The 56,171-nt window shown below is 68.4% G+C and carries 50 protein-coding genes and 1 tRNA gene (1 of these 51 running past the window's edge); 21 read left to right on the top strand and 30 right to left on the bottom strand.

Translation table 11 applies throughout. The annotated features are described in order from the left end of the window. The 7 genes from ACFQ4G_RS00575 to ACFQ4G_RS00545 form a co-directional block, all read left to right on the top strand. On the top strand, positions 1-546 hold the 3' portion of the coding sequence (locus tag ACFQ4G_RS00575) for a 2-aminoethylphosphonate--pyruvate transaminase (protein ID WP_238207800.1). Its footprint begins 564 nt before the window's first position; only the last 546 of its 1,110 coding nucleotides appear in the window; its start codon lies off the left edge, out of view; the stop codon is at positions 544-546. A gap of 20 nt (positions 547-566) precedes the next feature. Next, positions 567-1,394, top strand: coding sequence for a phosphonoacetaldehyde hydrolase (phnX, locus tag ACFQ4G_RS00570; RefSeq protein WP_238207802.1), 828 nt, complete (start codon positions 567-569; stop codon positions 1,392-1,394). Between the two features lie 262 nt (positions 1,395-1,656). Continuing rightward, positions 1,657-2,688 (top strand): putative 2-aminoethylphosphonate ABC transporter substrate-binding protein, encoded by a 1,032-nt coding sequence (locus ACFQ4G_RS00565; protein WP_238207804.1) that lies wholly within the window; start codon positions 1,657-1,659, stop codon positions 2,686-2,688. Positions 2,689-2,773: 85 nt separating this feature from the next. Then, entirely contained in the window at positions 2,774-3,871 is a 1,098-nt protein-coding gene (locus ACFQ4G_RS00560) for a putative 2-aminoethylphosphonate ABC transporter ATP-binding protein (RefSeq protein WP_238207806.1), read from the top strand. A gap of 37 nt (positions 3,872-3,908) precedes the next feature. Next, a complete protein-coding gene (locus ACFQ4G_RS00555; protein ID WP_238207808.1) occupies positions 3,909-5,648 on the top strand; it encodes a putative 2-aminoethylphosphonate ABC transporter permease subunit in 1,740 nt (579 codons plus the stop codon). Continuing rightward, complete coding sequence (pbfA, locus tag ACFQ4G_RS00550; protein ID WP_238207810.1) at positions 5,645-7,021, top strand: (R)-1-hydroxy-2-aminoethylphosphonate ammonia-lyase; 1,377 nt, start codon at positions 5,645-5,647, stop codon at positions 7,019-7,021. The genes ACFQ4G_RS00555 and pbfA overlap by 4 nt, the downstream gene beginning before the upstream one ends. Next, positions 7,018-8,679, top strand: coding sequence for a Na/Pi cotransporter family protein (locus ACFQ4G_RS00545; RefSeq protein ID WP_238207812.1), 1,662 nt, complete (start codon positions 7,018-7,020; stop codon positions 8,677-8,679). Before pbfA ends, ACFQ4G_RS00545 begins: the two co-directional genes overlap by 4 nt. Positions 8,680-8,810: 131 nt before the next feature. Here the strand turns inward: ACFQ4G_RS00545 and ACFQ4G_RS00540 are convergent. From ACFQ4G_RS00540 to ACFQ4G_RS00530, 3 genes are all read right to left on the bottom strand, one after another. Beyond that, positions 8,811-8,885 (bottom strand) — tRNA-Thr (locus ACFQ4G_RS00540). Positions 8,886-8,973: 88 nt separating this feature from the next. Further along, complete coding sequence (locus tag ACFQ4G_RS00535; protein ID WP_238207814.1) at positions 8,974-9,432, bottom strand: NUDIX hydrolase; 459 nt, start codon at positions 9,430-9,432, stop codon at positions 8,974-8,976. 403 nt (positions 9,433-9,835) lie between these two features. After that, entirely contained in the window at positions 9,836-10,303 is a 468-nt protein-coding gene (locus tag ACFQ4G_RS00530; protein WP_238207816.1) for a MarR family winged helix-turn-helix transcriptional regulator, read from the bottom strand. A gap of 511 nt (positions 10,304-10,814) precedes the next feature. Between ACFQ4G_RS00530 and ACFQ4G_RS00525 the strand changes: the two genes are divergently transcribed. After that, positions 10,815-11,942 carry a type II asparaginase gene (locus tag ACFQ4G_RS00525; protein WP_238207818.1) on the top strand — a complete coding sequence of 376 codons (1,128 nt, stop codon included), beginning with the start codon at positions 10,815-10,817 and terminating at the stop codon, positions 11,940-11,942. 48 nt (positions 11,943-11,990) lie between these two features. Here the strand turns inward: ACFQ4G_RS00525 and ACFQ4G_RS00520 are convergent, their stop codons facing one another. After that, positions 11,991-12,911, bottom strand: coding sequence for a bestrophin family protein (locus tag ACFQ4G_RS00520; protein ID WP_238207820.1), 921 nt, complete (start codon positions 12,909-12,911; stop codon positions 11,991-11,993). 479 nt (positions 12,912-13,390) lie between these two features. On the opposite strand from ACFQ4G_RS00520, the gene ACFQ4G_RS00515 reads away from it, so the two are divergent. Continuing rightward, positions 13,391-15,367, top strand: a complete 1,977-nt coding sequence (locus ACFQ4G_RS00515; RefSeq protein WP_238207822.1) for an acyl CoA:acetate/3-ketoacid CoA transferase — start codon at positions 13,391-13,393, stop codon at positions 15,365-15,367. A 187-nt stretch (positions 15,368-15,554) separates the two neighbouring features. Here the strand turns inward: ACFQ4G_RS00515 and ACFQ4G_RS00510 are convergent, their stop codons facing one another. Next, positions 15,555-16,310, bottom strand: coding sequence for a hypothetical protein (locus ACFQ4G_RS00510; protein WP_238207823.1), 756 nt, complete (start codon positions 16,308-16,310; stop codon positions 15,555-15,557). 37 nt (positions 16,311-16,347) lie between these two features. Then, a complete protein-coding gene (locus ACFQ4G_RS00505) occupies positions 16,348-17,664 on the bottom strand; it encodes a UDP-glucose dehydrogenase family protein (protein WP_238207825.1) in 1,317 nt (438 codons plus the stop codon). Between the two features lie 361 nt (positions 17,665-18,025). On the opposite strand from ACFQ4G_RS00505, the gene ACFQ4G_RS00500 reads away from it, so the two are divergent. The 4 genes from ACFQ4G_RS00500 to ACFQ4G_RS00485 are packed head-to-tail and all read left to right on the top strand — an operon-like array spanning position 18,026 to position 21,279. Then, on the top strand, positions 18,026-19,123 hold the full coding sequence (locus ACFQ4G_RS00500) for an iron ABC transporter substrate-binding protein (protein WP_238207827.1): 1,098 nt from the start codon (positions 18,026-18,028) through the stop codon (positions 19,121-19,123). Beyond that, positions 19,120-20,160 (top strand): FecCD family ABC transporter permease, encoded by a 1,041-nt coding sequence (locus tag ACFQ4G_RS00495; protein ID WP_238207828.1) that lies wholly within the window; start codon positions 19,120-19,122, stop codon positions 20,158-20,160. Before ACFQ4G_RS00500 ends, ACFQ4G_RS00495 begins: the two co-directional genes overlap by 4 nt. Further along, the gene (locus ACFQ4G_RS00490; RefSeq protein WP_238207829.1) at positions 20,157-20,930 is read left to right on the top strand and encodes an ABC transporter ATP-binding protein; all 774 of its coding nucleotides are present in this window, start codon (positions 20,157-20,159) and stop codon (positions 20,928-20,930) included. Before ACFQ4G_RS00495 ends, ACFQ4G_RS00490 begins: the two co-directional genes overlap by 4 nt. 10 nt (positions 20,931-20,940) lie before the next feature. Further along, positions 20,941-21,279, top strand: coding sequence for a hypothetical protein (locus ACFQ4G_RS00485; protein ID WP_238207831.1), 339 nt, complete (start codon positions 20,941-20,943; stop codon positions 21,277-21,279). 40 nt (positions 21,280-21,319) lie between these two features. Here ACFQ4G_RS00485 and ACFQ4G_RS00480 read toward each other — a convergent pair whose 3' ends face one another. From ACFQ4G_RS00480 to ACFQ4G_RS00440, 9 genes are all read right to left on the bottom strand, one after another. Beyond that, positions 21,320-22,510: an MFS transporter gene (locus tag ACFQ4G_RS00480; RefSeq protein ID WP_238207833.1), complete on the bottom strand. Its 1,191-nt coding sequence runs from the start codon at positions 22,508-22,510 to the stop codon at positions 21,320-21,322. A 296-nt stretch (positions 22,511-22,806) separates the two neighbouring features. Further along, complete coding sequence (locus ACFQ4G_RS00475) at positions 22,807-24,528, bottom strand: alpha/beta hydrolase (protein WP_238207835.1); 1,722 nt, start codon at positions 24,526-24,528, stop codon at positions 22,807-22,809. Beyond that, positions 24,518-27,004 carry a glycoside hydrolase family 2 protein gene (locus ACFQ4G_RS00470; protein WP_238207836.1) on the bottom strand — a complete coding sequence of 829 codons (2,487 nt, stop codon included), beginning with the start codon at positions 27,002-27,004 and terminating at the stop codon, positions 24,518-24,520. The genes ACFQ4G_RS00475 and ACFQ4G_RS00470 overlap by 11 nt, the downstream gene beginning before the upstream one ends. 10 nt (positions 27,005-27,014) lie before the next feature. Then, positions 27,015-27,980, bottom strand: coding sequence for a DUF1839 family protein (locus ACFQ4G_RS00465; protein ID WP_238207838.1), 966 nt, complete (start codon positions 27,978-27,980; stop codon positions 27,015-27,017). A 5-nt stretch (positions 27,981-27,985) separates the two neighbouring features. Beyond that, positions 27,986-28,951, bottom strand: coding sequence for an amino acid--[acyl-carrier-protein] ligase (locus tag ACFQ4G_RS00460; RefSeq protein WP_238207840.1), 966 nt, complete (start codon positions 28,949-28,951; stop codon positions 27,986-27,988). After that, the gene (locus ACFQ4G_RS00455; protein ID WP_238207842.1) at positions 28,951-30,114 is read right to left on the bottom strand and encodes an acyl-CoA dehydrogenase family protein; all 1,164 of its coding nucleotides are present in this window, start codon (positions 30,112-30,114) and stop codon (positions 28,951-28,953) included. The genes ACFQ4G_RS00460 and ACFQ4G_RS00455 overlap by 1 nt, the downstream gene beginning before the upstream one ends. Continuing rightward, the gene (locus tag ACFQ4G_RS00450; protein WP_238207844.1) at positions 30,111-30,365 is read right to left on the bottom strand and encodes an acyl carrier protein; all 255 of its coding nucleotides are present in this window, start codon (positions 30,363-30,365) and stop codon (positions 30,111-30,113) included. The genes ACFQ4G_RS00455 and ACFQ4G_RS00450 overlap by 4 nt, the downstream gene beginning before the upstream one ends. A gap of 425 nt (positions 30,366-30,790) precedes the next feature. Continuing rightward, positions 30,791-32,770, bottom strand: a complete 1,980-nt coding sequence (locus tag ACFQ4G_RS00445; protein ID WP_238207846.1) for an ABCB family ABC transporter ATP-binding protein/permease — start codon at positions 32,768-32,770, stop codon at positions 30,791-30,793. 102 nt (positions 32,771-32,872) lie between these two features. Continuing rightward, complete coding sequence (locus ACFQ4G_RS00440; RefSeq protein WP_238207848.1) at positions 32,873-34,597, bottom strand: LysM peptidoglycan-binding domain-containing protein; 1,725 nt, start codon at positions 34,595-34,597, stop codon at positions 32,873-32,875. A 214-nt stretch (positions 34,598-34,811) separates the two neighbouring features. Between ACFQ4G_RS00440 and ACFQ4G_RS00435 the strand changes: the two genes are divergently transcribed. Beyond that, entirely contained in the window at positions 34,812-35,408 is a 597-nt protein-coding gene (locus tag ACFQ4G_RS00435) for an LOG family protein (RefSeq protein WP_238207849.1), read from the top strand. Between the two features lie 57 nt (positions 35,409-35,465). On the opposite strand, the gene ACFQ4G_RS00430 is transcribed toward ACFQ4G_RS00435, so the two are convergent. The 5 genes from ACFQ4G_RS00430 to dctP form a co-directional block, all read right to left on the bottom strand. Continuing rightward, the gene (locus tag ACFQ4G_RS00430; RefSeq protein ID WP_238207850.1) at positions 35,466-35,783 is read right to left on the bottom strand and encodes a BrnA antitoxin family protein; all 318 of its coding nucleotides are present in this window, start codon (positions 35,781-35,783) and stop codon (positions 35,466-35,468) included. Further along, positions 35,707-36,057, bottom strand: coding sequence for a BrnT family toxin (locus tag ACFQ4G_RS00425; RefSeq protein WP_238207851.1), 351 nt, complete (start codon positions 36,055-36,057; stop codon positions 35,707-35,709). Before ACFQ4G_RS00425 ends, ACFQ4G_RS00430 begins: the two co-directional genes overlap by 77 nt. A 133-nt stretch (positions 36,058-36,190) precedes the next feature. After that, complete coding sequence (locus ACFQ4G_RS00420; protein WP_238207852.1) at positions 36,191-37,543, bottom strand: TRAP transporter large permease; 1,353 nt, start codon at positions 37,541-37,543, stop codon at positions 36,191-36,193. Beyond that, positions 37,540-38,184: a TRAP transporter small permease gene (locus ACFQ4G_RS00415; RefSeq protein ID WP_238207855.1), complete on the bottom strand. Its 645-nt coding sequence runs from the start codon at positions 38,182-38,184 to the stop codon at positions 37,540-37,542. Before ACFQ4G_RS00415 ends, ACFQ4G_RS00420 begins: the two co-directional genes overlap by 4 nt. Then, on the bottom strand, positions 38,181-39,200 hold the full coding sequence (dctP, locus tag ACFQ4G_RS00410; RefSeq protein WP_238207857.1) for a TRAP transporter substrate-binding protein DctP: 1,020 nt from the start codon (positions 39,198-39,200) through the stop codon (positions 38,181-38,183). Before dctP ends, ACFQ4G_RS00415 begins: the two co-directional genes overlap by 4 nt. Positions 39,201-39,366: 166 nt before the next feature. Between dctP and ACFQ4G_RS00405 the strand changes: the two genes are divergently transcribed. Further along, positions 39,367-40,023 carry a GntR family transcriptional regulator gene (locus ACFQ4G_RS00405; protein ID WP_238207859.1) on the top strand — a complete coding sequence of 219 codons (657 nt, stop codon included), beginning with the start codon at positions 39,367-39,369 and terminating at the stop codon, positions 40,021-40,023. Positions 40,024-40,344: 321 nt separating this feature from the next. Here the strand turns inward: ACFQ4G_RS00405 and ACFQ4G_RS00400 are convergent, their stop codons facing one another. The 3 genes from ACFQ4G_RS00400 to ACFQ4G_RS00390 all read right to left on the bottom strand — a co-directional run bounded on the left by ACFQ4G_RS00400 (position 40,345) and on the right by ACFQ4G_RS00390 (position 43,663). After that, positions 40,345-41,025: a GntR family transcriptional regulator gene (locus tag ACFQ4G_RS00400; protein WP_238207861.1), complete on the bottom strand. Its 681-nt coding sequence runs from the start codon at positions 41,023-41,025 to the stop codon at positions 40,345-40,347. 148 nt (positions 41,026-41,173) lie between these two features. Then, complete coding sequence (gene zwf / locus ACFQ4G_RS00395) at positions 41,174-42,652, bottom strand: glucose-6-phosphate dehydrogenase (protein WP_238207863.1); 1,479 nt, start codon at positions 42,650-42,652, stop codon at positions 41,174-41,176. A gap of 180 nt (positions 42,653-42,832) precedes the next feature. Further along, on the bottom strand, positions 42,833-43,663 hold the full coding sequence (locus ACFQ4G_RS00390) for an SDR family NAD(P)-dependent oxidoreductase (protein ID WP_238207866.1): 831 nt from the start codon (positions 43,661-43,663) through the stop codon (positions 42,833-42,835). Positions 43,664-43,808: 145 nt separating this feature from the next. On the opposite strand from ACFQ4G_RS00390, the gene ACFQ4G_RS00385 reads away from it, so the two are divergent. Beyond that, a complete protein-coding gene (locus ACFQ4G_RS00385; RefSeq protein ID WP_238207868.1) occupies positions 43,809-45,353 on the top strand; it encodes a L,D-transpeptidase family protein in 1,545 nt (514 codons plus the stop codon). A gap of 14 nt (positions 45,354-45,367) precedes the next feature. Here the strand turns inward: ACFQ4G_RS00385 and ACFQ4G_RS00380 are convergent, their stop codons facing one another. The 3 genes from ACFQ4G_RS00380 to ACFQ4G_RS00370 all read right to left on the bottom strand — a co-directional run bounded on the left by ACFQ4G_RS00380 (position 45,368) and on the right by ACFQ4G_RS00370 (position 47,405). Next, complete coding sequence (locus ACFQ4G_RS00380) at positions 45,368-45,742, bottom strand: VOC family protein (protein ID WP_238207870.1); 375 nt, start codon at positions 45,740-45,742, stop codon at positions 45,368-45,370. An 81-nt stretch (positions 45,743-45,823) separates the two neighbouring features. Then, entirely contained in the window at positions 45,824-46,180 is a 357-nt protein-coding gene (locus tag ACFQ4G_RS00375; protein ID WP_238207872.1) for a hypothetical protein, read from the bottom strand. Between the two features lie 187 nt (positions 46,181-46,367). Continuing rightward, a complete protein-coding gene (locus ACFQ4G_RS00370; RefSeq protein WP_238207874.1) occupies positions 46,368-47,405 on the bottom strand; it encodes an alpha/beta hydrolase in 1,038 nt (345 codons plus the stop codon). A gap of 222 nt (positions 47,406-47,627) precedes the next feature. On the opposite strand from ACFQ4G_RS00370, the gene meaB reads away from it, so the two are divergent. The 3 genes from meaB to ACFQ4G_RS00355 all read left to right on the top strand — a co-directional run bounded on the left by meaB (position 47,628) and on the right by ACFQ4G_RS00355 (position 49,734). Continuing rightward, positions 47,628-48,632, top strand: coding sequence for a methylmalonyl Co-A mutase-associated GTPase MeaB (meaB, locus tag ACFQ4G_RS00365; RefSeq protein WP_238207876.1), 1,005 nt, complete (start codon positions 47,628-47,630; stop codon positions 48,630-48,632). Further along, the gene (locus ACFQ4G_RS00360; protein ID WP_238207878.1) at positions 48,629-49,261 is read left to right on the top strand and encodes a pyroglutamyl-peptidase I family protein; all 633 of its coding nucleotides are present in this window, start codon (positions 48,629-48,631) and stop codon (positions 49,259-49,261) included. Before meaB ends, ACFQ4G_RS00360 begins: the two co-directional genes overlap by 4 nt. A 128-nt stretch (positions 49,262-49,389) precedes the next feature. After that, the gene (locus tag ACFQ4G_RS00355; protein ID WP_238207880.1) at positions 49,390-49,734 is read left to right on the top strand and encodes a CsbD family protein; all 345 of its coding nucleotides are present in this window, start codon (positions 49,390-49,392) and stop codon (positions 49,732-49,734) included. A gap of 65 nt (positions 49,735-49,799) precedes the next feature. Here ACFQ4G_RS00355 and ACFQ4G_RS00350 read toward each other — a convergent pair whose 3' ends face one another. From ACFQ4G_RS00350 to ACFQ4G_RS00340, 3 genes are read right to left on the bottom strand one after another with little or no spacing between them, the layout of a single operon-like run. Next, positions 49,800-50,585, bottom strand: coding sequence for a 3-hydroxybutyrate dehydrogenase (locus tag ACFQ4G_RS00350; RefSeq protein ID WP_238207882.1), 786 nt, complete (start codon positions 50,583-50,585; stop codon positions 49,800-49,802). A gap of 26 nt (positions 50,586-50,611) precedes the next feature. Beyond that, positions 50,612-51,355 (bottom strand): acetoacetate decarboxylase, encoded by a 744-nt coding sequence (locus ACFQ4G_RS00345; protein WP_238207884.1) that lies wholly within the window; start codon positions 51,353-51,355, stop codon positions 50,612-50,614. Positions 51,356-51,390: 35 nt separating this feature from the next. Next, complete coding sequence (locus ACFQ4G_RS00340) at positions 51,391-52,509, bottom strand: patatin-like phospholipase family protein (RefSeq protein WP_238207886.1); 1,119 nt, start codon at positions 52,507-52,509, stop codon at positions 51,391-51,393. A 281-nt stretch (positions 52,510-52,790) separates the two neighbouring features. Here ACFQ4G_RS00340 and ACFQ4G_RS00335 point away from each other — a divergent pair, with 281 nt between their 5' ends. Continuing rightward, a complete protein-coding gene (locus ACFQ4G_RS00335) occupies positions 52,791-53,753 on the top strand; it encodes an acetyl-CoA carboxylase carboxyltransferase subunit alpha (RefSeq protein ID WP_238207888.1) in 963 nt (320 codons plus the stop codon). A gap of 394 nt (positions 53,754-54,147) precedes the next feature. Continuing rightward, positions 54,148-55,728, top strand: coding sequence for a L,D-transpeptidase family protein (locus ACFQ4G_RS00330; protein WP_379039541.1), 1,581 nt, complete (start codon positions 54,148-54,150; stop codon positions 55,726-55,728). 88 nt (positions 55,729-55,816) lie between these two features. Here the strand turns inward: ACFQ4G_RS00330 and ACFQ4G_RS00325 are convergent, their stop codons facing one another. Then, positions 55,817-56,062, bottom strand: coding sequence for a hypothetical protein (locus ACFQ4G_RS00325; protein ID WP_238207889.1), 246 nt, complete (start codon positions 56,060-56,062; stop codon positions 55,817-55,819). Positions 56,063-56,171: the final 109 nt, after the last annotated feature.

Below are 56,171 nucleotides of genomic sequence, written 5' to 3'. Positions count from 1 at the left end.
GCGGCGTCGGGCAAATGCCTCGAAGGCGTGCCCGGCATGGGCTTCGTCATCGCCAGGGCCGAAGCGCTCGACAGGGCCGAGGGCAATTCGCCCTCCCTGGCGCTGAACCTCCACGACCAGCACGTCTACATGCAGCGCACCGGGCAGTGGCGCTTCACGCCGCCGACCCATGTGGTCGCGGCCCTGCACGAGGCCCTGCTGCAATATGACGAGGAGGGCGGCCTCCCCGCCCGCCACGCCAAATATGCCCGCAACTGCGAGGTGCTGATCCGCGGCATGGAACGGCTCGGCCTGAAGAGCTTCCTCGCCCCCGAGATCCAGGCGCCGATCATCGTCACCTTCCACGCGCCGTCCGACCCCAACTATCGCTTCGCCGATTTCTACGCCGCCGTGCGCGACCGTGGCTTCGTCCTCTATCCGGGCAAGCTCACGCAGTTGGAGACGTTTCGCGTCGGCTGCATCGGCCACGTGGAATCCGCCGACATGGAGCGTGCGGTCGAGGCCGTCGCCGAGGTGTTCGCCGAGCTGAACATCACGATCCTCTGATCGCACAGGTGAGAACAGTCATGTCCTATGCTCAGCCCAAGAAGCTTCAGGCCGCGATCCTCGACTGGGCCGGCACCGTCGTGGATTTCGGCTCCTTCGCGCCGACCCAGATCTTCGTCGAGGCCTTCGCCGAGTTCGGCGTCGCCGTCAGCCTCGCAGAAGCCCGCGGGCCCATGGGGATGGGCAAGTGGGACCATATCCGCACCCTGCTGAACCAGCCCGAGATCGCCGCGCGCTACGAAGCCGCCCGCGGGCGCGAGGCGTCCGACGCGGACGTCACCGCCATCTACGAGCGCTTCATGCCGCTGCAGATCGAGAAGATCGCCGAGCATTCCGCCGTGATCCCGGGGGCTCTGGACGCCATCGCCACCCTGCGGGGGATGGGCCTGAAGATCGGTTCCTGTTCCGGATACCCGGCCCGGGTCATGGAGCGCGTGGTGGCACTCGCCGCCACCAACCGCTACGTCGCCGACCATGTGGTCGCCACCGACGAGGTCCCGAACGGGCGCCCGCATCCGGCTCAGGCGCTGGCCAACGTGATCGCGCTCGGCATCGACGACGTCGCCGCCTGCGTGAAGGTCGACGACACGGTGCCGGGCATCCTCGAAGGCCGCAAGGCCGGCATGTGGACGGTGGCGCTCACCTGTTCCGGCAATGCGCTGGGGCTGAGCTACGACGCGTTCCGCGCGCTGCCGGCCGATCGCCTCGCCGCCGAGCGGACGCGGATCGCCGGGATGTTCGCCGACTCGAAGCCTCATTTCCTCATCGACACGATCGCCGACCTGCCCGGAATCGTGAACGACATCAACGGGCTGCTGGCGGCGGGGCGCATGCCGCAGGCCTGCTGAAGGCCGGCTTGCGGAAGAACCGCCGCGTCATCCTCGGGCGCCGTCTCGCGCGCCCGGAAGAAAGGTTTCGCCATCGCTCCGCGGCTATACGCCGGGGACGAATTTCGGCTGTCCGCAGTCTTCGCGGCTTATCCAACGTAATGGTTCGTAAATAGGCAGTACATGCAAAAATGCTGGACTTGATCGTAGAGAGTTTCGTCTTTCTACTGTCATGTATCGGATCGTAAAGACGTCGGAACGACAAGACCCCGGAGTATCGTCCATGAAAATCCTCGGCCTCCTCGCTCTGACCCTCGCAATGACGTCGTCCCTGACCGCTCCGACGGCCGTCTCGGCGGCCGAGCGCACCAAGCTCACCATCTACACGGCCCTGGAGAACGACCAGCTCGGGCCGTTCAAGGCCGGGATCGAGCGGGCGGTGCCCGAGGTCGAGGTGGTGTGGGTGCGCGATTCCACCGGGATCATCACCGCCCGCTTCCTCGCCGAGAAGGACAACCCGCGCGCCGACATGGTGATGGGGCTCGCCGCCTCCAGCCTGCTGATGTTCGAGAAGCAGGGGCTGCTCGCCACCTACGAGCCGAAGGGCGCGGATGCGCTGAAGCCGGCGTTCCGGGACGCCAAGGCGCCCTATACCTGGACCGGCACCGATGCCTCGATCGGCGTGGTCTGCTTCAACACGGCCGAGGCCGAGAAGGACAAGGCCAGGACGCCCGTGCGCTGGGCCGACCTCCTGGCACCGGAGCTGAAGGGCAAGGTCGTGATGCCCCATCCGGCCTCTTCGGGCACCGGCTACCTGCTGGTGGCGGGCTGGCTCCAGGGCATGGGCGAGGAGGCCGGCTGGGCCTTCATGGACAAGCTCCACGAGAACATCGCCGCCTACCTGCATTCCGGCTCGGCGCCCTGCGTCCAGGCGGCGCGCGGCGAGCGCACCGCCGGCCTCTCCCTCGACATGCGCGGCGCCTCCGAGAAGACCAAGGGCGCGCCCCTCGCGGTGATCGTGCCGGAGGACGGCACCGGCTGGGACGAGGAGGCCTACGCCATCGTCGCCACCACCAAGCAACTCGACCTCGCCCGCAAGGTCGCCGATTGGGGAGCCACCAGGGCGGCGAACGAGCTCTACGCCAAGAGCTACGCGGTGGTCGCCTATCCCGGCGTCGCCACCGTGCCGGCGAACTACCCGGCCAATGCCGAGGCCGCGATGATCAAGAACGACCTCGGCTGGATGGCCGACAACCGCGAGCGGGTCCTCGCCGAATGGTCGCGCCGCTACGAGGCCAAGGCCGCCAAGAAGTAATCGCCGGGAAAGAGGGAAGGCTCCTCCTTCCCTCGCAGCCCGCAAGTCCTCCAGCGCAACCCGCAAGACCCGAGGGTTCCACGCCATGACCGTCCGTGACGCGACACCGTTCCTCGAAGTCTCCGGGCTGACCAAGCGCTACGGCGCCTTCACGGCGCTCGACGGGATCGACCTCGAGATCGGACGGGGCGAGTTCGTCTGTTTCCTCGGGCCCTCGGGCTGCGGCAAGACCACCCTGCTGCGCCTGATCGCAGGGCTCGACCGGCAGGACGAGGGGCGCATCGAGATCGGCTCCGTCGACGTCTCGCACGCGCCCCCGGCGGAGCGCGATTTCGGCATCGTGTTCCAGTCCTACGCCCTGTTCCCGAACCTCACAGTCGGCGCCAACGTCGCCTACGGCCTCGTCAACCGCAGGATGGCCAAGGCCAGGATCGCCGCCCGCGTGGCGGAGCTTCTGACCCTCGTCGGCCTGCCGGACCAGGCGGCGAAATACCCGGTCCAGCTCTCGGGCGGGCAGCAGCAGCGGGTGGCCCTGGCCCGGGCGCTGGCCACCTCGCCCTCGCTGCTGCTCCTCGACGAGCCGCTCTCGGCGCTCGACGCCAAGGTCCGCACCCGCCTGCGCGACGAGATCCGCCAGCTCCAGAAGCGGCTCGGCATCACCACCATCATGGTCACCCACGACCAGGAGGAGGCGCTGGCCATGGCCGACCGGGTCGTGGTGATGAACCAGGGGATGATCGAGCAGGTCGGCACGCCCGAGGAGATCTACCGGCATCCGGCCACGGCCTTCGTGGCCGATTTCATCGGCGCCATGACCTTCCTCGACGCCACCGTGGGCAATGCCCGCGAGATCCGGGTCGGCAGCGTCGATCTCGTCTGCGAGGACGGACGCGGCTTCATCCCCGGCAGCCCGGTCCGGCTCGGCTTCCGCCCGGAGGACATCCGCGTCGGCAGCGTGGTCCCCACTGACGTCAACGCCATCGAGGTGCGGGTGCGCAGTCTGGAATTCCTCGGCTCGTTCTACCGGGCACGGCTGGAGCCGAGCCGCGACCTCGGCGGCGCCCTCGTCGCCGATCTCTCGGCCAATCTCCACGGCGACCTCGCGCTGAGCGAGGGCCAGTATCTCTACGTCTGCCTGCCTCCGGCGGCCCTCCGGGCCTTCCCGGTCGCGCTTCCCCGGTGAGGCGGCCATGACTCGATCCATCATGACCCGATCCGTCATGACCGAATCCGTTCTGGCCGGGCCTGCCCTCGCCGCCTCCCTGCCGGAGGCCTTCCCGGCGCGGAGCCGCATGCCGTCGGAGAGGCTCGTGGCCACGGTGCTCGTCGCCGGGTTCTGCCTGCTCTTGGTCGTCATCATCGCCCTGCCGCTCGGCTCCGTCCTGATCAAGAGCCTCGAGGCACCGGACGGGGGTGCCGCCGGCCTCCGCAACTTCCGCACCTACTTCTCCACCCCGACCCTGGTGGAGGCCCTGCTCAACAGCCTCACCGTGGCCGGGAGCACCGTCGCCATCGTGGTGCCCCTCGCATTCGGCTACGCCTACGCCCTGACCCGCACGACGATGCGGTGGAAGGGCCTGTTCCTGGCGTTCGCCCTGCTTCCGCTGTTCGCGCCCTCGCTGCTGTCGGGCATCGCGCTCACCTACATCCTCGGCAACCAGGGGTTCCTGCGCGGGATCCTGTTCGGTCACAGCGTCTACGGGCCGATCGGCATCACCATCGCCGAATGCCTCTACGCCTTCCCGCATGCGCTGATCATCCTGGTGACGGCCCTGAGCCTGTCGGACGGGCGGCTCTACGAGGCGGCTTCCGCCATGGGCACGGGCCGCCTGCGCACCTTCGCCACCGTGACCCTGCCCGGCGCGCGCTACGGGCTGGTCAGCGCGGCCTTCGTGGTCTTCACCCTCGTGGTGACCGATTTCGGCATCCCGAAGGTCATCGGCGGGCAATATCCGGTGCTCGCCACCGATGCCTACCGCCAGGTGGTGGGCCAGCAGAACTTCCCCATGGGCGCCGTCGTCGGCCTGCTGATGCTGGTCCCGGCCATCCTCGCCTTCGCCGTCGACCGGCTGATCCAGCGCCGGCAATCCTCCCTGCTCTCGGCCCGCTCCGTCCCCTACGAGGCCAAGCCCCGTCCGGTCCGCGACCGGCTCTCGCTGGGCTATGCGGCCCTCGTGGCGGGCGTGATCGTCGGGACCTACGGCGTCGCGATCTGGGCCTCCTTCATCCGCTACTGGCCCTACAACCTGTCGCTGACCCTCGACCATTACGATTTCGCGGCGGCCGATTCCGACGGCTGGGCGCCCTATTGGAACTCGCTCGCCATGGCCCTGTCGGTGGCCGCGATCGGCACCGTGACGGTGTTCTGCGGCGCCTACCTGATCGAGAAGATCAAGGTCTTCCCCGCCGGCCGCGCCGTCGCGCAATTGCTGGCGATGCTGCCGCTGGCGGTGCCCGGCCTCGTGCTCGGCCTCGGCTACGTGTTCTTCTTCAACGCGGCGTGGAACCCGCTCAACGTCCTCTACGGCACGCTGGCCCTGCTCGCGATCAACACGCTGGCCCATTACTATACCGTGGCGCATGTGACCGCGACGACGGCGCTGAAGCAGATCGATCCCGAATTCGAGGCGGTCTCGGCCTCGCTGAAGGTGCCGTTCTGGCAGACCTTCCGGCGCGTCAGCCTGCCGATCTGCATGCCGACGGTGCTCGAACTCTTCGTCTACCTGTTCGTCAACGCGATGACGACGGTCTCGGCGGTGATCTTCCTCTACGGGCCGAGCACCAAGCTCGCCGCCATCGCCATCGTCCATATGGACGAGGCCGGCACCACCGCCTCGGCCGCCGCGATGGCGAGCGTGATCATGGCGACGGCGCTCGCCGCCCGCCTTCTCCTCGCCATCGTCAACCGGTTCGTCCTCGCCAGGACGCAGTCCTGGCGCCGCCGCGAGGCGAGCGCATGACGAAGCCCTCCGCGATCGCCGAATCGGAGGGCGACACCAACCGCACCGACAGACGCGCCGCCTGGCAGGCGGGGAGCCTCGACGCGACGACGCGCAGGCTCCTGGCGCGGGATTCGGACGCCTTCCTGCACCAGTCGGTCTCGACGCCCTGCCTCAACGCCATCGTGCGGGCCGAGGGGATCTGGATCGAGGACGCGGCCGGGCGCCGCTACATGGATTTCCACGGCAACAACGTCCACCATGTCGGCTACGGCCATCCGCGCCTGAAGCGCGCCGTCGCCGAGCAGATGGACGCCCTCCCCTTCGCCCCGCGCCGCTATGCCTGCGAACCGGCCGTGGCGCTGGCCGAGAAGCTCGGGGCGATCACGCCGGGCAACCTCGGAAAGGTGCTGTTCACGACGGGCGGCTCGGACGCGGTCGAGGTGGCGGTGAAGGTCGCCCGCGCGGCCACCGGCCGGCACAAGACCCTGTCGTTCTGGGATGCCTTCCACGGCGCCGGCACCGGCTCGGCGGCGATGTCGGGCGAGATGCTGTTCCGCTCCGGCCCCGCCGGGCCGATGGTGGCCGGCGCCCTCCATGTCGCCCCCTTCGGCGGCTATCGCTGCCCCTACGGCACCGACGGCGCGGAGGCGAGCGGCCGGGCCTGCGCCCGCATGATCGACTACGTCCTCGCCCGCGACCCCGATGTCGCGGCCCTCGTCGCCGAGCCGACGCGGGCGGTGCCCTACATCCCGCCGCCGGGTTTCTGGGCGGAGGTCCGGCGCATCTGCGACCGGCACGGGGTGCTGCTGATCTTCGACGAGATCCCCACCGGCCTCGGCAAGACCGGCCGGATGTTCTCCTGCGAGCATGACGGCGTGGTCCCCGACATCCTGGTGATCGGCAAGGGGCTCGGCGGCGGCATCCTGCCGATCGCGGCCGTGATCGCCGACCCGCGCCTCGATGTCGGCGGCGACTGGGCCTTCGGCCACTACACTCACGAGAAGAACCCGGTGACGACGCGGGCCGCCCTGGAGACGATCCGGATCATCGAGGAGGAGGATCTGGTGGCCAATGCCGCAAGGGTCGGCGTCCTCGCCCTCGACCGGCTGGCCGCCATGAAGGAGCGCTGCCCCGCCATCGGCGACATCCGCGGCCGGGGCTGCCTCATCGGCATCGAACTGGTGCGCGACCGCGACACCCGCGAGCCCGACGGCGACCTCGCCGAGGCGGTGCTCTACCGCGCGCTCGATGCCGGACTGTCGTTCAAGACCACGATGGGCAACGTCCTGACCCTGACGCCGCCGCTCACCGTCACGCCCGCCGAGATGGCCACCGCCCTCGACATCGTCGAGACCGCGATAGGAGGGGCGGAAGGCGCCCGCCGGACATGACCGGAACGGTGCTCCTGCTCGATCTCGCCGGCTGGGTCGCGCTTCTGCTCTGGGGCATCCACATGATCCGCACGGGGATGCAGCGGGCCTTCGGCGGCGAGCTGCGGCGGGTGCTGACCCTCAGCCTCGACCACCCGCTCAAGGCGCTCTTGGCCGGGCTCGGCGTGACCCTGCTCGTCCAGAGCAGCACCGCCACGGGGCTGATGGCCACGAGCTTCGCCGCCGACGGGCTGGTGGCCCTGATCCCGGCGCTCGCCGTCATGCTCGGCGCGAATGTCGGCACGGCGCTGATCGTCAAGGCCCTGTCCTTCGAGGTCGCCGCCATCGCCCCGGTGCTGGTGCTCGTCGGAGCGGTCGTGTTCCGCCGCGCCTCGGGCGCGAAGGCCCGCGCGATCGGCCGTATCGCCATCGGCCTCGGCCTCGTCCTGATGGCGCTGGGCCAGATGGTCGGGACGCTCGGTCCCTACCGCGACAGCCCGGCGCTCCGGGTGCTCCTCGGTATCGTCGCGGCCGATCCCGTCATCACCACGCTTCTGGCGGCCTTGTTCGCCTGGGCCGCCCATTCCAGCGTCGCCATCATCCTCCTCGTCGCCGCACTCGCCGGGCAGGGTCTGGTGCCGCCCGAAACCGCGCTCGCCCTCGTGCTCGGGGCCAATCTCGGCAGCGCGCTCAATCCACTGGTGGCGAGCCACGAGCCCGCCGGAAGGCGCGTGGCGCTCGGCAATCTGCTGGTGCGGCTCACCGGCTGCCTCGTCGCCCTGCCGCTGCTGGGGCAGATCGCGCCGATCGTCGAGAGGCTCGCCGGCGATCCGCGCGACGCGGTCGCCACTTTCCACGTCGCCTTCAACATGGCCCTGGCACTCGCGGCCCTGCCGCTGCTCGGGCCGCTTGCCGGGCTTCTCCGCATTCTGCTGCCGGAACGGGCCGTCGCTCCAGGCGCCCTGCCGGTCCTGCGGCTCGATGCGGAACAGGCCGGGATGCCGTCCGTGGCCGTCGGGCACGCCTCCCGCCACGCCTTGCGCCTCGCCGACGGTCTGGAGGTCATGCTGCGCGACGCGGCCGGGCTGCTCCAGGGCGATGCGACCGCCTTGGAGCGGATCCGCGCCGGCGAGCGCGAGATCGAGATGCGGGGCGCCGAACTGCAGCGCTATCTGGCGGGGCTCGACCCCGAGGCCCTCGACGAGATCGAGGAACGCCGGATCGCCGGGCTCCTGAGCTTCACCATCCAGATCGGCCATGCCGGCGACGTGCTCGCGCGCAACGTCGCCACGCAGATCGGGCGCCGGCGCAAGCTGGGGACGACCCGGAACGATCTCGACCTCGCGGGCCTGCTCGATCGCCTCGCGGCCAATCTCCGCCATGCCGCCTCCCTCCTGGTGACCGCCGACGACCGCGCCGCACGGCGGCTCGCCGCCGAGAAGCGGGCCTTCCGCGACCTGGAAGAACAGCATGTCGCGGCCCATCTCGCATGGCTCCGCGAGGCCCCGAGCCGTGACGATTCCGCCTGGGCCGTCGATCTCGACCTGCTGCGCGACCTCAAGCGGATCAACGACCACGTGGTCGCCGGCGCCGCCTATCCCATCCTGCGCGACAGCGGAGACCTGCTCGACAGCCGCCTCCGCGCCTCGACGCAGCTCGCCAAGGCAAGCCCGGGCTGACCCGGACAGAGGGCTATCTGGCCCGAATACGGACGAAATGTCCCGTCGATGCCGGGTGCTCACATGATCATTGTTGGAAGCACAGCCGGCCCGGTCGAAAGCGGGCAAAAGGCATTCGTGCTCGAATTGAATGGTGCTGCTGGACAGGATTGAACTGTCGACCTCCTCATTACCAATGAGGTGCTCTACCACTGAGCTACAGCAGCCAACGTCGCGACGTGTCGGGACGAGCGGGGAGTTAGCGGATCGAAAGCGGCTTGGCAATCACCTCCGGCCGCCTTTGCGCATGGCGTGTCAAACCAGCAACCCGGTTTCCTTCTTGAACGCCGCGCGGATGATGCCGGCGAGGCCGGATTCCGTCACGGCCTCGGCCGCGTCGGACGGGCTGAACCACCGGTCCTCGCGCTCGTCCCGCTCGGGCCAGTGCTTGAGCTGCTTGCGCACTTCGAGGGGAAACACCTTCACCTGGCACAGCACGAAGTCGCGGCTCTTCAGGCGCTTCTCGTAGAGGTAGAAGCCGAGCGGCCGCTTGCCGATCTCGCCGAGCAGACCTGCCTCCTCGTAGGCTTCGCGGGCGGCGGCCTCGTAGGGCTTGCGGCCCTTCATCGGCCAGCCTTTCGGGATCACCCATCGACGGCTCTCGCGCGACGTGATCATGAGGATCTTGAAGCCTCCGTTCGAGAGGCGTCGGAAGGGCAAGGCGCCGACCTGGCGCCGAGGCTCCGTGTCGCTTTCCGTCAGGTTTGAACTCATGGGATCCGAACGCCCGACCGTCGCTCGGGTTCTTCAGGCAATGGCAAACGGCTGGACGCGCGCGACGGCGGAAGACGATTCCGGTCCGGGGCAGGACGTTCCGATCCCACTGCCGTCGAAGTCTGGGACGTCGTCATCTTGGACATCGAGCGCCCTGTTCTTTCGCGCGCGGACGGGAAGACGTGGGAGCAGCCCGGCTGCGCTGCAGCATACGAGTCGCAAACAGGCCTTAGCGGAAAACGAAAGCCGCCCTCAAGACGAAATTTACCCGGCAAAATAAAAATAGTTCCGCTTTATGCCGATGCGGAGACTAATCCATGTTCTGCAACCGGACCGTGACAGGGTGAGGACAGGCACCGCAGAACAGGGGCCGTCCTCCCGGTGCCGATGGACGATGCGCGCCTCAGCCCGCGGCGCTGAGATTCTCGATCAGCGCGTTGAGGTCGGCCCGCATGGCCTGAACCTCGGGCTCGGACATGTTGAGCTGGCACATCACGGATTCCCGCACGAGGCGGGCTTCGGCGCGAAGGTCGCGCCCATGCTGGGTCAGCTGGATCTCGACCTCGCGCTCGTCGCTCTGCCGCCGGTGGCGGATCAGGAAGCCCGCCGCTTCGAGCCGCTTGAGGACCGGGGTCAGCGTGCCGGAATCGAGGCGCAGGCGGCGCCCGATATCGGAGACCGTCACGCCGTCCGTCTCCCACAGGACGAGGAGCACGAGATATTGCGGATAGGTCAGTCCCATCCGCTCCAGCATCGGACGATACGACCGCGTGATCCGATGAGCGGCGGCATAGAGGGCGTAGCAGAGCTGATTGTCGAGCAGCAGCGGGTCCGTGACGGAGCTCATCTGCTGCTGAGGAGCGTCGACCATATACACCACGCGATCCATCCCCGGATGTGGCCGGCACGACGACCTCTTGGGGACATCGATACCTTGCGCCTGGGTCTTATACGATAGCTGAGTGAGGGTAGCCCGGTATACGAAATTCTCGCGATTTCCATCCGATTGTAAGCATTTAACGGACCAGCGATCTAAACGATGCTTGATCTGCAGGCTCGCAGCGGATTCCTGCGACTGAAAGACCACACCGCCGAAGACCATCCCGGCCGCGATTACCATCGCTCACCCTCCTTGCGCGCACCCTCCTCGCCCGCTGCCGTCTCGCGCCTTCCCCGGCCCGAATTCGGCGGAGTGACGCGGGAACGGCCTGTGGTCGCCGCCTTTTTGGCCTGGGCCTCGGCGGATGGAGGGGCCACAATGCCGAACCCAGGCTTGTGATCAGGATACCTCGATGCCGTTCGCTCCCCCCGCCTCCCGTTCCTGCGGCCTTTCCGAGAGGCTTCACGTGGCGCGTCCCAGGACCTCCTTCGGGACCTCTGCGATGACCTCTGCCAGAACCTTTGCGATGCCCCTCGCCCTGGCTTTCGGCCTCGGCCTGCCCCTCGCGCCTCTCTCCGCGACGGCACTCGAAGGACCGGCACCGACCAAGCCCGGCGAGGCGGCGGCCCCGGCGGCGACGGGCAAGCCCCGCGTCGTCATCGTCGCCACCGGCGGCACCATCGCGGGTGCCGGCGCGGATGCGGCCAACAGCGCCACCTATCAGGCGGCGAAGGTGCCGGTGGACAAGCTCATCGCCGCAGTGCCCGCCATCGCCCAGGTCGCCGACGTGCGCGGCGAGCAGGCCTTCCAGATCGCCTCGGAGAGCTTCACCAACGCCCAGCTGATCCAGCTCGCCAAGCAGGTCTCCGCCCTGGTCAAGCGCGACGACGTCGACGGAATCGTCGTCACCCACGGCACCGATACCGTGGAGGAGACGGCCTATTTCCTCGACCTCGTGGTGAAGACCGACAAGCCGATCGTCATGGTCGCCTCCATGCGCCCCTCCACCGCGATCTCGGCGGACGGCGCCCTCAACCTCCTCGACGCCGTCGTGGTGGCGGGCGCCAGGGATTCCCGCGCCAAGGGCGTGCTGCTGACCATGAACGACGAGATCCAGGCCGGCCGCGACACGACCAAGCGCGTCAACATCAAACCCTCGGCCTTCTTCAGCCAGTGGGGTCCGCTCGGCATGGTGGTCGAGGGCAAGACCTACTGGTTCCGCGCGCCGGTGAAGCGCCACGGAACCACCTCGGAATTCGACATCGACAGCATCGACGCCCTGCCCGAGGTCGCCATCGTCTACGGCTCGGGCAACATGCACCCCGAGCCCTATACCTCCGCGGTGGCGGGCGGCGCCAAGGCGATCATCCATGCCGGCACCGGCAACGGCTCGGTGGCCGGTTATCTCGTCGATACGCTGAAGGACATCCGGGGCAAGGGCGTGCAGATCATCCGCTCGTCCCGCGTCGGCGACGGCTTCGTCCTGCGCAACGCCGAGCAGCCCGACGACAAGTACGATTGGGTGGTGGCCCACGACCTCAACCCGCAGAAGGCCAAGATCCTCGCCGCCGTGGCCCTGACCAAGACCCAGGACACCAAGGAGCTGCAGCGGATCTTCTGGGAGTACTGAGCCTTCGCGGGACAGCGCTCGCCGGAACAACCGGGCCGGAACGCCGCCTCAGCGCAGGAGATACCCCTCCGGCGCCAGGGGCGGCGGCACCGGCTCGCCGAGGGCGTCGAGGACGACCCCTTCCACCACGCGAAGCAGCGCGTCGAGGGGGAGATCGTTGGGCTCCAGACCGAACGGGTCCTCAAGCTCGTCCCCGAGGGCGTCGAGGCCGAAGAAGGTGTAGGCGACCAGGGCCGCCACGAACGGCGTGACCCAGCCCAGCGTTCCCGCCAGCCCGAAGGGCAGGAGCAGGCAGTAGATCCAGGCCGTCCGGTACAGGAGCAGGGTATAGGCGAAGGGCAGCGGCGTTCCCTGGATGCGCTCGCACACGATCTGGACCTGACCCAGGGCGGCGATCTTCTGCTCAAGCAGGCCGAACTGGATGTCGGTCAGCTGGCCCGCCCGCTGCGTGTGGCCGAGATCGGCCGTCAGCTGCACGAGCACGGCGTCGGCCGGGCTGGCGCGGTCGCGAAGCCGCGCGGCCTCCGCCTCGGGCATCCACGGTGCCGCGGCGGCGATCTCGTCCTCGCGGCGCATCTGCGCGTGCAAGGCTGTGGCGAAGGCCATGACGCGTCTCAGCGCGAGCCTCCGGAATACGTCGTGCTGCTCTCCGGGAAGGAGTGCGACCAGGAGCCGGGCGAAGGCCCTCGCTTCGAGGATCAGCGTTCCCCAGGCTTTGCGCGCCTCCCACCAGCGATCGTAGCAGGCGCCGTTGCGAAAGCTCAGGAAGATGGAGAGCGCCAGCCCGACCAGGGTGAACGGCCCGATGCCGGCACTCATCGGAAACGGATCGGGCCAGGCCCGCTCCACCGCCACCACCACGATCGCCGCGAGCGTGATGAACCCCACCTTCAGCGCCACCCGCGGCAGGATCGACCCCTGCAGAGTGAACAGGATCGCCATCAGGTTGGGCCGGGAGCGGACGATCATGGAGGATTTGCGGTTCCGGGGAGGGATCGGCGGTCCGTGAAAGGACCGGCCGGCGAGCCTGCGTCACGGAACGCCCGGATGGCAAGGTCGTCGATGGGTGGGCGTAGGCGCGGGAGCGTCACGACCGAGATGCGTGGTCGGCGGAGGATCGGAACGGTGCCTTCGTCCTGGAAATTATGAATACTTTCGACCTTCCCGCACCGCAAAAGTGTTCATGGGTACCGATGATGGGGGACTGAACTGGCTATGCTCCTGGACGAAGCCGTGACGGCGGGATTTCGCGGTGCGGGACTTCGGGAATGTGGTGCGGTGCAACAAAACATTTCCATAGCAACTGGTACTAGACCCAACCCTTGCGGAATCTGGACCGTATCTTTACGCTGCGTGCGCCAAACAAGACTTCTTCATCCCGGCTTTATGCAAGATATCACTTGCGGCGAGGGCCGGATGGGGGAGGTGCTCCGAGGATAGACCGGTCGATGAAGAAAAATAAGGTGATCACGGCCGAGGAGGCGATCGCCCTCATCCGGCATGACGACGTCGTCACCACGACAGGGTTCGTGCAGAGCTGCATCCCCGAGGCGCTGCACGCGGCCCTCGAGAAGCGGTTCGTCGATACCGGCGCGCCGCGCGGCCTCACCCTCATCATGACCGCCGGCGCCGGCGACAGCAAAGGTCTCGGCACCGGGCGCCTCCATCACGAGGGCCTGCTGAAGCGCGTCATCGCCGCCAATTTCGGACGCATGCCGAAGGTGGCCAAGGCGGCCCAGGACAACAAGATCGTCGGCTACAACCTGCCCCAGGGCGTGATCTCGCAGCTCTACCGCGCCTGCGCCGCCGGACAGCCCGGCCTGTTCTCCAAGGTCGGCCTGCACACCTATGTCGATCCGCGCCATGGCGGCGCCCGCGTGAACGAGGTGACGACGGACGAGATCGTCAAGCTCGTGGAGGTCGATGGCGAGGAGTGGCTGTTCTACACCGCCACCAAGATCGACGTGGCCTTCATCCGCGGCACCTCGGCCGATCCCGCGGGCAACATCTCCTTCGAGAAGGAGGCGCTGACCCTCGATTGCCTCGCCCAGGCCATGGCCGCGCGCAACAACGGCGGCATCGTCATCGCGCAGGTGGAGCGCATCGTCGATGACGGGTTCCTGCTACCCAAGGACGTGCGGGTGCCGGGCATCCTTGTCGATTGCGTGGTGCTGGCCGAGCCCGAGATGCACCGCATGAATTACGGCGTGCAGCACGATGCGGCCCTCGCCGGACAGATCCGCGTGCCGGTGAGCGGCATGAAGAAGATGAAGCTCGACGCCCGCAAGATCATCGCCCGGCGCGCGGCCTTCGAATTGCCGCCCAACGGCGTGGTCAATCTCGGCGTCGGCGCGCCGGAAGGCATCTCGGCGGTGGCCAACGAGGAGAAGGTGACCCCCTACATCACCCTCACCACGGAAGCGGGCGCGGTGGGCGGCGTCCTCGCCTCCGGGTCGAGCTTCGGCGCGGCGACGAACGCCGATTGCGTCATCGACCAGAACCAGATGTTCGACTTCTACGACGGCGGCGGCCTCGACATGACCTGCCTCGGCATGGCCGAGTGCGACCAGCACGGCAACGTCAACACCAGCGCCTTCGGCGGCAAGCTCAACGGCTGCGGCGGCTTCATCAACATCAGCCAGAACGCGCGCAGCGTCGTCTTCGCCGGCACCTTCACGGTGGGCGGGCTCGAGACGACCATTGAGGACGGCAAGCTGAAGATCGTGCAGGAAGGCCGCTCGCAGAAGTTCCTGCCCCAGGTGGAGCAGATCACCTTCAGCGGCCCCTATGCGCAGAAGCGCTCGCAGCCGGTGATCTACGTCACCGAGCGCTGCGTCTTCCAGCTCACCGACGAGGGGCTCGAACTTATCGAGGTCGCGCCCGGCATCGAGATCGAGCGGGACATCCTGCCCCATATGGGCTTCACGCCGATCATCAAGCACCCGGCGCAAATGGATCCGCGCCTGTTCCGCGACGAGCCGATGGAGCTCCTCTCGGACCTCCTCAACCTCAACCTGCCGGAGCGGGTCAGCTACGACGCCGAGCGCAACATCCTGTTCCTCAACCTCGAAGGCTGGCACGCCCGCATCAAGAGCGACATCGACGACCTGCGCAAGGTCCTGGTCGATTCCTGCAAGAAGGCCGGCAAGCGGGTCAACTCGGTGGTCAACCATGACGGGTTCCGCATCAACGAAAACCTGTACGACGACTACGCGAGCATGATCCAATACCTGTCGGCGAACTACTACCTGACGACCACGCGCTACGCGACGAGCGCCTTCCTGCGCCTCAAGATGGAGGAGGCCCTGAACAATCGCGGCCTCGCCCCGCACGTCTTCGAGCGCAAGGAGGACGCCCACGCCTTCCTCGACGGCATGGACCGCAAGGTGCGCCGGGCGTCCACCGCCATCGACGCGGCGGCCTGATGAACTCTGCCTCCCGGTCCGCGCCGGGAGGCGATACGTGAATCGATCAGCGGCTCGTCGGGTGCGCGAACTGGCCTCGCTCGAAGGGCAAATGAAAGTAGAGCTTTCTCGGAAATCGGTGTAAAATCAAGTTATCCGACGAGGCGGAACTAGGCAAAAAACCTCACCCGCCTCGAATTAAAAAATTCTATGTTTGATAAATATCTATTTTCCAAAAATCGAGCACATTTTTAACTTGATCTCGTGGATAGTCGACAAGTCTCAAATCATCGATATCTCGTCGCCACTTCGCTTTTCGTACTAAAATTTCGCGCCTTATTTTGTCGGTATAAGGCGCTGTGCCGAGCGGTATTAGCTTTAGATCGAGGGCACTCGGCCATCCTCTTGGATAGCCAACTGGAATGATGCCTGATCTAATCTCCTCGGCCTCCGCTTTAACGGATGGGTGTTCGCAAGCCCAACCATAAAGATTGTACGAACAGATTCGGAGCATCTTCTTCACCTCCGGCAATGCGTCAGTGAACCCTTTGAGGGGAGTGGGCAACCAGACCATATTACCAATGCAGGAAAAATACCGTGGATCCTGGACAATACTACTCTGTGCTGCAAATGCGGGATCGTCGTAGCCCCATATGTGACATACCGTCCAATTTCGGGGCTTGGGTGAGGATACACCGAGCGCTGAAACCAGCGCCTTTAGTGCCGCCACGTTCCCTTCGAATTTATTGCTTGTTTCCTTAGTTGCGCGACGGGTATTTGTATATTGTCGCGTCCAAGTCGCGTCGTAGAGCGGTTGACCGCGCGCGGTGTAGGGACACCAAACCGGTAAAGCCTTGAACGTTTCCGGATGTACCCATCTGGCTGTTCTCTCGATCAACTCTACAATTGCTGGAATATCCGCACGAATCGCCTCATTGCCGTCGGGAACGATGAAGGAGGTCACAAAATATTCCTGACTTCAGATGTAGAAGCTTATCGTCCTAAATCTCCGGCGACGGCACGCCGATGCCGACATAGCGGAAGCCGTGGCGGGCCACGTCCTCGCCCCGGTAGACGTTGCGCAGGTCGACCACCACCCGTGCCGCCATGCTCCTTGCGAGGAGCGCCCAGTCGAGGGCGCGGAAGGCGTTCCATTCGGTCACGATGACGAGGGCATCGGCCCCTTCGGCGCAGGAATAGGGGTCGTCGGCATAGGCGATGTCGGGCATCAAGTGCCTCGCGCCCTCCATGCCTTCCGGGTCGTGGGCGCGGATGCGGGCACCGGCATCCTGCAGGCCGGCGACGATGGAGAGCGACGGCGCGTCGCGCATGTCGTCCGTGTTCGGCTTGAAGGTGAGGCCGAGGAGCGCGATGGTCTTGCCCCGCACCGAGCCGCCGCAGGCGGTGACGATCTTGCGCGCCATGGCCCGCTTGCGCTGGTCGTTGACGGCGACCACCGCCTCCACCAGCCGGATCGGAGTGCCGCAATCCTGCGCCGTCTTCACCAGCGCCAGGGTGTCCTTGGGGAAGCACGAGCCGCCATAGCCCGGCCCCGCATGCAGGAACTTCGAGCCGATGCGGTTGTCGAGGCCGATGCCGCGGGCGACCTCCTGGACATTGGCGCCGACCTGCTCGCAGAGGTCGGCGATCTCGTTGATGAAGGTGATCTTGGTGGCGAGGAAGGCGTTGGCGGCGTATTTCGTCAGCTCCGCCGTGCGCCGCCCGGTGACGAGGATCGGCGCCTGGTTGAGGTAGAGCGGGCGGTAGACCTCCTTCATCACATTCGCCGCGCGGTCGTCGTCCGCCCCGATGACGATGCGGTCGGGCCGCTTGAAATCGCCGATGGCCGCGCCTTCGCGCAGGAATTCCGGGTTGGAGACCACGGCGAAATCGGCATCGGGCCGCGCCTCGCGGATGATGCGCTCGACCTCGTCGCCGGTCCCCACCGGAACCGTCGATTTCGTCACCACCACGGTGTAGCCGGTAAGGGCCGCCGCGATGTCGCGGGCCGCCGCATAGACGTAGGAGAGATCCGCAAATCCGTCGCCGCGCCGCGACGGCGTGCCCACCGCGATGAACACCGTGTCGGCCGCGGCCACCGCGCTCGTCAGGTCGGTGGCGAAGGTCAGGCGGTTCTGGCGGACGTTGTCGGCCACCAGCGTGTTGAGCCCCGGCTCGAAGATCGGGATGCGGCCCTGCTCCAGGGCCTCGATCTTGGCCGGATCGTTGTCGACGCAGCACACGGTGTGGCCGAAATCGGCGAAGCACGCACCGGAGACCAGGCCGACATACCCCGCGCCGATCATCGCGATCTTCATCTGGCTCTCTCCTCGGCCGTCTCGACGTCCGTGATGACTAAGCAGGTTTCGCAGAAGTGGTCACCGATTCTGCGACAAAACCTGCGACACACCAAGGACCTAAGCAGGGTGAAGCGTCGGCGTGCCAACGCGAACCTGCTTGGACCCATCAAAACTTGCTCTATACTGAGCCGGCACAATGGTGGCCCGACAGGGCCCGACATCGACGGTGCCGGTTTCGCCCGTCGTTACCGGGCGGATCGATCGACCGGGGCTGTATATCAGCCCCTTCCGGATGACAAACGCCGGACCTCCTCCAGGGAAGGCGTGTGGCGCGTGCGTCGCGGCGCGCGGCGCGCATCGCCATGATACGGTTCGCGCCATGATCGATCGCTGCATCCCGCCGGCCACAGGCCCGCGAAACCCGTCACGTCGAACGGCCCCCGGCATCGTCGCGGCGATCGTGGCTCTCACAGGTCTCGTCCTCGCCGGCGGGGCGGCGATCGCACGCCCCTTCGTCGATTCCGCCGGCCGCACGGTGGAGGTGCCGGACCGCGCGAGCCGGGTCCTCGCCGCCGGCCCGCCAGCCTCCGTCCTGCTCTACACCCTGGCGCCGACCGCCATGATCGGATGGGTCCGCGCGCCCTCGCCGGACGAAGCCGCCTTCCTGACACCGGAGACACGCGGTCTCCCCGCCTATGGCCGGCTGACGGGCAAGGGTAATACCGCCAATGTCGAGGCGGTGCTCACCCTGAAGCCGGACCTCATCGTCGATGTCGGCAGCACCGCGCCGACCTACGTCTCCCTGGCCGACCGGATCCAGGCGCAGACCGGCATTCCCTATATTCTCCTCGACGGCAGCATCGGCCGGATGGCCGAGACCTATGCCAAGCTCGGCGAATTGGTCGGGGCGCCCGAGCGGGCGAAGGACCTGGCGTCCCATACCGAGGCGATGATCGCGCTGGTGAAGAGCCGGATCGCGTCGGTCCCCGCCGACAAGCGGCCGCGCGTCTACTACGCCCGCGGTCCGCGCGGGCTGGAGACGGGAGTCGCCGGCTCGATCAACACCGAGATCCTCGAACTGGCCGGCGCCCGCAACGTCGCGGAGGGTGGGGGCGCCACCGGTCTCACCACCGTGTCGCCGGAACAGGTCCTGGCCTGGAACCCCGACGCCATCGTCACCCTCGATCCCGCCTTCCGGCAGTCCGTTTTCACCGATCCAGTGTGGAGCACGCTCCGCGCCGTCCGCACCGGCCGCGTCTACCAGACACCCCGCCTGCCCTTCGGCTGGTTCGATTCGCCGCCCGGCATCAACCGCCTGATCGGCCTGCGCTGGCTCGCGGGCCTGCTCCATCCCGACCTGTTCCCGGAACCGATCGACGCGATCGCGCAGAAATTCTACGAGCGCTTCTATCATGTGGATCTCGACGCGGAGCAGCGCGAAACCCTGCTGAAGGATGCCGGGGCGCCAAGGCCGTGACCGCCCCCGCCATCGCCGCCCGGCCCGCTTTGCGCAGCGCGTTGAAGGGCGTGCTGCCGCTCGTCGCACTCCTGCTGCTCGTCCTCCTGTCTCTGGCGACGGGCAAGTTCGCCGTGCCCGTCGCCGACGTGGCGAGGATCCTATGGACGAAGCTGCTCGGGCTTCCCTCCACCCTCGATCCCACCGCGCAGATCGTGGTGCTGCAGGTGCGGCTGCCGCGCGTCCTGGCGAGCCTCGTCGTCGGCGCGGCCCTCGCCGCGGCGGGCTCCACCTACCAGGGCCTGTTCCGCAATCCCCTCGTCTCGCCCGACATCCTCGGCGTCTCGGCCGGCGCGAGCCTCGGGGCGGTGCTGGGCATCTACCTCTCGCTTCCCGTCGGCGCGATCCAGCTCCTCGCCTTCGCCGGGGGATCGCTCGCGGTGGGAGCGGTCTACGCGGTCGGTCTCGCGATGCGACGGCACGATCCGGTGCTCACCCTGGTGCTGGCGGGCGTCGCCATCGGCGCGGTGCTCGGCTCCGCGATCTCGCTCCTCAAGGTCCTGGCCGACCCCTACAACCAGCTCCCCGCCATCACCTACTGGCTGCTCGGCAGCCTCGCTTCCGTCACCCTCGGCGATGTCGGCGCGATCCTGCCGGCGATGCTCCTCGGCTTGCTGCCCCTGGTCCTGTTCGCCTGGCGGATGAACCTGATGAGCCTCGGCGAGGAGGAGGCGCGGGCGCTCGGCGTCGAGACACGGCTGCTGCGCCCGCTCTTCATCGCCGCGGCGACGCTGGTGACCGCCGCCGCCGTCTCGGTCACCGGGGTGATCGGCTGGATCGGCCTCATCATCCCGCATGTGGCGCGGCTGATCGTCGGGCCGGATTTCCGCCGCCTGCTGCCGGCCTCGCTGCTGATGGGGGCGGGCTACCTCCTGGCGGTGGATCTCGTCGCCCGCACCATCGCGCCGATCGAGGTGCCGCTGGGCATCCTCACCGCCCTCATCGGCGCGCCGTTCTTCCTGTGGCTCCTGGCCAATGCCAAGCGGAGCTGGGCGTGAACCTCCTCGTCCGGGATCTCGCCTTCGGCCACGGCGCCCGCACCATCGGCGAGGGGATCGGCTTCGACCTGCGGGCGGGGGAGGTGCTGGGCCTCCTCGGGCCGAATGGCGGCGGCAAGACCACCCTGTTCAAGACCATCCTCGGCCTGATCCCCGCCAAGGCCGGGCGGATCACCCTCGACGGGGAGGACGTCGCGCGCTGGTCGCGGGCACGGTTCGCGCGCAGCGTCGCCTACGTGCCCCAGGCGCATGCGGCCTCCTTCCCCTTCCGCGTGCAGGACGTGGTCCTGATGGGGCGGGCGAGCCGGCTCGGCGCCTTCGCCGTCCCCGGCAGGGCGGACGAGGCGATCGCCGCCGACGCCCTCGCCACCCTCGGCATCGGCCACCTCGCCGAGCGCAGCTATACCGAGATCAGCGGCGGCGAACGCCAGCTCGTCCTCATCGCCCGCGCGCTGGCGGGGGAACCGCGCTTCCTCGTCATGGACGAGCCCACCGCGAGCCTCGATTTCGGCAACCAGGCCCGTCTGCTCGATCAGGTGCGGCACCTGAGCCGGCGCGGCATCGGGATCGTCCTCTCGACCCACGATCCCGACCACGCCTTCCTCTGCCACAGGGTCGCCCTCCTCCACGAGGGCCGCCTGCTGGCGCTTGGACCGCCCGAGGAAGCGGTCACACCGGAGACCCTGCGCCTGCTCTACGGCGTCGAGGTCGCCATCGTGCCGCTGCCGGGCGAGGGCCGCTTCGTCTGCACGCCCGTCCTGGCGCGCTGAGGCCCTCGCCATGGCGAAGACAGGCGGGACGCCCGTGATCGAGACGCCCGACGGTCGCTACATCGTCGTCAAGGGACGGCTGTGGCGGCGCACCGATCCGAGCCTCGGCGAGGAGGCGCGGGAGCGCTTCGTCAAGGCGCTGATGGACGCCCGGCGCGCGGTGAAGACGGCCAAGCGGGCGGGCGACGAAGGCGCTCTCGCGCGGGCCCGCCGGGCGGTGGACGTCGCCAAGCACGGCCTCGGCGAGCGCGGCCCCGTCTGGTGGACGGACGGCGCCCCCGACCAGAACCGCCGCATGGTGGCGAACACGACCTATGCCGAATGGTATACTGGGCTGGAGACGGCGTAGGGCATCCATCCGCCACACGGACCCGGTGCGGCGACCCTGCCTACGTGTTCGCCGTCCGGCCCATGAGCAACCGGGCAGTGACGATGCCGAGAGCCAGGATCGCGACGGCGCAGAGGGCGAGGGCGGTGAACTGGCCGAGGCCCTGCAGGGCGGCGCCGAGGATCGCGACGCCCAGGGCCTGGCCGCAGAAGAACGAGAAGGCGTGGAGCGAGACGGCCGATGCGCGGGCGCCGGGCGCCACCTCGGTCACCTGCACCTGGAAGGTGTTGTGGAGCATGTAGAAACCGAGCCCCATGGCCACCAGGGCCGCGCAATCCACCTGCCAGCTACCCGCGCTGCCGATGACCAGGAGGGCGCAGGCGCAGATCACCCCGCCCCCGATCAGCATCCGCGACAGGCCGAGCAGGCGCAGGAGCACGGCGACGAAAGCCGAGTAGAGCAACCCGCCGGCCGCGAAGCCCGCGAGGGCGAGGCCGGCCTCGCGCGGGCCGCCCTCCCCGCGCGCCTCGATGAGCGGCGCGAGATGCGGGAAGATGCCGAAGACCGCGATCGCCTCGACGAAGACGGCGGCGAACAAGACGCGGGCGCGGGGGATGCCGACGATGGTGCGGTAGCGCGTCACCGCCTCCCCGAAGGCGAAGCGCTTGGGCGCCGCGCCTGCCCGCCACTCGAAGCCGAGGATCGCCGCCGCGCAGCCGATCGCCGCGACCGCCGCCGTGATGGCGAAGACGCCCTTCCAGCCGACATCGGCCTCGATCAGTCCGGCGAAGGTCGAGCCGGACAATTGGCCGAGGATGACGGCGACGAGGAAGCGGCCGATGGCGACCTGCCGGCGCTCCAGCGGAATCCTGTCGCCCATGAGAGCGAGCGCCAGCGGAATGACGCCGCCGGCCGCCGCGCCCGCCAGCACGCGCAATCCGAACAGGATGGTGAGATCCGCCGAGAGCGCGCATCCCGCCAGGGCCAGGGTGAGGATGCCGAGGCAGACCGCGATGACCCGCTCCTTGCCGAGGGAATCCCCCACCGGACCGAGGATCGGCTGGATCAGCGCATAGGGCAGCGCGAAGGCGGTCGACAGCAGCGCGACCGTGTGCGGATCGCTGCGCAGGTCGCGGGCGAGCACGCCGACCAGGGGTTCGATGGCGCGCCCGGCAAAGGTGCTGGCAAAGCCGGCCACGGCCAGGATCACGATCAGGCGCGTGGTCGAGAAGGCCATCGGCGCAGCACTCATTCGCAACCTCGAAGCAGGGCAGATCCGCCCGGCGAGCCGATCCCGACCCCGACGATGCCGTGCCGTCGCCGAGGCGCGCCCTCGGCGGTGTCTTTCATATGCGGCCGGTGCCGGCAACGCATCGAGGCCGGGTTCCGTGCCCGGTGCGCCTTCGAAGAGCGCAGGTGGAAGGCAGCGGTGCGAGACCGAGCGCGGCGCGCCGTTCGGCGGGCGCGGTCGGATCGAAACGGCCGTGAGGAGCACGCCCGGTTCGATGCGCCACACGCCCGGAAGCGAAGTCGCAGCTCGCGGTCGGGTCAGCCGAGGCGGCGCAGCAATGCCTTCAGAACCTCGGCGAGCCGGCCCTGGGCCGCGGCGGTGCTGAGATCGTGGTCCGCCCCCTCGATCATCGTCACCGGCTCGCCGAGGCGCCGGGCGATCCTGGCGGGGGAGCGGCCGAGATTCTCGTGCAGGGCGGCGAGGCCGCGATCGCCGCCGCTGTAGACGAGATGGAGATGGGCGCCACGCCGGCGCAGGTCGGCGACGCGCTGGGCCACGCTGCCGCCGGCGGGACGGGGCCGGAACAGGGGCGCCACCCGCTTCGCCACGCGCGCGAAGCCGGCCTTGCCGAGCGCCCTCGCGATGGCGCCCACGCGGATCTCGCCACGGGCGAGCCTGCGCCAGGCGGTTCCCTGCCGCAGGAGGCCGGCATAGGTCGAGGCGTTCCGGAACACGTTGCGGATGACGCTGTCGACGTCGTCCGCCGGATTCCAGTCGAAGCAATAGGGATTGACGAGGAGCGCGCCCTTCAGCCGGTTCTCGCGGCAGACGGCCTGGAAGGCGAGATAGGCGCCGCTGCAGGACCCGACGATGACGACCGGGCCGGCGGACATCGTCTCAAGATGGTCGAGGGCGGCGCGCACGTCGTCGAGGGAGGCGAGGCTGTAGAGCGGGGAAGCGCCGCCGGGCCGGTCGGGGCTGTCGCCGACGCCGCGCAGGTCCATGCGCAGGGACATGACGCCCTCCCGCGCGAGTCCGCGCGCGAGGACGGTGGTCTGGCGGCCCCAGCCGGAATGGACGTTGGTGCCGGCATTGACGAAGAGCACGGACGGCCGTCGCGGCCCCGCCTCGCGCGGGCGGCAGAGGATGCCGAAGACCGACGTGCCGAACCGTAGAGGCTCCTCGCACCAGCCGGCGCCGCGGATCGGATCGGCCGAGGCCGGAGGAAGGATGGCGATCCGGCCGGGGCAAGGGTGCGCGCCCGCGGCGACCCAATCGATCACCCCCGCGACGGTCTCCTCCGGCGTCTCGGCATAGAGCGGGTTGGCGACGAGGGCGGCGAGGCCGGGGAAGGGCCGCGTCGTCACCGTGGCGCCGAGGGTGGTGTAGCGCGGGCCGAGCCCGCCGATCTCCGCGCCGACGAGCAGGATGTCGGGGGCCGGCGCCCGCTCGGCCCCGGCGAGGTCGATGGCGGAGAGCTCGGCGGCGAGGCCGGGACCGATATGGAAACCGCCGACCGTGAGGGTGCCGTCCTCCTGCGGCATGGGCGATCCGTCGGGCATGCGCCCGATGGTGCGCGACTGCATCTTCATCTCGCGCAGGTAGGTACGCCCGCTGGCGAAGGGCGCCAGCAGCACCAGTCCGTCGACCCGCTCGCCCTCGGCCGCGAGGGCCGCGAGCGTGCCGCCGAGGCGAAGTCCGACGAGGACGATCTCTTCCGCCTGCGCCTCGTCCCGGAGATGGCGAATGGCCCGGCGGATCGCGCGGACCCATCCCTCGACGCTGTCCGCGCCGGCGTCTCCGGAATCGCCGGCGCCGGGATAATCGAAGCTCAGGGTGGCGCAGCCTGTGGCGGCGATCCGTTCCGCGAGCGTCCGCCACGGGCGGTGCGCCGAGAGCTGCTCGTAGCCATGGGTGCCGCACAGGACGACGCCGCGGCGGCCGATCCCCGGGCTGAACCAGCCGAACAGGCCGTCGAAGGCGATGGGCCGCAGCGGCAAGGTCGTGTCCTCGGCGATCCGTGAAGTCTCAAACGCCATCTCGACCGAACCTCACCATCCCGATGCCGTTGATGGCGCCGACGCGTCCCTCGGGCCGTTCACCCTCTCCCGCCGTCCCGACGAGCGCCACATGGCGCACCGATCCGGGCGCGAGGGAGAACCAATCGTCCGCCGGACGCCCGCGCGTCGTCTCGATCCTGACGCCGAGGGCGTGCCGTTCCGTGGCGATCCGCAGCGCCCAGCCCGATCCCTCCCGGAGGAGCTCGACCTCGAGCCCGAGTTCCTGCGGCTCGGGATTCCGCCCCTGCGGATAATGGAACGCCTCGGCGATCGTCGCGCCATGTCCCGCCTCGGTGAGGCTCGCATGGCCGAGCGTATGGGCCGGCGGCCCGAAGCGATAGGCATCGGTGGCGTCGAAGAAGCGCCCCAGCATGTCCGCCGAGGACCAGGATGCGGAGCTTCGCGGGCCGAGCGCGATCGCCCGCTCGGCCCTGGCGACGACGCGGCCGGCCGGATCGGTGAAGGCGAGGCGCAGAATCGCGTCGAGCCTTCGCGCCGTCTCGTTGTGGACATGGACTTGGAGGCCGTTCAGCCCCTCGTCCGAGAGGGTGAGCTGGACGGGCCGGAAGGCGCGCTTCAGGGCGTACCAGGCCGGTTTCGGGCGCCCGAGGCAATCGACGATGCCCCAGCTCGCCCCCGGCGCCAGATCGCGGAAGAACCAGACCAGGCCGCCGGCATTGGGCGAGCGGGCCCGGCGCCATTCGGCGAACACCGCCTCCATGCAGTCGCCGCTCGCCGCCCGGCCGAGGGTCAGGTAGCGCACCGGGTCCTCCGCCCGCAGGCGCTCGGGATCGGCGCCGTAGAGGGTGGCCACGTAATGGTCGCGCACGCCCTCGAAATCCCAATCCGCGCGCCGGTCGCGGGGAATGGCGGCCGCCCAACGCGGCGATGTGGGATCGGTGAGGCCGCATTCGGCGAGGGTCGCGGCGTCCGGCACGTTGGCGAAGGCGAGACACTCGGAGGCGAAGCCGACCTCGGCCCGGCGCGCATCCTCGAACGGACGGCGATAGGCGCCGACGCCGTAATAATGGGTCACGCCGGCGGAGGTGGAGAACGGCAGGTCTCCCCCTGAGGGCGAGTTCGGCACCACCACGAGGTCGGGCCGTGTTTGCGCCACCAGGGCTGGAAGCGTCTCGGCGACGAAGCTGCCGGCCCAGACCTCGCGCGGGAATCCGAGCATCGCCGCCTGCTGCCAGACCTCGCTCCCGCCCGACAGGACGCAGAGGGAGGGCGAGGTCTGGGTACGGTCGAGGAACTGCGTGATTTCCTCGACCAGCATCGCGCGGAAGCCGGGATCGTCGGTGGGATAGTCGAAATTGGCGAGCATCAGGTCCTGCCAGACCAGGATGCCGAGCTCGTCGCAGAGATCGTGGAAGATTTGAGCCTCGTAGAGCGTGATGCCGGGCACGCGCAGCATGTTCATGCCGGCCTCCTGCGCCAGCATCAGGAGAGGCAGGTAGCCGTCGCGGTCGTTGGGCAGGCCCACGAGGTCGGGCGGAGTCCAGCAGGCGCCGCGGCAGAAGACCGGGACGCCGTTGATCGTGAGGCTCAAGCCCTCCTCGAACGGACGGGTCAGGGTGATGGTGCGAAAGCCGACGCGGCCGAGATCGAGGCGCCGGCCCGCGACCATCAGGTCCACGGAATGAAGCGTCGGCTCGCCATGGGTATGGGGCCACCACGGCGCGATCCCGGGCAGCAGGAGTTCGCCCTCGAACCGGCCCGGCGCACTTTGCCGCAAAGCGATCTCGTGGCCGTCGCAGATCAGGATCGCGGCCCCGTCCGGCGCGCCGTCGAGCTCGACCCGCGCCGTGAGCCGTCCGGTCCCGTCTTCGAGCGCCGTGCGCAGATCGACGGAGGCGAGATGTCCCGAGCCGGCGCCGAGCGCGGTCCGCGTCACCGGCCGGTAGGGGCCGACGCTGTCGATGGACGGGCACCAGCCCGGCATAAAGCCGAGCACACTGGTGCGGATGCGGCGCAGGGAGCCCGGCGTCGCCAGAAGCGGGCGCCAGCGGCCGCGCTTGTGCGGGCGCGCCAGTTCCGCCGAAAGCGAGCGGAAGCACAGGGCGATCTCGGTCTCGCCGGAGAGATCCGCCTCGACGTGCTGCGACAGGAACATCGAGCGGCCGGTGGCGGCGAGCGTTCCGTCGATCCAGATCTCGGCGATGGTCGCCAATCCCTCGAAGGACAGGCGCTCCCGGCCGGAACCCGACAGGATCGTCCGATACCACACGTCGGAATCGTGGATCGGCGTCGGTGCCTCCTCGGACCAGAGCCCCGCATCCCGCAGGGCAGCGGCTGCGGTGCCCGGAACGCGGGCCGGAATCCAGCCGGACACGGCGTCGTTCCGGGGCAGGTCGCGCGGGGTCGCGCAGGCGCCGGCCGGATTCATCAGCAGGTGCCAGGGTCCTTCGACCGCCGAAGCCGGAACGCCGTCGACGGCGAGGATGCGCGCCATGTCTTCGCCCCTAGGCGAGGGCGCTGTCGAGGGCGGCGAACACCCTGTCGTAGGTGCCGGCCAGCCCGTCGAGGCGCTGGCACAGGCCCGTGGCGTTGCGCCGGCCGAAGGCCCGGGCCAGCTGGAACTGGAACGCCTTGGCCTCCGCCGCGAGGGTTTGCGCCGCCTCGGCACTCGCGGCGAAACCGGCACCCCCCTGCTCGTCGAGCCAGGCGAGATGGCTGCCGAGAAGCTCGAAATTGGCACCGAGCTGGCGCGTGGTGTTGAAGGCGTAGCTGTGGAAGATCCCGAGCGGGTTCTGCACCAGCGTCTCCGCTCTCGCCTCCAGCGCCCTCCGGAAGGCGAAGATCGGGTTGGCGCGCGGCGCGAAGCGGCGGTGATGGCGCAGCATGTCGAAGGCGACGCCGTGGAGCTCGCGCCGGGGGAGCGGCGCGCCGATCTCCTTCACGAACTCCGCATAGGGAAACAGCGTCGAGGGCCCGAAGATGCCTTCGTAATCGGCGCCGCGAAGCCGGAAACGGCCGGCATTGTGGAGATAGTCGAGCGCGCGGGCCTGCACATCGAGACCGAGAATGCCGATCGTGGTCTTGCCGTGGTCGCGGCCATAGGTGGTGCCCGCGGTATCGGGCAGGTGGATCGCGTCGACCTCGACCAGGACCGGGCATCCGCGCGCGACCTGCACCAGCGCATGCGCCTCCAGGCTCTCGAAGATCGCGAGTTCCTGGATCGAGAGACCGTAGAGCCGTTCGAGATCGCCGGGAAACGGCTTGAAGAAGGTGAACTGATCGCCTTCGAAATCCTGGCGCAGGGTGAAGCCGAGCATCGCCTCGGGGACGAGGCCACGGCCGTGCAGGAGCTCGATCCAGAGGTCGACGTAGCAGTTCGTCTCCGGCCAGATCCGGTCGGAGCCATGCAGCGGATGGGAGGTCGGCGCCGGAGCCTCCGGCGTCTCCTCGCGGACGAGGGCGGCGAGCACCGGTCCTAGCCCCAGAGCCGTTCGCGCAATGCCGCCGGCCAGGCCTTGATGTCGAGGCCGTGATGGCGGAGCAGCGCCAGGGTGATCCGCTCCAGCCCGAACCCGACGCAGGCCGTATGCGCGACCTCGCCATCCGCCTGTTTGATGTCCCAGATCGTGCCGAAATGATCCTGATGGTAGTTGAAGCTGAGGCAGGCGGTGGGCTTGTCCTCGCTGTTGACCGGCACGTTCAGCTCGAATTTCAGCCCCTGTGCCCGCTGATTGTTGGCGAGCATCCGCCCGGCGCGGCCGAAAAACGGATCGTTGGCGGGGTCGACCGCGATCGGCAGGCCGAGCTCGCGCATCATCGCGGTGCCGCGCTCGAGCCACATCTCGCGGAAGGCCAGCACCTGATCGGGGCTGCCCATGCGGACGTATTCGCGCATGCGGAACATCTGCATCCGCGTCGGCTCGAGCGAGGGCTCGTGGCGGAAACAGTAGGATTGCAGGTCGAACAGCAGGCCGGCTTCCGGCAGGGCGCCGCGGGCGGCGGCCACCGGATAGAGCGGGTAGCAGGCGGCCGGCGTCAGCACGATCTCGCTGGCGGCCTGATCGCCGGTCCAGTCGGTGCCGGCCTCGATGCAGGAGAGCAGTCGGGCGTGGTCTGCATCGTTGCCGCAGAAGCAGTGGATGGTGCCGGCGAGGTTCGGGAATCCCTTGAGATAGCCGCTGCGCTCGAAGGCGGGCCGGCTCATGCCGGGCGGGAAGCGCAGGGATTCCGCCCCGTCCCCGGCGCCGAGCTTCGTGGCGAGCCGGTCGATGGCCTCGACCACGCTCTCGAAATCGCCGCTGCGGCCGTAGAGCCCGTCGACGCCGGTGCGTACGAGCAGGCCGCGGTCGAACAGCCGGTCGAGCAGGGAGCGCGGCTCGGACGACACCTCGTCGTCGGCGACCTCGTCGGAGAGGGGAGCGGGGGCGAGAAGCTGGTCCATCATGCGCTCAGGAGCTGGCCCCCGCCCTTCTGCACGAGCAGGAGGTTGGCGGTGTTGGAGAGGATACGGTCGTTGTTGATCATCAGCGGCGCCGACATGACGTCGCGCAGGGGCCGACCGAGGCTGAACGGCGTGCCGTTCTTGTAGCCGGAGAGCCCGACGATCCCGAGCGCGCGCTGGACAATGTCGACGGACTTCGCCGAGATCGTCGTCTTCACATTGTTGAGCATCACGGCGAAGCCGATCGAGCCGAGTTCGTCCGCATCGCCCTGCGCGCGCTCGAACAGCTGGAGGCCGGCGACCACGGTCCCCTTCATCGCCTGAAGCTCGTTGGCGGCCTCGGCGAGGCGCAGGGCGCCGGGAGGAACCTGACCCGGCCGGCGCCTTGCCTCGCCCTGCACATAGGCCCTGGCCCGGTCGAGGGCGTAGCTGGCGATGCCGAACCAGACGCTGCTCCAGAGGAGGTGCGAGGAGGCGAGCATCGACTGGGCCGCGATCTCGGCGAAGGGCTTCGGCAGGATCTGCGCCACCGGCACGTCGCGCGCCTCGAGCTTGAACCCGTCGCTGCAGGTGCCGCGCATGCCCAGCGTATCCCAGGTGCTGGTGCGCTCCAGGGACATCTGGCCCCTCATCAGCGCCACGAGGACCTGGTCCGACGAGGCCGCGTCGGGATGGCGGCGGCCGGTGGCGAGGATCACGTCGGCATGGGCGCCGTAGGAGATGACCGTTGCGTCCTTGGAGAAATGGAAGACGTCGCCCACCGTCTCGACCGCGCACAGGCTGTTGCGCAGGTCGCCGCCGATGCCGCCCTCCGTGGTGGCCGAGGCGAAGAGGAGCTGCTCGCGCGCCACCTGCTCCATCAGGCTGCAGTGCCAGTCGCTGTCGAGGCCATGCGAGACGAGGCTCGCGACCTTGATCTGGTGCATGGCGAAGACCATCGCCGCGGCGGAGCAGGCCTGGGACAGGGTGAAGCAGACCTCCGCGATCTGCGACAGGCCGGCGCTCTCTCCGCCGAACTGCATCGGGATCTGAATCCCGAGCAGGCGCTCGGCCTTGAGGGCCGCCACCGCCTCCGCCGGAAAGCGGGCCTGACGGTCGACCTCATCGGCATGGGCGGCCGCGATTACCGCGACCCGCTTGGCGCGGAGGACGAGGGCGTTCATGCGGCGGCCGAAAGCGTGAGCTTGTTCACCGTCTCGCCGATGATGCGGATGGTGGAGAAGGAGCGCCGGTTGAGAAGGTTGTCCGGAAACTCAATGTCGTAGCGCTCTTCGAGCGCCAGCATCAGCTGGACCGACCCGAACGAATCGAGGCCCTTGTCGAACAGGTTGTCGTCGTCGCCGATCCCGTCGATCGTCTCGGACAATGCCGCGACGCTCTTCAGAGTCTCGCGAACATCTTGGGAAAGCACCATATTGCCGGACCCTTTTAGTAATATTAGATCAAATTATCGCATTACTCGTCATGGTCAAGTTCAATCGGTGTCGTTAGTTAATAGAGTACGACGACTTCTATTACCGCATTGTGAATGAGATCAGTTACTGATCTATCGCATGACGGTCCGCACATAGAGGCCGCCAGTCGATGCCGGGGCCGCCACAAGGGATTCTCGGCCGGCACGGAAATCCGCATTTTCCGGGCAATCCGATGCGGACCGGAAGCCTCGTGCCGCGGCGCGGATCGAGAGACCGAGTGGCGCTTCGACGCCGGGCCGCCGCGCCATGGCCACCGAGACGGTCGCGCCCGTTACGACACCTGCACCGTCACTCCGGAGTGCCGAAGGCGAGTCCGGAATGGCGGCGTTCGGCGGAAGACGCCCATGAGTACCCCGCCGCGCCTTCACTCCGCCGGCATCGGCTCGGGCACGACGGGCCGCTTCGGTTGCGGGGCGACGGGACCTTCGGAGGAGGTCGCGTCCTCCGACCGGTCCCGGTCCAGCCTCTCCTGCTCCGCCCGCTTGAGGATCTCGCGCGCCTCGTCGGCCTCGCGCTGGCGGCTCCAAAGGGAGGCGTAGACGCCGCCGAGATCGAGCAGGCCCTGGTGGTCGCCGCGCTCGACGATGACGCCCCGGTCGAGCACGATGATCTCGTCGGCATTGACCACCGTCGAGAGGCGGTGGGCGATGACGAGGGTGGTGCGCCCCCTCGACACCTTGTCGAGGGCGTCCTGGATCTCGCGCTCTGTGAAGGAATCGAGGGCCGAGGTCGCTTCGTCGAGGACGAGGATCGGCGGTCCCTTCAGGATCGTGCGGGCGATGGCGACGCGCTGCTTCTCACCGCCGGAGAGCTTCAGGCCACGCTCGCCCACCGGCGTGTCGTAGCCTTCGGGGAGGGCCGACACGAACCGGTCGATCTGCGCGAGGCGCGCCGCCTCGCGGACCTGCGCCTCGCTCGCATCCCATTGCCCGTAGCGGATGTTGTAGCCGATCGTGTCGTTGAACAGCACGGTGTCCTGCGGGACCATGCCGATGGCGGCCCTGAGACTCCCCTGCTCGACGGCGGCGATGTCCTGGCCGTCGATGAGAATGCGGCCCGATTGCGGCTCGTAGAACCGGAACAGCAGCCGCGACAGGGTCGACTTACCGGCGCCCGAGGGACCGACGATGGCGATCGTGCGTCCGGCCGGGACCTCGAAACTGACGCCGCGCAGGATCGGCCGCGCCGGGTCGTAGGCGAAGCGCACATCCTCGAACCGCACCACGCCCGCCGAGACGGCGAGGGGTCTGGCGCCCGGCCTGTCCGCGATCTCGGGGTTGCGGTGCAGGATCTGGAACATGTCGTCGATGTCGATGAGCGCCTGTTTGATCTCCCGGTAGATCATGCCCATGAAGTTGAGCGGCATGGAGAGCTGCACCAGCATCGTGTTGACGAGGACGAACCCACCGAGCGTCGTGCGCCCGGCCATGATGTCCCGCGCGGCGAGCCACATCACCACGGTCATGCCCACGGTGAAGATCAGCGCCTGGCCGGCATTGAGCACGGCGAGGGAGACGTAGGTCTGGGTCGAGGCCTTCTCGTACTTCGCCATGGAGCCGTCGTAGCGCTCGGCCTCGCGCCGCTCGGCACCGAAATACTTCACCGTCTCGAAGTTGAGCAGCGAATCCACCGCCTTGGTATTGGCGTCGGTGTCCGAGTTGTTCATGCGCCGGCGGATCTCGATCCGCCATTGCGTCGCCTTCCAGGTGAAGCCGAGATAGGCCGCGACCATGACGAAGACGACGGCCGAGTAGAGCCAGTCGAACTCGTAGGCGAGGACGCCGATGACAAGCAGGAACTCGACGATGGTGGGGACCAGCGTCAGCACCATCAGCCGCGATAATTCCTCGATGCCGCCGCGCCCGCGCTCCAGCACGCGGGTGAGGCCGCCGGTCTTGCGCTCGAGATGGAAGCGCAGGCTCAGCCGGTGCATGTGCTCGAAAGTCTGCAGGGCGAGACGCCGCACCGCATGCATCGCCACCTTGGCGAACAGCCCGTCGCGCACCTGTGTGAGCACGGCCATGATGACGCGGGACAGGCCGTAGAGGCCGATCATCAGCATCGGCGCCGCGAACAGTCCGGCGGGCATCGCGGCCCGGAGCCCGTCCTTGTCGCCGATCGCCGCAACGAGGGCGTCGGTCGCCCATTTGAAGGTGAAAGGCGTCAGCATCGTCACGAATTTGGCGACGAGGAGGAGGCCGAAGGCGAGGAAGACGCGCCGCTGCAGGTCCGGCCGCGTATGCGGCCAGAGATAGGGCCAGAGCCGGCGGTAGGTGGCGAACAGGCCGGGGCGCTCGGGCGGCGTTGTGCCGCCGTCCGCCACGGGGGTGGGATCGGTGCTCATTCGGACGAACTCGGGGTGGATGATGTCAGGCCCCGATATAGTCCCTCGAACCGTTCCAGACAGGCGGCCGACCACGCAGGGCCGGAATGCGCGGACGCGCGTTCAGCTGCGTCGCTTCTCCTGCGGCAGCGTCGATGCGCTCTCGGAGGGCAGGACGAAGATCTGGCCGGGATAGATCAGGTCCGGATTGCGGATCTGCGGCTGGTTGGCGTCGAAGATCACGGTGTAGCGGGTCCCCTTGCCGTAGATGCGCCGGCTGATCTCCCACAGGCTGTCGCCCCGGGTGATCCGGGCGGTGTTGATCTCCGGCACGAACACGGCCTGGGGTGCGGCCGGGGGCTGAAGCGCCGAAGCCGAAGGCGACGAAGAAACCGAGGCGGCGCCGGCCTGGTCCGTCGTCGGGCTCGGCCGCGATTGGCCCGTCGTCATCGGGGAGGCCGGCGCGCTCGGCGAGGCGTCCTGCGGCGCCCCCTGGACCGAACGGTCGCCGACGGAGTGGTGGCCGGACGATGGCAGGCCGGAGGAGAGCTTGGCGTGCGCCTTGGCCGCCAGCGCCGCGCTCGGAGAGGGTTTGCCCGGAAGCGGCGGAGGCGCTAGGGCCGCGACGGCGTTCGGAGGCGGTGCGTCCGGTCCCGTGGCGACCACGGACTTCGCCGCGCGCGGCATGGCGAAGGCGACCTCGGAGCGGTTCTTCACCTTGCCCGAGACGGGATCGACCTGATCGATGCGGATCCGGTAATCGCCGGGCGCGACGCCGCGTCCGATCGTGAACGAGACCCGCCCGTCCGCACCGACGCTGCCGGGCGCGATCAGGGTGTCGTTGATGTAGAGGCGGACGGTGGCGCCGGGCGGCGCCTGTCCGGTGACGAAGAGGCGGCCGCCCTCCTCCGCATCGACGCTGACGACCTTGACCGGCACGGCGTCCGGCTTCCTCGGGTCGGCCTTGCCGGATGCGGACGCACCCGACTTGTTCGCCTCGGCTTTGGCGGCGTCGGTCTTGGCGGCGTCGGCGCCGCCCGCCTTCGGAAGGCCGGCATCGGCGCGATCCGCGGTGCCGGCCTTGCCCGACGCAGCCGCCTTCGCATCGCCGTTGGCGGCAGTGCCGTCCGCCGCCTTGCCCGTCATGGTGCCGGCCACCTTGCCGGACGCGGCATCCGCCTCGGGCCGATCGGGCTGCGACAGCACCACCGTGGGCTTGTCGGGGGAGGTCAGGGCGATGAGGGGCTTGGTGAGGCGGTCGGCGGAGACCACCACCACCACGGTCTCCCTGGCCTGGAGGCCCTGGCCGTCGGGGCCGATGGAGCGCAGCGTGATCTCGCTGTTACCGGCGGGGAGTGCAGGCGGGACGATGGCAAACTGGCCCGACGGGTCGATGAGCGCACGGGCAATCGGGTGATTGTCGCGCAGCATCTCGACGGTGGTGTTGGGCGCTCCGCGGCCGGCGATCACGGTCTCGCCCGTCGGCTCGACGCGGATGATGTCGAAGGTCGGAGCCTGCCCCTGGTCCTGGCCGGCGGGGGGATTGCCCGTCTGCCCGGTGACGCCCCGCCCGTTCGCCGGCGACTTTCCCGGCGTCGTCGAGGCTCCCTCCTCGCGCCGGGCGGGCGGGGTCACCGCCGAACCGGCGGCGGCGGGCGATTCCGCGGCGCGCGATTCCGGCGTGCTGGTGTCCTTCGTCTGGGGCAGGGCCGCGACCGCCGCGGGCTGCCTGTCGCCTTGCCCGCGCTTGAACAGCTCGCCCGTGCCGAAGAAGACGACCACCAGGGCGAAACCGCATAACAGGCCACCGCAGGCGAGGATCAGGCTTCGCCGCAACTCCGCCGTCATGACACTCCACTCCTCAGGTCCATCGACTTTGCGGCAGATAACGTCGTCGACGTTCGTCTCTGGCTGTCGACAAAGTGTCGATTGATGGCGACATACTAGCCGACATGATGGCAACACCAAATCACGCTTCCCGCCAAAAGACGGGATCATTCGCGAAATCAGCAGTTTGGCCCCTGGACGGCGCCGCTCTGGCTCTCACCGTCGGAGGCGAAACATGGCCCCGGTGAAGACCGTCTGCGTCTATTGCGGCTCCGGTTTCGGCGGTGATCCGGCCTTCGCCGAAGCTGCGGCGACGCTTGGCCGCGCCCTGGCGGAGGCCGGCATCGGCCTCGTCTACGGCGGCGGCAATGTCGGGCTGATGGGCACCGTGGCGCAGGCGGTGCTCGATGCCGGCGGCCACGTCACCGGCATCATCCCCGACTTCCTGAAATCGCGCGAAAGGATGCTCGACGAGATCCAGGAGACCATCGTCGTCGGCGACATGCATACCCGCAAGCGGCTGATGTTCGAACGCTCGGACGCGTTCGTGGCCCTGCCCGGCGGCATCGGCACCCTGGAGGAGCTGGTGGAACAGCTCACCTGGGCGCAGCTCGGCCAGCACAAGAAGCCGATCCTGCTGCTTTCGGTCTCCGATTTCTGGACGCCGCTGCTGACCCTCCTCGACCACATGCGCGACCAGGGCTTCATCCGCGAGGGTCTCGACCTGAACTATCTCGTGGCGAAGGATGCGGGCGAGGTCGTCGGATTGCTGCAGGACGAATCGACGGAGACCTCTCCGGAAGCCGAAGCGTTCGTGGCCGAGCGGCTCTGACCGCACGGCAGCGAACGCCTGGGGCCTCGTCCCGCATCCGCCTTTCGGATCGGGGCTCTAATCCTTGGCGGTTTCGCGCAACATCGCCTGCCGCAGGATCGCGTTGAGCTTGGTCTGATAGCCGCGACCGCCGGCCTTCAGCCAAGCCAGGACATCAGCGTCGATCCGCGTCGTGAGCTGTGCCTTCACCGGTCGGTAAAACGGGTTGCGGACGGCGCTCGCGAAGAAGTCCTCCGTGAGCGGCGGGATATCCGACCGGTCGATGTCGTCGTCCGGTACGGCGGCCAGCGCTTTGAGCTCAGCCCTCTCCGCGGCGGTGAGAGCCGGCGGATGGTCGGGATCGAGTGCATATCCGACGTGATCGTTCCTGTTCATAGAACCTCCGTTCCCGTCGATCCGCCGCCCGAGCCGAAATGATCCGGATCGTCCCCGACCCGTCCTCCTCGTTCGTGACGGTGTGTGCGACCGCCGGAACCAGCAATCCGTCGACGAGACCGACGATCAACCAGCGGAGCTCGCCACCTTCGACCCGGTCCTGCTCCATGAGCGCGTATGGGTCGGCGAAAACGCGCGTCGCGACGGCGAAGGTGACGCGGTGCTTTCTGAGATTGCTCGCGGCTTTGAGCGGATCCCAGCTGAAACGCAGCATCGTCGCCTCGATGTAACGACGCTATTGTAGTGACACGATGCGACACGTCCATGCGGCGCAGACTTCGCCGGACGGGGACAGGCGGCCCGGACCGGCAAGGTCCGTGCCGCCCGTCGCCGATCGGGCCGAGCGCCTATCGCGTCGAGGGCAGGAGCCAGTTCGGCAGCCACATGGCGATGCCGGGGACGAGGCAGAGGATCAGGATCGCCACCGCCATCAGGATCACGAAGGGCAGCGTGCCCCAGATGATGTCCTTGAGCGGAATGTCGGGGGCGATGTTCTTGATGACGAAGATGTTGAGGCCCACCGGCGGGTGGATCAGGCCCATCTCCATGGTGATGGTCATCACGACGCCGAACCAGACGAGGTCGAACCCGGCGGCCTTGAGCGGCGGCAGGATGATCGGCGCCGTCATCAGGATGATCGAGACCGGCGGCAGGAAGAAGCCGAGCAGGATCACGAGACCGAGGATCGTCACCAGCAGCACCCAGGGCGAGAGCTGCATCGCCACGATGGCCGAGGCCGCCGATTGCGAGATGTGCAGGTAGCTCATCACGTAGGCGTAGAGCAGCGACATGCCGATGATCAGCATCAGCATGGTCGATTCGCGCAGGGTCGCGGCGAGGATCGGGTTCACGTCCTTCGGGCGCCAGACGCCGTAGATGATCGCGATGAGGCCCAGCGCCAGGAGGCCTCCGAGGCCGGCCGTCTCGGACGGCGTGGCGTAGCCGCCATAGAGCGCCACCATCACGCCGGTGAGCAGGATCACGAAGGGCAGCACCCGCGGCAGCGTCGAGAAGCGCTGCCGCATGCTGTAGGTATCTTCGTGGAGGATGGCCGAGGTGGTGCCGTGGCGCTCGTAGGCGACCTTGGCGGCGGCGTATTCTGAGCGGAACCGGTAGACCGACCAGGCGGCGAACAGGCCGACCAGCAGCAAGCCCGGCCCGATACCGGCGAGGAACAGGCGCCCGAGCGACTGCTCTGCGGCCACCGCGTAGAGGATCATGGTGATCGAGGGCGGGAGCAGGATGCCGAGCGTGCCGCCCGCCGCGATGATGCCGGCGGCGAAGCCCGGCGAGTAGCCGCGCTTGCGCATCTCCGGAATGCCGGCAGAGCCGATGGCCGAGCAGGTGGCCGGGCTCGATCCCGCCATGGCGGCGAACAGCGCGCAGGCGAAGACGTTGGCGATGCCGAGGCCGCCGGGGATGCGGTGCATCCAGGCATGCATCGCCGAATAGAGGTCCTGACCCGCCTTGGACCGGCCGATCGCCGCGCCCTTCAGGATGAAGAGCGGAATCGACAGCAGGGTGATCGAGGCCATCTCCTCGTAGACGTTCTGCGCCACCGTATCGAGGGAGGCGCCGGGCATGAAGAAGAACATGAAGGCCAGGGCGACGAAGCCCAGGGCGAAGGCGATGGGGATGCCGGCGAGCATCGCGCTGAGCGTCGCGCCCGCGTAGAGGAAGCCGATGGCCGCGACGCTCATGGGTGTGTGCCCGTCTTCAGGGTGTTCTTGTTGAGATCGGCGCCGAGGCCGACCTTCGGGTTGGCCCAGCCGGCCGCGCGCGGTCCGTATGTCAGCGCCTCGACGATCTGCAGGAGGAATTGCAGGCCGAGGAAGCTCATGCCGATCGCCATGAGCGCGTAGGGAATCCACAGGGGCGGCCCCCAGGACGATTGCGAGACCTGGCCGTCGACCCAGGCTTCGTGCAGCAGGCTCCAGCTCTTCCAGGCGAAGAAGGTGACGAACACGATGCTGATGATGTCGGCCATCAGCAGGCGTGCGCGGTTCACACGGGGCGAGAGCAGGCCGCTCAGGGCCTCGATCGCCACGTGGCCGCGCTTGGCCTGCACGGCGGCGGCCGAGAAGAAGGTGGCGCCCACGATGAGGAACACCGCCATCTCGTCCTGCCAGTCGGTGGGCTCGTGCAGGGCGTAGCGCACGAGCACGCTGTAGCTCAGCACGAGGCAGGCGCAGACCAAGGCGATGCCGCCGAGCAGCATGATCACCCGGTTGATGGCCTTCATCCCCCGGTCGAGATGCCCGAGCATCCCGGGGATCCGGGGCTCGGACGTGGCCGTCGCGGTCTCTGAAGCGGCGGACGCCGCGTCGAAGGCGTGGCTCACGAGACCTGCTCCGCCAGCTTGAGGAGCTCCGCGCAGCTCGCCGACTTGCCGGCGAAGTCCTTCCAGGCGGTCTCGCGGGCGATGTCGCGCCACTGGCCCAGGGTCTTCTCGTCGAGGTTCTGAACCTTGGCCCCGGCCTTGGTGAAGATCTCCTCGACCTTGGTGTCGTCCGCCTTGGCGCCGGCCTGCCCGAAGGGCTCGAGTTCGGCGCCGATCGCCATGATCAGGTCCTGCTGGTCCTTGGGCAGGCGGTCGAAGGCGATCTTCGACATCATGATCGGCTCGAGCATGAACCAGTAGGAACGCTCGCGGCCCGAGGTCAGGGACTTGGCCAGTTCCTCCAGGCGGAACGAGATCAGGCTGGTGGACGAAGTGATGACCGCGTCGCAGGCGCCCGTCTGCATGGCGGCGTAGGACTCGCTCGAGGGAATCGACAGGGTGGCCGCGCCCGCCTGCTTCATCATCAGGTCCATCTCGCGCGATCCGCCCCGAACCTTCAGGCCCTTGGCGTCTTCCGGCGCATAGAGGGGACGCTCGCGGCTGGCGACGCCGCCCGATTGCCAGACCCAGGAGACGAGGACGATGCCCTTCGATTCGAGGATCTCGGTGATCTTCCGGCCGACCGGTGCCTTCTTCCAGGCGATGGCCTGCTCGTAGGAGCTCACCAGCGCCGGCATCAGGCCGATATTCATCTCCGCCACCTCGCCGCCGGCATAGGGGCTCGGATACAGGCTCATGTCGAGGGCGCCCTTCCGCATGGCGCCGAACTGGGCGTTCGTCTTCATCAGCGACGAGCCCGGATAGACCTGCACCTCCAGGGCGCCCTTCGAGCGCTCGGCCGCCAGGGCCGCGAATTTGCGGCACATGCGATCGCGGAAGTCGCCCTCGTCGATCGTGCCGCCGGGGAATTGGTGCGAGATCTTCAGCGTGGTCGCAGCATTCGCCCTCAGCCCCATGGCCAGGATGGCGGGGGCGGCGAGGCCGGATGCGACGAGGGCGCGGCGTGTCAACGTCATGGCGTCTCTCCCGGGCGAACCTTTGCGGTCTCGCCGTTTTGCGCTGCACCATTTATACTGCAACGCTAATTCTTTATACCAAAGAACTATGGCTTGTATATTTTGTCAACGGCATTGAATAATGGATCAAGCCGATTTTTTGACGAGCCGCAGGGATGACAGTGCCATGAGCCGTTCGCTCAGCCTCAGGCAGACGATCGAGACGGAGATCGTGGATGGCCGGCTGGCCATCGGCTCCCGCCTCGACGAGACCGACCTCGCCGAGCGCTTCGGCGTTTCGCGCACGCCGATCCGCGAGGCCCTGCTGCAGCTCGCCATGACCGGCCTCGTGGAGATCAAGCCGCGGCGCGGCGCCATCGTCAGCGCCCCCGATCCGCAGGTGCTCATCGCCATGTTCGAGACGATGGCCGAGCTCGAGGCGTCGTGCGGCCGGCTCGCCGCGCGCCGCCTGATCGTCGCCGACGAGGAGGCGATGAAACAGGCGCTCGCTGCCTGTGCCGCGGCCGCGGCGGACGACGATCCTGAGACCTACTACCAGGAGAACTACGTCTTCCACACGGTGATCTACCGCGCCTGCCGCAACGATTTCCTGTGCGAGCAGGCGCGGCTCCTGCACCGGCGCCTCACGCCGTTCCGGCGGATGCAGTTGCGGGCGCGGCATCGGCTGGGCCAGTCCCTGGCCGAGCACGAGGCCATCGTCGCCGCCATCATCGCCGGCGACGAGACCGCAGCGTCGGACAGGCTGCGCGCCCATGTCATCGTCCAGGGCGACAGGTTCTCCGATCTCGTCGCCAGTCTTCGCTCGATCAGCGACGCGGCGTGAGGCCCGCGCGTCGAGCGCGCCTGCCGGTCACGGAAACGACCCGGGAGATCGTGCGCGACATCAACCAGGCGCCTCGGGCACCGGCGACGTCACGGCCCCCATCGCCGACGTGGCGGGAGCGGCCGAGGAGATGGGCGAGCCGCATCGCAGGTCCCGGCCTCAGCCTCCGAGCTCTCGCGGGAATCGGACCATCTCAACGCGGAGATGGGACAGATACTCGCCACCATCCGCGCGGCCTGAGGCTCAGGGCCGTTGGAATGACAGCCGTCACCCAATGGAGAACGCTGCCGTCGAGAGCGAGCGAACGGCTCCCGGCGCCGATCAGGTATTCAGGCCGGCGCCGAAATTCTCGGCGATGACCGGGGTCTTCGACCGGATATGGGCGCGGATCAGCGCCGCCAGCGCCTCGCCGTCGCGGGCATGGAGAAGTTCGATCATCCGCTCGTGCTCGGACACGGCGCGGCTCCATTGTTCGGCGGTCTGGTGAACGGCATAGCGCGAGCGCTGGATGCGACCGGACAGGCTCGCGTAGATCGCGCCCAGCACGGAATTGCGGCTCGCCGCCATGATCGCCTCGTGGATCGCGCGGTTGAGCCGGAAATACGTGGCTTCCTCTCCGTCCTTCCAGGCCTTCACCATGCTGTGGTGATCCCGCTCGATGACGGCGATCTCCTCGTCGCTGATCGTGCGGCAGGCGAGATCGGCGGCGGTCGCCTCGAGACCGGCGATGACCTCGATCATCTCCTCGATCTCGGCCTGTGACAGGCTGGCGACCCGCGCGCCGCGGTTGGGCAGCAATTCGAGCAGACCTTCGGTGGCCAGGATCTTGATCGCCTCGCGCAGGGGCGTGCGCGAGATGCCGAACCGCTCGGTGAGTTCACTCTCGTTCACCCGTGCCCGCGGTTCGAGTTCACCGGACTGGATGAGATCCCTCATCCGATCCACGACCTCGTCATGGAGGTAGCGACGATTGATTCCGATCGTCGATTCCAGCTTTTCCATGGGTGCGTGGGTCTTGGTGTTGGAGGGCTAGACACTCCTCCAAACCTGTATGCTTCGGGCATCGGCCTGTCGAGGGAGCGCCCGAACAGTTGATCGAAGTTGCAAGTGCATAACTATTCTTCGCAGGTGCGAAGAGATGATCGTTCTCTCAATGCATTTCCTCGTGCCAGGTCCGGCCGTCCCGCTCGATCAGGGCGATGGCCGCCGTCGGCCCCCAGCTTCCCGCCGGGTAGGGGCGCGGCGGCTCCGGCCGGTCGGCCCAGGCCTTGAGCAGGGAATCGGCCCAGGCCCAGGCCACCTCGACCTCGTCGCGGCGCATGAACAGGGTGGCGTTGCCGCGCACCACATCCATCAGCAGGCGCTCGTAGGCGTCGGGATAGCGCTGCTTGAAGGTCTCTTCGAAGGAGATGTCGAGGTTGGTCGGGCGCAGGCGCATGCCGCCCGGGCCGGGATCCTTGGTCATCACCTCGAGCTTGATCCCCTCCTCCGGCTGCAACCGGATGACGAGGCGGTTGGGCTCGCGCCCGAACGACTCGGCGGGGAAGATCGAGAACGGCGAGGCGCGGAACTGCACCACGATCTCGGAGAGCTTCTGCGGCAGGCGCTTGCCGGTGCGGATGTAGAACGGCACGCCGGCCCAGCGCCAGGACTGCACTTCGAGCTTCAGGGCGACGAAGGTCTCTGTGCGGCTCGCCGTCTCGCCGCCGAGATCGGCGCGGTAGCCCTCCACCGGCCTGCCGTCGACGGCGCCGGCCGAATACTGGCCGCGGACGGTGACCGCCTGGACGTCGTTGGGGGTGATCGGCTTCAAGGCGCGCAGCACCTTCAGCTTCTCGTCGCGTACGGAATTGGCGTCGAGGGTGAGCGGGCTCTCCATCGCCATCAGGCAGAGGAGCTGGAGCAGGTGGTTCTGCACCATGTCGCGCAGGGCGCCCGACGTGTCGTAATAGCCGGCCCGACCCTCGACACCCACCGTCTCGCCCACGGTGATCTGGACGTGGTCGATCACGTCCGCCGTCCAAAGCCGCTCAAAAATGGTGTTGGCAAAGCGCAGGGCCAGGAGGTTCTGCACCGTCTCCTTGCCGAGGTAGTGGTCGATGCGGAAGATCTGCTCCTCGGGGAAGACCTCGCCGACGGCGTCGTTGATGGCGCGGGCGGATTTCAAATCCTTGCCGATGGGCTTCTCCAGCACCACGCGGGACTTCTCGCCGATGAGCCCATGGCTGGCGAGGTTGCGGCAGATCGAGCCGTAGAGGTCGGGCGAGGTCGCGAGGTAGTACGGGCGCACCTGATCCGGCCGCTCGGCGAGCCTGGCGGCGAGATCGTCCCAGCCGTCGTCGCCGGCCCCGTCCACCGCCACGTAGTCGAGATGGTCGAGGAAGGCGGCGAGCTTCTCCTCGTCGAGGTCGCGCGCCGGAACGAAGCGCTTGAGGGCGTCGCGCGCCCGTTCGCGAAACGCCTCGACGCTCATCTCGGAGCGGGACGCGCCGATGATGCGGCTGGTGCCGGGAATCTGGCCGTCCTTGAAGCGGTAATACAGCGCCGGCAGCAGCTTGCGCGTCGTCAGATCGCCGGTGGCACCGAACACGACGCAATCGAAAGAGGCAACTGGGATGATGGTGGCCAAAGGGCGGCTCCCGTTCTGATATCCCCGAGGACGGGGCTGTTGCCGTGGATCACCTGGGTGAGGACCGGCATCCGGCCCCCGCCATGCAAGGCATTCGCCAGGATGAAGACGAAGGATCGATGGCGAGGCTCGCGCAGAAGCTGCGGCAGGGCAACCGGCTCCCATGAAGGCGAAGCGCGCTCAGCTCATATGACGCTTGAATGCCTCGGCATAGTCCGGGTGCCAGCGCGAGAGCGCGGGCCGGTTCTCGATGACGTCGCCCGCTGCCCAGGCGATCCGCTTCTCGTCCTGCGCGCGGGTGGTCTCGTTGTCGGGGCAGAGGATGTAGAAGTCGCCCCGCCCCATCGCCTCGACCAGGAATTCCACCGTCTCCTCCGGCGTCCAGGCGCCGTCGGGCTTCTCGGCCACGCCGCGCGCCCTGGTGAGGCCGGTATAGACGAAACCGGGGATGAGGAGATGGGCGCTCACCCTGGCGCCGTCGCGGCCGCGCAGGTCGTGGGCCAGCGCCTCGGCGAGCACCTTCACCCCAGCCTTCGAGACGTTGTAGGGCGTGTTGCCCGGCGGCGTGGTGATCCCCTGTTTCGACCCGGTGACGACGATCGCGCCGGGCTCCCCCGCCTCGATCATCGCGGGTACGAAGGCCTGGATGCCGTTGACGACGCCCCAGAGGTTGGTGTCGAGGATGCGCCGCCAGGTCGCCTCGTCCGAGAACAACTTGCCGCCCGCCTCGATCCCGGCATTGAGCATGACGATGGCGGGTGCCGCGCCGGCGGCCTCGCGCAAGGCCTCCAGATCCTCGCGCCGGCCGACATCGGTGGGACGGGCCAGGATGTCGGCGCCCGTCGCCGCGATCTCCGCGCGCGCCGTCTCCAGCGCCTCGCCGGGCAGGTCGGCCAGGACGACCCGCATGCCGGCCGAAGCGAAGCGCCTGGCCGCGGCGAGCCCGATGCCGCTCGCGGCCCCCGTCACGACGGCGGTAGCGCCCGGCCGGATCGCGGGATGATGGATCATGGTCGCGTCTCCCCTCACGTTTCGCGTCCGGCGGGAGGTAGGGCGCCGCGCCCGGTTTTGTCAGGGCCTCGCATCGGCGACGGGGAGGGACTTGGTAACCATCCCACCCGCATGATCCGGCGACATCTGATTACGAGGCCTGCTTGTGTCGTCGCGTCGCGTCGCGTTCCCCTCGATCCTGCGTGCCGGCCTGTCGCCGCTCGCCCTGATTCTGTGCCTCGCCGGGGCGCGGGCCGAACCGGCGCCGCCTCCGGCCAGCCCCGAACCACCGCCGGCCGCCAAGCCGGCGGCACCTGCGCCGAAGGCCGAGGCGCCGGCAAGTACCGGTGCGCCGGCCGCCCTTCCCGTCGCCCAGGGGGCCGAGCCGGCACCGGCGGCACCGAAGAAATCGCGCGAACTGCCGCCCTTAGTGGTGGCGCGGGTGTCGGACGATCCGGTCCCGACCCTCGCGCCCTCGACCTTCCTCGATACGTTCCGCATGGCCGAGCGCTACCAGGGCATCGTCGATGCCGGCGGCTGGGGCACGCTGCCAGCCGATCTGACGATCAAGCCCGGTGCCCGCGACCCCAACATCCCGGCACTTCGCCGGCACCTCGTCCTCACCGGCGACCTGCCGGCCGGCGTACCGAGTTCGGATCAGCTCGATCCCGTTCTCGTTTCCGCGGTAAAGGCGTTCCAGGCCCGCCACGGATTGCCCGAGACCGGCCTCGTCGGCCGCCAGACCGTGGCCGCGCTCAACGTGCCGGCGGCCACGCGGCAGCGCCAGCTCTCGGCCTCGGCGACCCGGCAGATCGGCTCGAACTTTCCTTACGGTGATCGCTACGTGGTGGTGAACATCCCCTCCGCCACTGTGGAGGCGGTGGAGCGCGGCGTCGTGGTGCGCCGCTACGTGGCCGTGGTCGGCAAACCCGACAAGGCGACGCCACGGATCGAGGCGCGGATCACCGACGTGAACCTCAACCCGACCTGGACCCTGCCGGTCTCGATCATCAAAAAGGAGATCATCCCGAAGATGCGCAAGGATCCGGGCTACCTCGCCCGCGAGCGCATCCGCATCCTCGGCCCCGGCGGCGTCGAGGTCGATCCGACGACGATCGACTGGGCCGGCGAGAAGGCGGCCAATTACACGCTGCGCCAGGATTCCGGCCTCGACAACTCCCTCGGCCAGGTCCGCATCGACATGCCGAACAAGCAGGCCGTCTACATGCACGACACCCCGTCGAAATCGCTCTTCGCCCGCGAAGTGCGGTTCCATTCGCATGGCTGCGTGCGGGTGGCGCAGGTGAAGGAACTCGCCGGCTGGCTGCTCGAAGGCACGCCCGGCCCGAACGGCGCCGGCTCGACCTGGGGACCGATCGAGATCGAGACCAGCATCGCCACCAACGAACGCGTCGACATCAAGCTGCCGAAGCAGATCCCGGTGACCTTTGTCTATCTCACCGGCTACGCCACCCCGGACGGACGGGCGCATTTCCGCGACGACATCTACGGGATCGACAGCCCCCCGGTGGGAGCGCCGGCTCCGGTCCCCGATGTGGTGACGACGGGCTCGGTGACACCGAAGCGCCCTGCCCCGGCCGCTCCCGCGAAGGCGGCGCGATCCGCGCCGGTGCCGCAGAGGACCGCAGAGAGCGGAATGATGCCGCCCGGTCTCGTTCCCGGCAAGGCGGGGCGGCCGGCGATCGACTGACCGGCCGGCCCGGGTCAGCCGCGCTGCAGCAGTTCGATACGGACTCCGTCCGGCCCGTCGAGAAAGGCGGTGCGCAATCCGGGACGCACGTCCGTGATGTCGAAGACGAAGCCGATCCCGCGCTTTTTCAGGTCGGCGACCGCGCCCTCGATGTCGTCCACTGCCAGACCGATATGTTCGATGCCCCGGTTCGGAGGCTTGGCCGCAGGGCCCGCCTCGGGCGCCTGCTCGATGAAGAGGGTGAGCCCGCCGAGGTCGAGGACGACGCGCGTCACGGACTCACCGCCTTCGCGGGCGACTTCGCGCGCCCCGAAGGTCTCGACGTAGAACAGCCCGGCCTTCACCGCATCGAGGCTGCGCAGGTGGAGGTGTTCGAAGCGGAAGGTCATCGCCGTCCCCGTCAGCAATCGCGAGCAGCCGATCGCGGCCCGATCGCCCCGGAAGGGACCGGGCCGCGATCAACCTGAGTCTTACGAATCGAGGCCGGCATCCTCGTCGATGTCCACCAGGAACACGATGTCCGCATCGTCCTCCTCGTCCTCGTCCTCGTCGGGCTCCTCGGCGCTCTTGGCGTGGCGCATGTCGGGCTCGAACGGGGCGTCCTCCTCCGAATCGTCCTCTGCCAGCGCGTCCTCGAAGATCTCGATCTCGTCCTCGGTGGCCGGGCGGATCTTGAGTTCGGAGGTGCCGTTCCACAGCACCTTGCCGTCGCTCTTCATCGCCTGGATGTCTTCCTTGAAGCCGTCGCAGGTGAACAGGTCGCGAGCCGTCTCTTCGGTCCCGTTGATGACCGCGATGGCCACGCCATCGATATCGAGTGTGAACATCGCACAATCCTCATTCTGGGCGCGCCGGAGGGCGGCCGCGTCGGCGAGGGAATCGTCAGCCCGACCGCCGCTCGTGTAGGGGCGAACGCACGCGAGGCCAAGGGCCGTCGCGAGGCATTCAGGGCTTATCCGCGAGCCATATCGGTGAGCCTCGTCGGCGAGCCGTGCCAGAGTCCCAGCCCGACGGTCAGGCCCCGCCGGCCGCACGTCCGATCGCGCGCTTCACCACGCCCTGCACGTCCGGATTGGACAGGAACAGGTCGTGGTTGATGAGCCCGCCGCCGTAATCGGAGGCGTCGGCGACGCGCACGCCGAGCGCTTCCAGCCGTTCGCGGTCGGCCGCCCCCGCACGGACGACGCCGCCGGCGATGGCGCCCGAAAGTTCCAGCGCCCGGTCGTTGGTGGAGGAAATCACCGTGATCTTCGACACGTCCGGCCCCATCCGCTCCACCGCACCGGTGAAGAGATCGATGTCGATGTCGGGAGCGGCGAGCACGATGGCGCCGATGCGCGACATCGCCGCCTCGCCGGCCTCGGCGCGCAGCATGCGGATTGTCTCGAGGGTCAGCAGCGTCCCCATGGAATGGGCGACGATGTTGATGCGCCCGCCGGAGGGCGAGCTCGCCAGCGCCTTGAGGAGATCCTCGAACGCGTCACGCGACCACAGAGCGCTCTCGCGGTCGTAGCCATAATCGAAGGTGGCGGCGGCCGAGGGCCAGGTGAACAGGGCCGAGGCCCCACGGAAATGGATGCCGTCGGAGAGCCTGGCCGCGCTCACCGCCGCCGAAGCGAAGCTCTCGCGGTAGCCGTGGACGTAGATCAGCACGTCACGCCCGAAGGCGGCCTGGGTGAAAGCCGCGGCGGCGCCCGCCCCCGTCTCCACCTGCGGCACGGCCGCCACCGCCCAATCCCCGCTGACCACGGAGGAGACCTTGCCGATGAGCGAACGGTCGGGCGCCGAGAGGCGCACCTCGGCGAAACTCAGGCCGCGTCCGCGCTCGGAGCTGAAATACGGGCTCTTGGGCGGGCTGCCCACGGGCTTGCGCGTGGTCGCCACCAGCAGGATCGGGCTGACGTCGAGATTCGATTGCCGCTCCGGACCGGTGCCGCCGGTGACGAGGCCGTCCGTGACACAGCCGGCGAGCCCCGGCGTCACGCTGGCGACGCCCATGAGCGCGGCGGCGCGGATCAGCGAGCGGCGGGTCGGCGCTGTCGTCCCGGTCATGGTGTTTCGGATCATGGCGTATCGGCGGCCTCATGATGGCCCGGCGCTTCGAGCGCCCGGCCCCTCGTCCTACCCTGTCGCCGACGATCGTGACCATGGCAGGGCGCGGGCGTGGCGGGAGGCGATGTGAATAGCGGGCAGAGGCCGGCCTGTGGCCCAGGGGGTACAGGGGCGCAGACGCCAAACGCGCGCACCCTCTCGACGAAACCGGGCCGGCCCGGCATGAAGGGGCTCATGGCAACACCCCCCTCCCTCGATCTCGACTCCCTGCGCGAGCGCCTGCTCGCGGGCGACCGCGCAGCCCTGGCGCGGGCGATCACCCTCGCGGAATCGAAACGGGCCGATCATCGCGCGGCGGCGCGCGACCTCATCGATGCGGTGCTGCCGCAGACCGGCACGGCGATCCGCGTCGGCATCACCGGCGTGCCGGGTGTCGGCAAGTCCACCACCATCGACAATCTCGGAGCCAATCTCACCGCCGCCGGCCACAAGGTGGCGGTGCTGGCGGTGGACCCGTCCTCCAGCCGTACCGGCGGCTCGATCCTCGGCGACAAGACCCGGATGGCGCAGCTGGCGCTCGATCCCAACGCCTTCATCCGCCCATCCCCCTCGTCGGGAACCCTCGGGGGCGTGGCGGCCAAGACCCGCGAGACCATGCTGCTCTGCGAGGCGGCGGGGTTCGACGTGATCCTGGTGGAGACGGTGGGCGTCGGCCAGTCGGAGACGGCGGTGGCCGACCTCACCGACTTCTTCCTGGTGCTGATGCTGCCCGGCGCCGGCGACGAGCTGCAGGGCATCAAGAAGGGCATCCTCGAACTCGCCGACATGATCGCTGTCAACAAGGCCGACGATGGCGAGGGCGAGCGCCGGGCCAATGCCGCTGCCGGCGAGTACCGCGCCGCGCTCCATATCCTCAGCGCCCCGAGTTCGAGCTGGACGCCGCCGGTGGTGACGATCTCCGGGCTGAACAACAAGCGTCTCGACGCGCTATGGGAAAAGGTGGTCGACCACCGCAACAAGCTCACCGCCACGGGCGAAATCGCCAAGAAGCGCCGGGCGCAGGACGTGAAGTGGATGTGGGCCCTCGTCCACGAGCGCCTGCACCAGCGCCTCGTCGGCTCGCCCGAGGTGCGCAAGCAGACGGCGGAGGCGGAAGCCGGCGTCGCGCGCGGCGAATCCTCCCCGGCAGCCGGCGCGGAGGCCATCGCGACGCTGATCGGGCTGTGACGCGGGGGCATCTCCTCGTCACCGGCTTCGGCCCCTTTCCGGGAATGCCGCGCAACCCGAGCGAGACCCTCGCCCGACAAGTCGGGAGGATCGGCCGGCACGGCATCGCGGGGTTCCCATTGCGCACGCTGATCCTGCCCACCGCCTATGCGGCGATCCCCGAAATGCTGAAGCCGGCCCTCGCCGAGAGGCCGGCGGCCGTGCTGATGATCGGCGTCGCCGGCCGCGCCAAGCGGGTCCGCGTCGAAGCCCGCGCCGTCAACCGGACGAGCCGGCTGTTTCCCGACGCATCGGGGCGAATGCCGGCGAAGCTCCGCCTCGACCGGGACGGGCCGGCGCAGCGCAGGGCGACGATCGCGGACCGCGCCCTCGTCGCCCTGCGGCGCCACGGGGTCGCCGCGATCCCGTCCGCGAATGCCGGGCGCTATCTCTGCAATGCCAGCTATTTTCGCGCGCTGGCGGAAACCTGCCCGGTCCTGTTCCTGCACATTCCCCCGGCGAAGCCCGGCTGGCGACGAAGGATTGGGCCGGCCCTGAAGCAGCGCGATCCCTCCGCTACGCTGCCGCGGGCGGTGACTGGAGTGGGACGCCTGATGCTCGTGGCCGCCCGGCGCCGGAACCCCGCGTAACCCGCGCCGCCAACAAAAACGCCGCGCCATGGTGCCCTTCGGCCACTTCGCACGTTCTGTGACCATCGGATGCGGGCGCCGCCTTGGAAGCGCCGATCGCGCGTCATCGATTTTCAAGGAGCAGACCAATGGTTGATACGGATCGAGTCGTCGGAGCGGCCAAGGACCTCGGCGGCCGCGCACAGAGCGCCATCGGCGATGCCGTCGGATCGTCGCGTTCGTCGGCGGAAGGCCGCTACCGCGAGGCCGAAGGGCGCGCCCAGGAAGTCTACGGCCAGGCCAAGGACACCCTGCGCGACGTCGCCGACAACGTCTCGGATTATGCCGGCGACGCCTATGACCGCGGCGGCTCCTATGTCCGCGACGGCGCCCGCGCGGTGGAGAGCCGCGTCGAGGAGAACCCGCTCATCGCCTTGGTGATCGCTGGCGCCGTCGGCTACGGCCTCGCCCTGCTGCTGCACGGCCGCCGCTGAGCCGGCACTCCGCTCCCAACGAGCCCGTCCCGTCATCCCGACGGGGCGGGCTTTTTGTTGCCCGCCTACTGCGCCGTCCAGCCACCATCCATGGGGATGTTCGCCCCGGTGATCTGGCTGGCGGCGTCCGAGCACAGGAACACGGCAAGCGCCGCCACCTGCGCCACGGTGACGAATTCCTTGGTCGGCTGGGCGGCCAGCAGCACGTCGTTCATGACCTGCTCCTTTGTCATGCCCCGCGCCTTCATCGTGTCGGGAATCTGCGCCTCGACCAGCGGCGTCCAGACGTAGCCCGGCGAGATGCAGTTCACGGTGATGCCGTGGGTGGCGAGTTCGAGGGCCGCGGTCTTGGTGAGGCCGGCGATGCCGTGCTTGGCCGAGACGTAGGCGGATTTGAACGGCGAGGCGACCAGCGAATGCGCCGAGGCGGTGTTGATGATCCGGCCCCATTTGCGGCTCTTCATGCCGGGGATGGCGTAGCGCATGGTGTAGAAGGCCGAGGACAGGTTGAGGGCGATGATCTGCTCCCACTTCTCCGGCGGGAAATCCTCGATCGGCGAGACGTACTGGACGCCGGCATTGTTCACGAGCACGTCGACGGAGCCGAAGGTCTCCTCGCCCAGCCGGATCAGCCCCTCGATCTCGCCGGGCTTGGTGAGGTCGGCCGGGGAATAGGCGGCCTTCACGCCGAATTCCGCCTCGATCCCGGCGCGCTCCTTCTCGATGTCCTCCGGCTTGCCGAAACCGTTGATGACGACGTTGGCGCCCTCCTTGGCGAAGGCGCGGGCATAGGCGAGGCCGATGCCGCTGGTGGACCCCGTGACGATGGCGGTCTTGGAAGTCAGGCTCATGGAAATCTCCGTCCGTGTCGGCGCGTTCAGGCGAGATAGTCGTGCAGCACCTGCCCGTACGGCAAGGTGAAGTCCACGATCATGTGCCGGCCGCCGACGATGCGCTTCACCGGCAGGTCGGCGACGCGACAGTTCACGTGCGGGATCAAGTCAAGGCGGGCCTCGCCGTCCCAGGCACCGTGGACGGTGATGTCCTCCAGGCGATAGCCGACGAGCTGGGCCACCTTCGGGGCGCCGGTGACGTCGGGAAGGAGCTTGAGGTTCACGTTGAGCCGGCCGAGCCCGGCCTTCACTGCGTCGAGCTCGTTCTCCAGGCTCTTGTGCTTGTAGGTCATGGTGCCCATCGCCACCCGCTCCTCGTCGTAATGGAGCGTGCCGGTGAGGGTGTCCTTCGTGATCTTGAGGCGGGGAACGCCCCATTTCTTCGGGAATCCCCAGATCTCGCGGCCGGCCGTGATCGGCGGCTCGTCGTCGAGATACATCTGGATCGAGAAATTGCATGCCTCGCCGTTATAGGTGGCGACGGCACCCGACCCGCTCTCCTCGTAATCGCCGAAACCGGAGGAATCCGGCATCTTCATCCACTCGTAATAGACGAGGTTCTCGGGATGCGGCTCCAGGGGTTCCGGCAGCGCCCGGCGCAGGGCCTCGGCGTCGGTCTCGTAGGTGACGATGAGATATTCGCGCCTGAGGAAGCGATACGGCCCGCGCGGATAGCTCGGGCTGAAGGCGGGCATCGAGGGAACGTGCAGGATCTCGTCGCGGGTCATGGCGTGGGGCTCCCGGGTAGGGGGTCAGGGCGGCGTCAGTCGCGGGCGTCCCGCGTCAGGTCGAACACGGCGACGCCGGTCTCGTCCTGCACCCGCTCCCGCCAGGCCGGCGCGCGCAGGGACCGGCGCAGATCACCGGCGCCCGCCGCCCAATGTTCGAGCATGGTGGCGCGGGAAAACTCGTAATCCTTCGAGTTCCCCTCATAGGCCTTCCGGCGGTAAATCAGCTGCATCACCGTGGTGAAGTTGGCATGGGTGACCTGGCGCAGGTAGGTGACGTCCTCGTCGCTCATCAGCTCCGGCGGCAGCTTCTCGGCCAGGCGCCGGAACGCGGCCTTGGCCTTGCGCGATTCGAGGTTCATGTCGGTGTTGAGCCGCGTCCGGCTCGAGAAGCGGATGTCCTTCTCGCGCTCGGCCGATTCGATCAGGTTGCGCGGCATCGGCCCGCGCGCGGCGAACAGGTCGACCTGGTAGATCACGAGGTCGCGGCTGCGCTCCTCGTCGAGGATGTATTGCAGCGGCGTGTTCGAGACGATGCCGCCGTCCCAATACTGCTCGCCGTCGATCGTCACCGGCGGGAAGCCGGGCGGCAGGGCGCCCGAGGCCATGATGTGCTCGGGCGTGATCCGGTCGCAGCGATTGTCGAAATAGACGAAGTTGCCGGTGCGCACGTTGACCGCGCCGATGCTGAGCCGGGTCCGTCCCTCGTTGACGAGGTCGAAATCCACCAGCCGCTCCAGCGTCGCCTTCAGCGGAGCGGTATCGTAGTAGCTCAGCGCCTCCGGTGCGCCGGGCGGGTAGAAGGTCGCCGGAGGGAAGCGCGGGGAGAAGAAGCCGGGCACGCCGAAGGTGGCGATCCAGTTGGCGCTGGCCTCGTTGAAGGCCGCCCGCGCCTGTTCGCCGGGGAACCAGGGCGAGCCCATCACACCCGAGGAGACCTGCTCCCAGAATGCCCGCATCCGCTCCACCCGACGCTCGGGCGGGTTGCCGGCGATGAGGGCGGCGTTGATCGCGCCGATGGAGATGCCGGCCACCCAGTCGATCGCGATGCCCTCGATGGACAGCGTCTCGTAGATGCCGGCCTGATACGAACCGAGCGCTCCGCCGCCCTGGAGCACGAGAACGTGGGATTCGCCGCTGGGAAACGCAGTCACGGGCGCGGACCTCTTCGAAGCGTCTCGCGACGCCCTGCACGAGCAGACAGGGTGGGCGTGCAACGATGACGCCACCATGACCCAGGGCCAAGCTCATGGCTATCGCCGCGGGAGGCGAAGGCGGGCTCGGCAGTCCGAAATGGTTGACAGGCGATGCTCCTTCGCCAACACCCCCGGCCATAGTCGCGGCTTTCCCCGCCCGCACAGGACGCCTGCCGTCGCCGTCGTACCCGACACGGCCTCCCGGCGCGCCCATGGCGACGAACAAGGATCTCTGACCGATGTCGGTGACGCGCTCCTATCTCGATTTCGAGAAGCCGGTGGCCGAGCTCGAATCCAAACTGGAGGAGCTGAGGACCATGGCCGCCCGCGACGGCGCGGTCTCCATCAGCGAGGAGGTCGGCCGGCTCGAGGCCAAGGCGGCCTCCGCCCTCTCCGACATCTACGCCACCCTGACGCCCTGGCAGAAGACACAGGTGGCGCGCCATCCGCAGCGCCCGCACTTCATCGATTATTGCGCCGGGCTCATCACCGAGTTCACGCCGCTGGCGGGCGACCGCGCCTTCGGCGAGGACGAGGCCATCGTCGCCGGGTTCGGCCGTTTCGAGGGGCGCGCCGTCTGCGTGCTCGGCCAGGAGAAGGGCTCCACGACCGAGAGCCGGCTGCGCCACAATTTCGGGATGGCCAAGCCGGAGGGCTACCGCAAGGCGGTGCGGCTGATGGAGATGGCCGACCGATTCGGCCTGCCCGTCCTCGCCTTCGTCGATACGGCCGGTGCCTTCCCGGGCATCGAGGCGGAGGAACGCGGCCAGGCCGAGGCCATCGCCCGTTCCACCGAGGCCTGCCTCGCGCTGGGCGTTCCCAACGTCGCCGTGGTCATCGGCGAGGGCGGCTCGGGCGGCGCCATCGCGCTCGCCACCGCCAACCGGGTGCTCATGCTGGAACACGCGATCTACGGCGTGATCTCGCCGGAGGGCGCGGCCTCGATCCTCTGGCGCGACCAGGGCCGCGCCGCGGATGCCGCCACCGCCATGAAGATCACGGCGCAGGACCTCCTCCGCCTCGGGATCATCGACGGCATCATCCCGGAAGCCACCGGCGGCGCCCATCGCGGCCGCGAGGCGGCGATCGCCAATACGGGCAAGGCGGTGTCGAGGGCGCTCTCGGAATTCGACGGACTGAGCCCCGACGAGATCCGCGACCGCCGCGCCGCGAAGTTCCTCGACATCGGCCGCCGGCTGTAGCCCATAGGCTTCCTGCGTCGTTTTGGCGCATTACGACAAGGGAACCGATGAGGGGTTTGTTAAAGTCCTCATTTGGCTCGCGATCATCGAGTTCGCTCCGCCGCCGCGCACCACGACGGGGGCCGGTACCGCACTTGAAATACCAGCGGAATCAAGCCGATCCCAGCGCTCACGGGCATCTCACCACGAAGGACCGATCCTCACTTTGCGGCAACTTGGTGCCCGTGGTGTGTGAGCCACCGAAATCCACACCCTGCACGTCCGGCCATTTGCGTCTTCTTGCGGTAACAACCGGGTAAGTTTAACGACGCTAATGGGTTGGGGAGTGGCGTTCGACGGGCGAGATCCCGCGGACGCATGAATGAGGACGGGGTTCCCCATGGCTTTGCGCCCGCTGGCTTTACGCTTGGCTATGGCTGCCGGTTTCGCTGCGCTCGCCGTTTCCCTCACCGCTTGCCAGGATGGCTCGATGGGCGGCGGCGTCCCGCTGCGCGCTCTCACGCCCGTTCCCGCCAAGACCCTGGCGCTGATGGCCCAGAAGGGCATGTCCACCAACGATCCGATCCTGATCCGCGCCTATAAGAAGGAAGCGGAGATGGAGGTGTGGAAGCGCGGTACGAACGGTCAGTACGCGCTGCTCAAGACCTTCCCGATCTGCCGCTGGTCGGGCCAGCTCGGCCCCAAGACCAAGCAGGGCGACCGGCAGGCTCCCGAGGGCTTCTACACGGTCACGCCGGGGCAGATGAACCCGAACTCGTCCTACTACCTCTCGTTCGATACCGGCTACCCGAACACCTACGATCGGGCCAACGGCCGGACCGGCAATTACATCATGGTTCACGGCACCTGCTCGTCGTCGGGCTGTTTCGCCATGACCGACGAATCCATGGGCGAGCTCTACGCCCTGGCGCGCGATTCCTTCGCCGGCGGCCAGCGCGCGTTCCAGTTCCAGTCCTATCCGTTCCGGATGACGGCACAGAACTTCGCCAAGTACCGCAACGACCCGAACGCGCCGTTCTGGAAGAACCTGAAGGAGGGCTCGGATTATTTCGAAGCCCTGCGCGACGAGCCGCGGGTGAACGTCTGCGGCACGCGCTACGTCTTCGGCGGACAGGACGTGGCGGCGGGGTCGTGCTCGCCGAAGGTCGACACGCTGGTGGCCGAGAAGCGCGCCCACGACAATCAGCAGATCGCCGAACTGATCGCCAAGGGTACCCCCGCGACCCGGGTGGTCTACGACGATGGCGGCCAGAACCCGGTGTTCCGGCCGCAGGCTCCGCCCTCGACCCTGGCCTTCGCCAACCTGACGAAGAAGGACGAACCCGAGGGCCCCTACGACCCGAAGGACTATGCGCGCCACCATCTCGGCGAGGTGAGCCGGCCCGAGAGCCTGGCTGCCGGAGAGCGCGAGATCGAGGTGGACGCCAAGGGTCGCCCGGTCATGATCGCCGCCGCCGAGGCCCCGATCCCGACGAAGGCCGCAGCGGCGGCCCTCAAGGCGAGTTCCGACAAGACCAAGCCCGGAAGCGTGGTGGCGAAGAAGGATGCGGCGCCCGAGCCGCAGAAGCCGGCACGGGTCATGGTCGCCGATGCCGACGCCGATTCGCCTTCCTACACGAAGGTCCTCGGCAGCCTCTTCACCCCCAAGACCTCACCCACGCCAGCGACGCCTTCGGCCGACGCCGCCACCATCCCGGCCGCCGTCGCGGCGGAAACGGTCCAGCCGGCGCAGAAGCCGGGCAAGCCCGTCCATACCGCCCATATCCCGAGCGCTCATGTTCTGAACGCGCCGTCGGTCACGGGCGCCGTCGGGCCGAAGGCCACGACGGTCGCCGAACCGGCCAAGGCCGGCAAGGCCCCGGGCAATGCCACCTCGCCGGCATCCAAGACGGCATCCACCAAGGCGGCTCCCTCGAAGGAGGCGGCGGCGAAGGACGCAGCGCCGAAAGCCATGACGGCAGCGCCGAAACTCTGAGCGCCCGCCCTCTTTCGATCCGCGACGTAAAAAGGGCCCCGATGGGGCCCTTTTCTCATTCAGACGACATCCAGGATCGCGGCAGCGATCACATGCGGTTCATACGACGATGCATCATCCGATGACGCATGTGGTTGCGGTGCATGCGCATGTGGTGCTTGCGATGCATGCGACGGTGCATCATGCGGCGCTCGGCATGGTGCATGCGGACGGGGGTAACGGTCTCGGAGGAGGTCACGCCCATCGGCGCACCGGGGGCTGCCGAAGCGCTCGTCGCGAGGCCGGCGGCACCGAGGCTTCCGACCATGGCGAGGGCGAAGATCAATTTTCTCATCGGGCGTTTCCGTTCTCTTTTTCCCGAGCGCGACGCTCGGAATAATCCCCCCCGCTGATGCCGGAGAGATGATTGCCGCACGTCGAGACGTGGGGGGGGGCCCGGGGGG

Origin of the sequence: Methylobacterium marchantiae (assembly GCF_042679825.1) — a bacterium.
GTDB lineage: Bacteria > Pseudomonadota > Alphaproteobacteria > Rhizobiales > Beijerinckiaceae > Methylobacterium > Methylobacterium marchantiae.
Note: the sequence above shows the minus strand (reverse complement) of the source record. Positions and strands in the feature narration are given on the sequence as shown.

Excerpts from the sequence above, each read along its gene's own strand:
- ACFQ4G_RS00470 (WP_238207836.1), bottom strand. The coding sequence starts at position 27,004 with ATGGCGCGCATCCTCGCCGTCGACGGCGTTCCGGCTTCGGCGGTCGAA.
- ACFQ4G_RS00525 (WP_238207818.1), top strand. The coding sequence starts at position 10,815 with ATGACCTCTGCCAGAACCTTTGCGATGCCCCTCGCCCTGGCTTTCGGC.
- phnX (WP_238207802.1), top strand. The coding sequence starts at position 567 with ATGTCCTATGCTCAGCCCAAGAAGCTTCAGGCCGCGATCCTCGACTGG.
- dctP (WP_238207857.1), bottom strand. The coding sequence starts at position 39,200 with ATGACGTTGACACGCCGCGCCCTCGTCGCATCCGGCCTCGCCGCCCCC.
- pbfA (WP_238207810.1), top strand. The coding sequence starts at position 5,645 with ATGACGAAGCCCTCCGCGATCGCCGAATCGGAGGGCGACACCAACCGC.
- ACFQ4G_RS00370 (WP_238207874.1), bottom strand. The coding sequence starts at position 47,405 with ATGACCGGGACGACAGCGCCGACCCGCCGCTCGCTGATCCGCGCCGCC.
- ACFQ4G_RS00345 (WP_238207884.1), bottom strand. The coding sequence starts at position 51,355 with ATGACCCGCGACGAGATCCTGCACGTTCCCTCGATGCCCGCCTTCAGC.
- ACFQ4G_RS00500 (WP_238207827.1), top strand. The coding sequence starts at position 18,026 with ATGATCGATCGCTGCATCCCGCCGGCCACAGGCCCGCGAAACCCGTCA.
- ACFQ4G_RS00400 (WP_238207861.1), bottom strand. The coding sequence starts at position 41,025 with ATGGAAAAGCTGGAATCGACGATCGGAATCAATCGTCGCTACCTCCAT.
- ACFQ4G_RS00515 (WP_238207822.1), top strand. The coding sequence starts at position 13,391 with ATGAAGAAAAATAAGGTGATCACGGCCGAGGAGGCGATCGCCCTCATC.
- ACFQ4G_RS00430 (WP_238207850.1), bottom strand. The coding sequence starts at position 35,783 with ATGAACAGGAACGATCACGTCGGATATGCACTCGATCCCGACCATCCG.
- ACFQ4G_RS00335 (WP_238207888.1), top strand. The coding sequence starts at position 52,791 with ATGTCGGTGACGCGCTCCTATCTCGATTTCGAGAAGCCGGTGGCCGAG.
- ACFQ4G_RS00485 (WP_238207831.1), top strand. The coding sequence starts at position 20,941 with ATGGCGAAGACAGGCGGGACGCCCGTGATCGAGACGCCCGACGGTCGC.
- ACFQ4G_RS00440 (WP_238207848.1), bottom strand. The coding sequence starts at position 34,597 with ATGACGGCGGAGTTGCGGCGAAGCCTGATCCTCGCCTGCGGTGGCCTG.
- ACFQ4G_RS00555 (WP_238207808.1), top strand. The coding sequence starts at position 3,909 with ATGACCGAATCCGTTCTGGCCGGGCCTGCCCTCGCCGCCTCCCTGCCG.
- ACFQ4G_RS00520 (WP_238207820.1), bottom strand. The coding sequence starts at position 12,911 with ATGATCGTCCGCTCCCGGCCCAACCTGATGGCGATCCTGTTCACTCTG.
- ACFQ4G_RS00480 (WP_238207833.1), bottom strand. The coding sequence starts at position 22,510 with ATGAGTGCTGCGCCGATGGCCTTCTCGACCACGCGCCTGATCGTGATC.
- ACFQ4G_RS00435 (WP_238207849.1), top strand. The coding sequence starts at position 34,812 with ATGGCCCCGGTGAAGACCGTCTGCGTCTATTGCGGCTCCGGTTTCGGC.
- ACFQ4G_RS00355 (WP_238207880.1), top strand. The coding sequence starts at position 49,390 with ATGGTTGATACGGATCGAGTCGTCGGAGCGGCCAAGGACCTCGGCGGC.
- ACFQ4G_RS00460 (WP_238207840.1), bottom strand. The coding sequence starts at position 28,951 with ATGGACCAGCTTCTCGCCCCCGCTCCCCTCTCCGACGAGGTCGCCGAC.
- ACFQ4G_RS00535 (WP_238207814.1), bottom strand. The coding sequence starts at position 9,432 with ATGAGTTCAAACCTGACGGAAAGCGACACGGAGCCTCGGCGCCAGGTC.
- ACFQ4G_RS00390 (WP_238207866.1), bottom strand. The coding sequence starts at position 43,663 with ATGATCCATCATCCCGCGATCCGGCCGGGCGCTACCGCCGTCGTGACG.
- ACFQ4G_RS00565 (WP_238207804.1), top strand. The coding sequence starts at position 1,657 with ATGAAAATCCTCGGCCTCCTCGCTCTGACCCTCGCAATGACGTCGTCC.
- ACFQ4G_RS00445 (WP_238207846.1), bottom strand. The coding sequence starts at position 32,770 with ATGAGCACCGATCCCACCCCCGTGGCGGACGGCGGCACAACGCCGCCC.
- ACFQ4G_RS00530 (WP_238207816.1), bottom strand. The coding sequence starts at position 10,303 with ATGGTCGACGCTCCTCAGCAGCAGATGAGCTCCGTCACGGACCCGCTG.
- ACFQ4G_RS00545 (WP_238207812.1), top strand. The coding sequence starts at position 7,018 with ATGACCGGAACGGTGCTCCTGCTCGATCTCGCCGGCTGGGTCGCGCTT.
- ACFQ4G_RS00375 (WP_238207872.1), bottom strand. The coding sequence starts at position 46,180 with ATGTTCACACTCGATATCGATGGCGTGGCCATCGCGGTCATCAACGGG.
- ACFQ4G_RS00380 (WP_238207870.1), bottom strand. The coding sequence starts at position 45,742 with ATGACCTTCCGCTTCGAACACCTCCACCTGCGCAGCCTCGATGCGGTG.
- ACFQ4G_RS00455 (WP_238207842.1), bottom strand. The coding sequence starts at position 30,114 with ATGAACGCCCTCGTCCTCCGCGCCAAGCGGGTCGCGGTAATCGCGGCC.
- ACFQ4G_RS00350 (WP_238207882.1), bottom strand. The coding sequence starts at position 50,585 with ATGAGCCTGACTTCCAAGACCGCCATCGTCACGGGGTCCACCAGCGGC.
- ACFQ4G_RS00560 (WP_238207806.1), top strand. The coding sequence starts at position 2,774 with ATGACCGTCCGTGACGCGACACCGTTCCTCGAAGTCTCCGGGCTGACC.
- ACFQ4G_RS00505 (WP_238207825.1), bottom strand. The coding sequence starts at position 17,664 with ATGAAGATCGCGATGATCGGCGCGGGGTATGTCGGCCTGGTCTCCGGT.
- ACFQ4G_RS00420 (WP_238207852.1), bottom strand. The coding sequence starts at position 37,543 with ATGAGCGTCGCGGCCATCGGCTTCCTCTACGCGGGCGCGACGCTCAGC.
- meaB (WP_238207876.1), top strand. The coding sequence starts at position 47,628 with ATGAAGGGGCTCATGGCAACACCCCCCTCCCTCGATCTCGACTCCCTG.
- ACFQ4G_RS00475 (WP_238207835.1), bottom strand. The coding sequence starts at position 24,528 with ATGGCGTTTGAGACTTCACGGATCGCCGAGGACACGACCTTGCCGCTG.
- ACFQ4G_RS00325 (WP_238207889.1), bottom strand. The coding sequence starts at position 56,062 with ATGAGAAAATTGATCTTCGCCCTCGCCATGGTCGGAAGCCTCGGTGCC.
- ACFQ4G_RS00425 (WP_238207851.1), bottom strand. The coding sequence starts at position 36,057 with ATGCTGCGTTTCAGCTGGGATCCGCTCAAAGCCGCGAGCAATCTCAGA.
- ACFQ4G_RS00450 (WP_238207844.1), bottom strand. The coding sequence starts at position 30,365 with ATGGTGCTTTCCCAAGATGTTCGCGAGACTCTGAAGAGCGTCGCGGCA.
- ACFQ4G_RS00405 (WP_238207859.1), top strand. The coding sequence starts at position 39,367 with ATGAGCCGTTCGCTCAGCCTCAGGCAGACGATCGAGACGGAGATCGTG.